Raw genomic sequence first — 57,671 nt, forward strand, 5'->3', positions numbered from 1 at the left:
GATATCTGCTGGGACCACGATCCCAGCGGCGCGATCCGAGTGCCATCGGCCATCCGACTCGGCTTCCGAGGAACAGCGGTCTGGATCGCCGCCGGATGCTCAGTAGACACAGGACCGGCAACAAGCTCCCGGTTGGGCACCGACGACGTCATAGTCGTCTTCACCCGGGAAATGAGCTCACAGACAGGAATCCCGGAAAGCCGATGAGCCTCCGGCCGCCCGACTGGACAAGCGGCCGCCCACCGATACGACATCCACGACACACCGGAAGCCACCTCGGCCTGCATGCAAGCAATGGACCAGCTCGAAACAACCGCCGATGAAGCACGGTTATGCAAACTCGCCTACGACGACGGTGACCGTTGCGCCTTCATCGGGTTGATCGAGATCATGGTGGACGCAGACCGTGTCGATGACCTGCGGCTCCTGGCACGCGGCGACGGCCGCGCGTTCGCGACACTCATGGAATATCTGGTCCGAACCGACAGCATCGACCTTCTGCGCGGAGGCGTCCGAGTTCGCCGGCGCCCGACTCTTGCTGGCGCAACTGCCTGTTTGTTATCGTCTGCCTGGCTTCTGGGCATCGCAGCTATCTCACCGTGGCTATTACCCAGATCCGCTATGCACACCACCAATTCAAAGGAGAGCAGTTTCTGGAAAGCGGACCGTGAGGTCTTCCCCGACACTCGCGAGCAGCGGTGCTGGTTCCACAAGCAGGCCAACGTCCTTTCCTCGCTGCCGAAGTCAGCGCATCCCGGTGCCACCGCGGCGATGAAGGAGATCTACAACGCCGAGGACATCGACCATGCGCGAGGCGCGATCAAGACGTTCGACCTCGACTACGGCAAGAAATACCCGAAAGCTGTCGCGAAGATCGTCGATAACGCCGATGCGTTGCTCGAATTCTACAAGTATACGGCAGAGCACTGGATCCATCTGCGCACCACCAACCCGATCGAATCCACCTTCGCCACTGAGCGATTGCGCACGAAAGCCACCAAGGGCCCCGGTTCCCGGGCGGCTGAACTGGCAATGGCCTACAAGCTGATCGAGGCCGCTCGAACCCGCTGGCGAGCGGTCAACGCACCACACCGGGCCGCCCTCGTGCGAGCCGGAGCACGTTTCGACCGCGGCGCCCTCGTCGAGCGCGAACAGTCCCCCGCAGCATGACCGACCATGCGCGACAACCACTGCTGTTCCTCGATGTCGACGGGCCGCTTCTCCCGTTCGGTGAAGACCCCGGACGCGAGCCGCGCAGTGTCGTGTCGGACTCACACTTTTCGCGGCTGCGCCCCGATGTCGGCCGCTGGCTGGCAGAACTGCCATGCCAGTTGGTCTGGGCCACGACCTGGGAAGATGAGGTCAATGCCGAACTCGCGCCCCGGCTCGGGCTGCCGCGACTGCCAGTCGTGCGCTGGCCGGAGCCCTGCGCTGAGCATGAACGCGAGGACCGGTGGTTCGGACTGTGCTGGAAGACCCGGACCCTGGTGGACTGGGCCAGCGGACGCCCGTTCGCCTGGGTCGACGACGAGATCACCGCCGCTGACCGCACCTGGGTCGCCACCCAACATCGCGGCCCTGCACTCCTGCGGCACGTTGAGCCGTTCCGGGGACTCAGTGACGAGGACTTCGTAGCCCTCGATCACTGGCTGCGAGCAACCTGAGAAACCCGGAGATCCACAAGAATTGGTCGCTTCCCATCCTCTCGAGTTGCACCAAGGCGTCCTCGCACTCGAAGGCTTGGATGGTGGCTTATGCCTGCCCGACCTGACGGGGTCACGCAACGGATGGACCACTCCCCCAGGTCGGGTAGTAGGAAGCTGTAGTGCCCCACTGGAATCAGGTAGCTCAGGTGGTGGTGCATTATCTATTGATCAGGCAGGTTGTTGCCGGTAGCGGTGCAGCACCACTCCTGATTTCGCGAACGGAACTGTCTGGATCAACTGCAAATGGCGGCGGTAACCGTCCTCGGCGAACAGCGACCGCCCTCCTCCCAGTAGCACTGGAAATACGAGGAGCCGATACTCGTCGATGAGGTCGAGTCGCATGAACTCGCGCGCAGTGGTGGCGCCTGCGAACAGGATCAACGGTCGTCCTGGTTGTTTCTTCAGCGCGTCGACCTCGCTGGCGAGATTGTTGCCGATACGGGTGGCCGGCAGCCACGCAAGTTCGGCTTCTTGCCGTGAGACAACGATTTTCGGCAATCCGTTGACCTTGGGGGCCAGCATCTCGTCGCCCGGGGTGGCGGGATTGCGCTCCGCGTCCGGCCAGTACTGCCCAAGTAGCTCATAGCTCGCCCTGCCGAATATCTGGGCGTCGACGCTGTCCAGCAGTTCGGCGAGGTAGCTGTCGAGGTCGGGGTCGACGACATCAACCCAGTCCAGGTTCTCGCCGGGTCCTTCCGTCATACCGTCCACCGACACCATCATCTGCAGGATGAGTTCACGCATCCGGTCGTCCTTCCGTCTTCGATCAGTCCGAGTCGATACTCGCTTCACCGAGTAGGACGACACCACCCGGCAGAAGTCATCGGTGGCAGCCGCATCAGCAGTGACGGTTCGATGGAGCCTGCCACAGCGAATCCCCAACCCCTCGCGCTGCTGATCACGTCGGGGCCGGTCGAGTGAGCAACGGATAGAACAGTCCTACAGTGTGGCTCCCCACAGCTCCGCGATCGTGATCAGGACGTACGTCGCCACCGTGCACAGCGGAATGGCCCACCACAGGGCGTGATCGCGGATCGACCCCGGCTCGGTCCGTAGCGGGACAGGGTTCCGATCGCGGATGACGATCGCGTTCGTCATCATGTCGGCGATGGTGCGTCGGTGCGTATCGAACAATGGCAACAGGAATCCGAGCCCACAGGGCAGCACGTCGATAATGCAGGCCAGTTGTCGCATGATCATCCGGCCGATACCGACCGGATGATGCGTCCGCGGATCCACCACCCGCAGCCCCACGACGAGCTTGCCGAGACTCCGCCCCGTCCGGCCCTGCATGAGAACCCTGTTTACCGCGACCAGCACTATCACTGTGATCAGCATGAGCTTGACAACCCACCGCTCCGCTTTCATCAAGTACATGCCCGCTATTCCGGTGGGATGATGGGTCCGTGGCTTGCTGTGCAAGATGTCCTCGCCGAAGAGCAGAACAGCAATATCTACCTTGAAGTGGTGGTTTATGCCCCAGGCGAGGCCCACGCCTATCCCGAAGAGCACAACGAAGAACAGCAGATCGATGAGTCTCGCCGACACCCGTAGATGCCACGGGGCGTACACACTCTGATCCGTTGGCACCACAAGTTCCGCCTTCCAGCCGGCAATCAGTTCGCAGCTATTCGCGTCTCCCATGATCGCAGAGCTCATGGCGGACTCCAGCGACACCATTACCGTCGGCAAGCACACAATCACCGTGTCGAACCAACCGACAGCTGAAGACAAAATCCGAATACCAGAGCCCGCGCCAGCCGTACTGGTGGACAGTCGGTGAACCTGCTGTCGAATGCCACCGCGTGGGACTGCCCCGGTTCGGTTGACTCCTGACCTGTCATGCAAACCGGCGTCGATGCCCACCTCGCCGCTGCATCCCAACGCCATCAACATCCCGGTCACCGACGCGCCGACCCTCTCGACGAGTGCACCCCAGCGTGTACTACGGTCCGAATCCGTGATTTGCTGAATACCCGTCGACGCAGCGTGCGGGACCCGACTGTGGGCGATCGTCAGTGTCGACTGGCTCTGGGATGCTGCCAAACCGGGCGTATCGGTTGGTGGTGGTAGTTGAAGTGGAGGCATAGTGAGTCGAGCTGGCGTGGCCGAGGCAGCTCAGGCTGTGGTCACCTCGCGGCGTGTTCCCGACGCTCTGGAACGGAGTTCGACGGCTGTCGTTCGGATGTTGGATGCGACTGTGGGTGTCGCATTCCTGCCTGATCCCGCAGAGATCGCACGGCGCCGGACGATCGGTTTGGGGGCATTGCCCCAGATGGATCTGCTGGACACGTTGATGGGCCTACCGGCAGGGTTACCGGTATCGGTTCACGATCTCACCGAGCGTGAGCGCCGTCTCTTCCGCCGGGTCCCGGCCGGTGTCATCGATGTAGCCGATGGCCTGTACACGCGCCGCGCAGTACCCCCGGTTACCGCACAGTTCGTGGTGGTGGCCACGCGCACCTGGAAGGACGGTCTGCGCTCGGCGGGGAAGTTCGCGCCGTTCTGCAGCCGTGCCGTGCTGCTGCGATCAATCCCCGAAGACCTCGACGATGCGCGCATGCAGGCATCGTTCTTCGGGGTCGGGATGTGTGTCTTCGCGAGCGGCGAGTTGAAGATGCTGACAGACCCACAGCCGTATGTACGTCAGCGCCAATCGTGCGGTCAATGGTGGTTTGCCGAGGAGCTGTACGAGAAAGTCAACGAGTTCGGGCTTGACGTGTAGTTTCGGAATCCACCCACCATGGTGGTAGTTCCGCCCATGCCTGCAGTGTCTTCGGTGCCTGGAATGCTTCGGGCTGGTTGATCCGGATGTTGACGGTGTCGGTGTGGGCGACCGCCGCTGCGCACCGGTTCTTCCACCAGGTGGCCCTATCGGCGAGCTGCGGTTGTTCCAGCAGGTCGCGTGCCCATGACTCCCAGGTGTGCATGCTGTGGCGGTGCGCGTCGAGGGTGTCTTCTCGGGCCAGGAACCTATCCAACGGCAGTCCTTCGCAGCACGGAAGGTTGCAGGTCGGCGGTAGAGTATCGGCGAATCTCTGAGCGAGGGTCGACCCCTTCTGGAAGGACATCAGCTCGGCGAACAGCACACTGGGTGATGGATCTCGCTGCCGAGCGAATGCCCGGTCGCCGAACGGGATCATATGACGCATGCTGCCGCCGGTGCCGATCGATGTTGCATACGCCCCGTGGCTCATGACATCGAAGCCGGTGAGGTCGGTGCGGAGCACGGCCACATTGCCGGCCTCGGCCACCAGCCGTCGGAGGTTCCGTACGGCCGCCTTGTACCGTTCCATCGGGTCGAATTGCCCGCCGAGGAATACCGCCTTGGGCCGGTCCAGTTTGTCCATCACGGCGATGACATGGTCGATATGATCGTTCTTCAGCCAGGCGATATCCAACGGCAGACTGACAACGACGTCATCGCGCGTGATTTCGGACGCTGCTCGAACCACGGCTCTGAGCGCGTCGCTATCTCCAGCGTTCAGGTATCCGGTGGGCGTCAAGGCCAGATCTGCTCCACAGTCCCGTTGCGCTTGGAGGTGCTCGCCGAGGGTCAACGAGAACAGGTGTTGCTGTTGCTCGTCGTCTTCGAGTACGAACGGTTCATCCTCGGTCGCCGCCGCCCGGCGGTAGCCTTCTGGGTCCCTCAAGAGCAGCAGATCAGTATGCTCGCTCCGTAGATCTTTGATTCCTGAAGCCGCCGTCTTTCCCGCCAGTACCAGGCCTCCGATGCCCGATGGCAGTGGGGTGATCCGGCGAGCGGTCCGAGCGTTGGTGTGCAGCAGGATGCGATCGTGGAGTACAGCAACTGGACCCGATAGTGGCTCCGGCCTCGATCGATGTGCGATATCTGGAAGCACATCGCCACTTTCGTTCGAGCGGCGATTCGATTCCTCCGGCCAGGTCATCAACCAACCTCCCCCGTCTGCGGATCTCTCAGTGCGGGCCAACGATCATTCGAGCCCCCGATAACACCGACCCGTTCGGCCGCGTACAGGCTCAAGAACTCGTCTGGGGTCAAGTACGTCAACCGGGCCAATTCGGCGACTTCGGTCCCCTTGCCGACGTGCCACGCAACGATCGACTCGACCGCAGTCGTCCGTTCCGGCTCCAGGGGCTCTGGTTCGCGGGTGCGATACCCCAGACTCGACATCTCCACCGCCAAAGTCCGGTACTGCCAATCACTGGCGACTCCGAGTGTGTGCGCACGCCGCAGCAGCGCCCACATCGACACCTGCCAGTACTGCTTCAACTCCAGCAGCCTTGGCACAGACAGCGACTCGGACCGGAGATCACCGCGGATGTCCCGGGCTGGCATCAACAGTTCAGCCGCGAAACTGTTGGCCTGCTTTTCCTGATCGGGATGAGGGATGCGGTGCATCACCATATGCCCCAACTCGTGGGCGAGGGTGAATCTCTGCCGCTCCGCAGGGGTCCCAGAGTTCAGCAAAACCAGTGGATCCTCCCCATCGGGCATACAGCTGACCGCGTCCACGGATACCGACTCCACGGACGAATCGAGCGACATAGGCGCCACGAGCTCACGACAGACCACCAAGGCCCCGGCACCCTCGAGTAGCTGTACGACCGGCCCCGCGGGTCCTCCAGCAACCCCGAGTTCTCTTCTCAGTGCACGCGCAGCGTCAGCCGGCGTAGTCAGATCATCGACCTCGATGTGAGGAAGCGCAGTCGTGGCACGAATTGGAGCCGCAGCCGACAAGCTCCGGAGCTGAATCCGGGTGAGATTGAGCAGAGCGTGAATACGTTTCAGGTCACCAGCCGCCGCTGCTTGCTTTTTACGGTGGTGCACCATCCCCGCACCCGCCCCTACCTCGCGCTCGCTGAGACACAGCAGCGGCGCCGGGTATCCCAGCGCATGTGCATACAGGTCGAGCCGTTCACCGGTCAATGCCAGTCGGCCGCCTTCAGCACGGCTGACATAGCCCTGACTGACCCGGCTCGCCGAGCCTTCCAGCTTCTGCATCGCCTCGGCCAGCTGCCCCTGCGTCAACGACCGTGACTCTCGCGCCAGCACCAGCATCCGCGGATGCGCCACTGCGCCCATTCGTCCTCCAAATATCTCTCATAAAAATATCACGAAATATTCCCGATTGCCGTACCACCCACACCACAGCGAGCGGAACCGCCAGAACACGGGTCGATCCCATTTCAAACTTGCAGCCCCGCGGCGATGGACAGCCAAACCTGGATCAGGCCGAGCCGAGAGCGCTGAGATCACACGCAGGACCCTGGAAAAACTAAGGCCGTCCACTGCACAGTCCTGCCGACTTCCGAGCCTCCAATGGACGGAACGAACTCCAACAGGCCATGGCGCCCATCGCGCGCCGCCAGGCCGCCGAACAGCCAAGCCGGAATAGATTCCGGCAGATCGAGCAGGGACAAGCCGTGCAACATACGTGCAACTAACAGCGGTATCCGGCGGTCAATACCGAAGCCATCGTCACGAAGAACAATGACCGGATACCGGCGGTGGCCGCACCAGCGCCTACCCCGTGCAACCGGTCGCCCGTGACCTCGCCAGCGAACTCGACCAGCTACTGGCGCTAGCCGACGTCTGGTCCCGAGCCCGGCATCTCGCAACCGACCATAATCCTCAGACAACACGTTCGTAGCCCGATGGAGCCGCTCCCGCATGGCAGTACGCACAACCACGAGCACGCCAGCCAATCCCGCTTTGCCACACCCGCGGTGGCGACTGCCGATACTCGGGGATCTGCTGACCATCAACCCCGCCAAGCCCACCCAGACATCGATGCGCGACGCCCGCACGCTGGGCTCAATCTTCGAACGGCGCATCGTCGACTGGCCCATGATCGTGCTCTCCGGCGCCGACCTCATCGCCGAGATCAATGACGAACGCGCATGCATCGGCGTGCTATTCAAAAGGTCCGCCCAGTTGCGCGTGACGGCCTGTTCACCGCCTACCACCACGAACCCAACTGGACCAAGGCACACAACATCCTCGCCCCCGCGTTCACCCGCGAGGCTACCACCACCATGACCCGCTCGATCGGCGAACTCCTCGACCGTTGGAGCACCCGCGGCGATCGGTGGGTCGATGTCGCCGAGGACATGAACGAGCTCTCCCTCGAAATCATCAGCCGCGCAGGTTTCGACTACACTTTCGACTCCTTCACCCGCGCCACCGTGGCCCCTTCGTCGCAGCCATGCTGCGCGGACTCCCCTACATCAACCGCAACGCCAACCTGCCCCCACTGCTACAGAAAACCCTGGCCGCCGCGCCGCCGCCCAGTACACCCGCGACATCGCCTACGTCCATCAGGTCGTCGACGACATCATCGCCGCCCGGCGGATCAGCGGAACCCTCGGAGAACATAACGACCTGCTCGACCGGATGCTGATCGTCGCCGACCCCGATATCCGCGAGCAACTCGATCCGGTCAACATCCGCTACCAGATCCTCACCTTCCTCGTCGCCGGCCACGAAACCAGCGCCGGTGTGCTCGCCTTCGCCCTCTACGAACTGGCGCGCCACCCCGACATCGCCGCACGAACCCGCGCCGAGATCGACCAACGATTCCCTGGTCACGACCGGCCCGACATTCTCTTCGGCGACGTAGCCCGACTCCGCTACCTGTGCCGGATCGTAGACGAGACCCTACGGCTGTGGCCGGTCGCGCTGGGATACTTCCGCGAAGCCCGCCACAACACCAGAATCGGCAACGGCCGCTACCACTTCGGACCCGGCGACTGGGTCTTCGTACTCACGTTCTGAGCCACCGCGATCCCGCCGCTTGGGGACCCGACGCCGAACAATTCGACCCCGACCGCTGGCTACCCGAGCGCCAACGCACCTCGGTCAGCACGTCTACAAACCCTTCGGCACCGGCACCCGCGCCTGCATCAGATGCCAATTCGCCTACCACGAAATCATCCTCACCCTGGCCCATGTCCTGCGCGCCTTCGACCTCGAACACGACCCCGACTACCGCCGCGACATCACCGAGCAGATCACCCTCAAACCCCGCGGATTCACTCTCCGCCTAACCCCGCGCACCTGACCTCACTCGCTCATCGTCGCGGAGACCGGGCCGTGAACAGCGTGACATCACCGACCTCAGCGACCGAGAACGTCCTGAACGCCGCGCCCAGCGCCTCCTTCAGGCCCTCCCGATCATCGCCACTGCTATTGAAGGCGCCGACCCGCGTATACGCAGCGGACAACGCCCGCCCGAAACCTGTGCACGAACGTCTCCCAGGATCGTCGAACCGAACAGCACCCCGTCATCAGACAATACTCGCGCCAGATGCTCGAACGCGACGCCCTTCTCGGCAAAGGTTCCCGGCACGCAGTGCATCACCAAGTTCAACCCGATCGAGTTGAATCCCGTACCTGCTGCCTCCGGGACCGGGTCGAGGACACTGCCAGCCACCGCGCTGACCACACAACCCGACTTCTCCAGGCGACGGCACGTGTAGGCCAGAGGAACCGGATTCAGACCCATCAACACCACCTCACCGTTGAACTGTCGGTGTGCATTGGCCAGATACCACCCAGACCCTGGACCCGCCTCAAGATGCCGACGACCGAGATGCTCTCGGCACAACCCCAACATGACCTGAGCGTCACAACGTCATGCGAACTGGTTGGACAGTCGGATCACCCAAGGCCATAAACCGCCAGGAAAGGCCATGTATACGGCGCCGCCGCCACAAGACTTGCACTGTCATCGTCCACCATCGCAATCCCGTCCAACCGTCGGCAGCGACCTCATCCGCGAAACAACCACCAAAGCAACGTCGTACTCACCCGACGCTCACGAACTTCATACCACCGCATTCCACTGATCCGACGGCTTATCATCACAAGCGACCCGGCGACCAGGCTCGCCCGTGGCAAATGGGTTTAGGAAATCAGCGAGAAACGTCGAAACAGCGACCTTCCATACAGCCGCGTCTCTGGTGGACACAATCCGGCAGCGCGGCGCTTGGCATCGTCACGGGCCCGTTCCGCAAACGTCCCGAGGACCTCGAGACCAAGCCCAGGTTGGCAACGAGACAGAACCGGAATACGTCCAATCCTTCGCATGTGGACCCCGGCCCCGACCCAGAGTCCCGGATCATTCCGGCCCGACTCTCCCCCGTGACGTGCACCGAAGCAAGTGAATCACCAACCCCATTGGTTACCAATGCATTCCGCCGCAGAAATACCGATACAATGGGTTAGCGACGCCGCCACCAGCTTGGACATTCCCCAGCCGGTGGGATGGGACCCGAGCGGCAGCGCTGCAGGGTGGAGGGATACACATATGGAGATCGACGAGGCTTTAAGCCGACTATACGAGTACTCCGATGTCGCCATACAGTCGACCGATCATCTGGCGGGCCAGGTTCGTCGCAAGGCCAAGAAACTAGACGAAGAACGCCGCGCCAAGAAGCAGGATGTCGACGAAACCAAGCCCCAGATTGTGCCGGTTCCCGCTGCTGAGCACGGCTCACGCATGAACGTCATGCCATGGGAGCTCTTGCATTTGTTGGGTCGGGCCACGGTCTTGTCCGGGCACGGCTCATCGCGGGCGTTAGCCCAGCATTGGAGCTGCCTAAAGTACATCACCACTCTGCAGTCCAATGCCGATGGTCGGATGGAGCTTTCACCGGACGGCAGAGACCCGCGTTTCCATCGCCGTTCCGTTCAGGCCGAAGACCTCGGGATTGCCTTCGCATTGGCTGCAGCGTTGCGGATAGCGGGCGAGCGCCATCCTGGATATCGATTCGAGATCGCAGACGCCGACGTTGCCCTAGAGGCAGGCTGGGCACTGCGGGGAACCCAGGTCAAGTCCAAGCCGCACACTCGTCTGCGCCCCGATTATTTCCTCATCGGCCTTGCCGATAACGCAGCACCGCGCGTTATTACCGTCGAATGCAAAGGATCACACGGCCCTCAAGAGGCTCAGCATCGACAGTTAGCGAAGGCCGCCGCTCAAGTGCATGCCGTAGTAATCGGAGATCCAGAGCATGGAGACACGTCCCCGCCGGGACTGATGATGTCCACAGCTCTGGCCGACCGCGGGGGTATACAGATGCGAATCCTAGACCCGCCGGGCGACGGAGTACTGGTCCTCCCCGATGACGGCCACAGGGGAATCTTGTTGAATGAGCCCATTGAGGAGTACCACGAGTTCCCTGGCATCCCAATCCGGAGCGACGATGCTGAGCACGATGCTCGGCCCGGCTTCTACATCGCTGCCGACCGTACAGACTGGTTCGCTCGTGTGCTCTCGCGCACGGCGACAGCCGGACTATTGGCCTTTGTCGGTGACCGGCGCGGCGCCGGTAACCTGTTAACTCCACGTCAGCGCACACGGCTCGGCTCTGACCAAGATCGAGGAGTCGGCTATGTCACCTTCGATACCGAGATCGAACTCGCCGGCATCCGGTTGGTCGGGACAGACCACGTGTTCCGACTTGCGTCCCAGCGCATGGAAGCATTCGCTGGCATTCCGTACGAACTTTACGAGCTATTGCACGAACAACCCGATTTACGGGCATATCACGACGCGCTGCCAAGCTTGCAGGTCCTGTGGCACCAGCGCCAGGACGCGATCGGCAACGATTGGGGCGGCGTGATCTTCATGGATACCAGCGGTGCAGCAATGGGCTTGCGAAAGTTGGACCTCACATCCTCCCGACGTTCCCAGCTCCGGTAGACATCCGAATGCGCCGTACCTAGCGATACGCCAGCTCGCGGCAAGCTCATCGCCCAACCGCATTCGGCGCTCTCTTTCACCTTGCCCGCTACTGACGAGCGAAGCACCGCAACGCCCGGGGCCCAGGTAGCCAGAATTCGGGAGTCTCAGAACACTGCGTGACCCTGCGTCGGACAGCATCTCGACCACATCTAGTTCGGGAGGAGGAAGCAGGTTCGTATCCATCGACGCGCAGATCTTCATAGGTCTGCTTAATTGGGACTCGATCCCAGATTCCGCCGAGCAGTATGACAAACCCTGGGGGCCCAGCGATAAAGAGGTGAAGCACGGGCGGGCGCACCTCGCGTTCAGAGGGTGTCTTACATGGGCATTTTCTTGTAGCAGATCAGAGCAGCGGCGAGTTGTAGAAATGCTGCGAACAGACGGCCGTGGCGTTCGTAGCGGATCGTCAAACGCCGGTACCCGGTCAACCATGCGATGGTGCGCTCGATCTTCCACCGATACCGGCCCAGCTTGGTGGGATCCTCGACCCCACGACGGGCGATCCGAGGCACGATCCTGCGAGCACGCAGCCGCCGGCGATGGACATCGAAGTCCTAGCCCTTATCTGCCCGCAGCTCGGCGAAGTGAACTCTCACTCCTACTGTGTCGCTGAATGTTTGGTATTCACCAGTTCCATGCCGCGGTCCCAGGACAAGGTGGGTCGCAGGGTCGAACGGGTCTGGATCAGGCGTCGGTCGAGGATATGAGCCAGGGCAGCGGTTCTGATCACGGTTACACGGTAGGAGGCCGCAGCAGTGTGGGTAGAATCCGGTCCGGATCGACCGAAATGCGGGTACGGGGAGTGAAGACATGAGGCGGAACCCGATCGCGGTAATCGTCGCTGTGCTCATGACGATTGTCGGGCTCAGCGGCTGCACCTTCACGCCGGACCGGCAGGCGGAAGCGGATCAGCTGGAGTCGGAAATCGCCGCGATGCCAGGGGTGGAAGACATCTCGGTGGTGTATTCTAATGAGCTCACGCTGGGGGTCTATCTCCATGTGGACGTAACGATGACGCGGGCGACCGAGGCCCAGATCGCGGATGTCGGATCCCGGATCGTCGCGATCGAACGCGATAAGTTCGATGACTACGACCGCAGCCACACATTCATCGTCGGGGACAAGCTCGATATCGAGGACGGCGAGGCGGAACTAGATTCCGGCCGGATCGTCGGCGACACCCAGCGGTTGCGGGCGATCGGTGCCAGCCTGCCCGGTGCCGAAATATCCTCGTTATTCGACCAGACATCTCCGCGGATCGAAATCCGTGACGCTCCACCGGCTGCCGAATCCCTGACCGCGGTCCGGAACGTTCTAGGTGACGGGCCGGCGACTCTCCAAATCCAGACGACGGCGCCCGAACCGGTATGGCACGTCGATTTTCCCTTCAGCAGCGAGCAGGAGCAGAGTATCCAGCGGAAACTGGCCGAGCTGCCGGTGGCCGACGTCGATTCGGTGCGCGTAGTCGACGGCCGGATCACCGGGCTCATCGTAGAGATCGGCGACCCCCGAACCGCCTACCGAGACCTCGTCACGATCATTGGCGCGATCGGCCCGACCCGTGAGAACCCGCTCGGCCTGGAGTGGGGATTGCCCGGAAGCACAAATGCCGAGCGTGAGTTCCGAGGTAGCGCCTACATCTACGGATGCCCGGAGGGCAGAACAGCGGGTGAGGAGAACCCGGAGCGGTTCTATACGCCGGACGCGGTGGACCTGCAGAAGCGGATGCAGAACGAGTTCGAAACCTGTCCGAAATAGCGTCGGCGCCGGCTCGAGCGTGCCGCTGCGCGATTCGATGGACCGGGCGCGTTGGTGGTGTTATGAGTGGGCGCCCCCAGACTGCGGGCAGCCGCCCGCCGGTGGACAGGTGGGCCTCGAGGGTGGCCATGGTGTCAGCGGCCTCGACACACAGAGCTTCGAGCCGGTCATGATGCACGGCACACGCACTCGGGCCCCCGATTCCGTCCGGGCGGTGGTGTAGGTGTTGTGCTCCTCATGGATGACGTATTGCACGTCGCGGAACCGAGCGAGCATCTGGTCCGGGTCCACCGCCGCGGTAACCGGCGGGAGCCGGGTGTCGATGGTAGGTATACGACCGGCGGCAGCAGTGTCGGCACGCAGGTCGGTGAGGGCAGAGTCCACTCCATGAGCAACGAACTCCATGGCCTCGCTGGTATCAGGGAGTTCGCTGTTGCGCAGAGCGGCGGCCATGACCCCCACCGGCGGGCGAGATCGGCGGCGCGGTCGGCAGTCTCTTGATCGACTACCGCGCCTCGGACTGGGTCGATCGTGTTCGTGACGCCGCCGGTGGTGCTGTTCAAGTAGTACTGGATACGGTTGGCGGGATCATGTCCGCTCACGTGTTGCCACTGCTCGCGCCGGTCACCGGCCGAATGGTGTTGTGCGGAGCCAGCGACGGTCCCGCATCGATCGCAGCCTCGGAAGTGATGGTGCGCAACGTGTCGCTGATCGGATACGCGGCCGCGACACTTCCTCCCGATCGTCGTGGCTTGCTCGATGCCGAGGTTCTCACGCTCGCAGCCACGGGCCAACTGCAATCGGTCATCGGATCGGTGTTGCCGCTCGAACAAGCCGCCGAAGCGCACCGCGCAATCGAGAACCGAGAAACCGTCGGAAAGACCATACCGACGCCGTAACAACAGGACGATAGCCTCCGCTGGGAGACTCACCCGCTTCAGAAGACCACTACCTGGCGATCGACCGCCGATACTCCACAACGCGCAACCCCGACTGGCAAACATACCAATATCCGCAAAGTAGAACCGAACTCTCACGCCGACGAACTGTTCGGACCAACCTTCCGAACCGCAGGCCAGCGTATTGCCGCCCGCCATGTTGAAGCGGAACGGACAGAGCGGCCTATAGTTCCGGCTGCCGCATCGCTACACACAGGAAGCGTATACACCAAACGACAGATCTCAGGGTGCCGGCGGGGCGGATTCCAGTGTGGCGAGGTGTGCCGCGGCGGGGTCTGCTTCGGCCGCGCCGAGGCGGCGGTAGATCTCGACGGCTTCCCGTAGTTCGGTCACGGCAGTGACCGTGTCGCCAAGGCAGACCCGGCACCGAGCCGCCCCTTCCAAGGCACGAGCCTGTTTTAGCGGGTTGTGGATCGCGCGGGCCAGTGCGAGTGCGTCAGTGAACACTTCCAGCGCGTTGCGTGGTTCACCGCTCTCCAACAACAGCTGCCCGATCTGGCTGAGTACCTCGGCTTCACCGAGCCGATTACCGATCTCGCGGTGCAGGGCAAGTGCCTGCCGGTGCAGGTCTTCGGCGCCAGCAAGATCCCCGGTCGAGCCATATACGACGCCGAGGTTGTCGAGCGCGTTGGCTATACCGAATCGGTTGCCGATCTCGCGATGCAGGGCAAGTGCTTGCCGGTGCAGATCAGCCGCGTCGGGATGGGCACCGACCAACCGGTGCACGACGCCTAGATTGTCGAGGGCGTTGGCTTGGCCGAGCCGGTCGCCGAGCTCGCGGTACAAGACCAGTGCCTGCCGGTAAAGGTCGGCAGCGTCAGGATAGGCACCCACCGACCGGCGCACGTTGCCGAGGTTGGCGAGGGCGTTGGCTTGGCCGAGCCGACTGCCGATCTCGCGGTGTAAAACCAGTGCTTGTCGATGCAGATCAGCGGCGGCGGCACACTCTCCGGTTTCCCCGCGTATGACACCCAGATTGCCCAGAGCGCGGGCTTCACCGACTCGGTCGCCGAGCTCGCGGTACAAGACCAGGGCCTGTCTGCACAGCTCGGCCGCATCAGCGTAGTTACCGATCAACCGGTATACAATGCCGAGGTTGGTGAGGGCATTGGCTTCACCGAACCGGTCGCCGAGCTCGTGAAAGACGACCAATGCCCGCCGGTATAGGTCGGCAGCATCGGCATAATCCCCGGTCAACCCGCGCACGACACCAAGATTGCTGAGAGAGCGAGCTTCGCCATGCCGGTTGTCGAGCTCACGGTAGATGATCAACGCCTGCCGATGCAGATCGGCGGCATCGGCGTGGTCCCCGATCCGCATATACACGATGCCGAGGTTGGTGAGGGCGTCGGCTTCACCGAGTTGGTTGCCGAGCTCACGGTAGATGATCAACGCCTGCCGATGCAGATCGGCAGCGTCAGCACGGTCCCCGATCAGCTCACGTACATTGCCGAGGTTGGTGAGGGTATCGGCTTCACCGAGCCGGTCTGCGAGGTGACGCGCTGTGACCAGAGCCCTTCGGTGAAGGTCCACGGCTTGTGGCCACGGTCCGTCACGTTCGAGCAGCCCGGCGAGTGTACCGGTCAATACGACCAGTCGCCGTGGTTGGTGCTTGGCGGTGTGCTCGAGGCAGGCGAGCAGGTTGCCGCGTTCGATACGCATCCACGTCCACGCCTCCACCTCGTCACCGAACTCCTGCACCGAATCGTCGGGCGATGCGGCGACGGACTGAGTGGAGCGGGTGCGGTAGGCGAAGTACCGGCCCGCCGCGGAGGCGGTGGCCTGGTAGTAGTTCAGCAGCCGCTCCACCGCTCGACGGGTGGTCTCGGGTTGGTCGGTGTTGGCCAGGTCACGAGCGTATTCACGGAGCAGGTCGTGTAACCGGTAGCGGCCGGGTTGGGTTTCCTCGATGAGGTGGTCGGTGTAGAGCGCCTCCAACTCGGTCCGCGCCACCGTGACGGAGAGATCAGCCAACGCTGCCGCGGCACGGGTGTCGGTGTCCGGGCCAGGATGCAGGCCCAGACACCGGAACAGTCGTTGCTGCTCAGGTGGCAGCTCCTGATAGGACATGGTGAACGCTGCCCGTACCGCTCGTGGCCCGGCTTGGAGTTCGTCGAGCCGGGCCTGTGTAGCGGCGAATTCGTCGGCCAGGCCGGTGATGGTCCAGGTCGGGTGGTGTGCCAGGCGGCCGGCGAGCAGCACGATCGCCAACGGCAGCAACCCGCACAGCCGGACGATCTCGACGACCGCGGCCTGGTCGGTGTCGGTGGTTCGGCGGGCGAGGGTGAGGAACAATTCGGCGGCGGTCTCGGGGTCGAGCACCCTCAGTGTCAGGGGGTAGGCGCCGTCGAGAGCGGTCAGGTGTCGGCGGCTGGTGATCAACGTCAGGCAGTTGGCTCCCGTGGGCAGCAGCGGTTCGATCTGCGCGTGATCTTTCGCGTCGTCGAGGACCAGCAGTACCCGCTTACCGGCTACCCGGTCCAGCCACAGGTCCCGGCGTCCTTCCAGGGTGTCGGGTAGGAAGCGAGGGTCGATGCCGAGATCTGTGAGCAGCCTCGCCAGCACCTCGGCAGGATCGGCGGGAGTTCGTCCCGGGGTGTGGGCATGCAGTTCGACGAAGTAGCGGCCGTCGGGAAACTTCTCGGCCAACCGGTGGGCGGCCCGGGTCACCAGGGCGGTCTTGCCGACACCAGGCATGCCGTCAATGGTGTGGATCCGCATCACCCGCGCCCCAGCAGCGGCCTCGAGCAGCACTTGCAGCTCGGTGTCACGTCCGACGAACGTGACCCCATCCTGCGGCAGGGTAGCGGTCACCCTCGGCCGCGACGCAAGTTGTTGCACGACCGTGTAGTGGATGACGATATCCCGGCCGACCTGCACGCCGGTGATGGAGATCGCGGGCGCGGCATCAGGTGGCGCAGCAGCATCCCGGTCGTCTGCTACTGCTGCGCTGTCGGAGGGTGAGGCGGCTGCCCGGTTCCCGCCCGTATCCCGGTGACCGTGAACGAGCCGTCCACCGAGGTGTTCTCGACGCTCACCCCGCCCCCGGTAGAGGCGACATCGGTAATCTCGATTTCACCGGCGCGGACCTCATGTAACCGCACACCGACCGTTTCGGCGGCCTGTGGCGTGTGATGATGCACCGCCACCAGCACCCGACTCGCTACGGCCAGCAACTCTTCGTCGTTGCCGGCGCCAGCCTGCCGGAGTTCCTCGGCAAGCACCTCCTGCTGGTCTGGTGACTGCGGTTGCTGTTCCACCACTTCTATGTCCACCGACCGATACCGACCGGTGATCAGCTGCTTCAGCGCCTGATATACGTCGATGACCGCCTGCTCGGCGGTGCTGGTCAGCCCTGCGGCTGCACCGGCAGCCACCGCGGCCGCCACCATCGTCACCGGCTCCACCCCACCGACCTCCCATACTCCGGAGCCACTCCCCACTTCGAGGTGGGGATGTGCACTACTCAACCAAGCGGCAACCAACCACGCAAGAGATCAGCCGAACTATAACCAGCGGTCTGATACAACAGGCGTACATGCGAACAAATCCGCTGAGGCTGCTGCCCTTCAAGTGACATCGATGACCTGCCCTGCCTGTTGGGTTCCAGTTCAGGTGGCGCCGAGCCCTGCTCCGCCGCCACCTGATCCCGCATCCACCGCCGCTGGTCGTTGACGTAGCGGCTGAGGTGGAGGGCGCGACCACCGCGAGGGACCCCCCGGCCCTACGCGTTCGCGCCGAACTACCACGCGAGGGAGGACCGAAACTGGTCGATCCGGATGCCACGGATCGATACGGCCGGAATCGACCATGCGCACTTCGGTGACACCCACCGGATACGGGCCGGTCGGTGCTGAAAGCGCGAGTACCACCGGTTCGGCGGGCGGCGCGGATCGGCATGCGACCCACCAGCACCACCCGCGGTAATCGCAAGAACAGCCGCCAACGCCAGCCCGGTCCGTCGTAAACCCCTGCGCATCACCACAACCCCCAAACCACGCCGCTGACGGCCGAACTCTACAAGATCGCCGGCATGAGGTCCTCGGTTCGTCGGCAGCAGTGTTCACAAAAAGGGGGACTATTGGACGAATTTGACCCAACGAACACCTTTGACCAGCGATGATTCCGAGTCCACTTGTCCGAGAATGCATCGACTCGTAAACAGTTTTGCCTGCCACGGCATTGCTCGCTTGTGAGCCTGCGATGCTGACAATCCGTGAGTACTGAACCTTCTGAAGACCTGCTGCACCGGCCGGATGGGACCTTCTGCTGGGTCGACCTGAAGACGCATGATCCAAGCGCGACGGCCGCATTCTTTGCCGCCGTGCTGGGCTGGTCATTCGAGATAGACCAGGGCTCGTGGCGGCAAGCGACTGTCATCAGAACCGGCGAGCACCGTATCGGCGGGCTCAGCGACTCGAGCGCAGCCGTTTATCCGCCTGGAACCCCCGCCCACCTCGCCCACTATCTCGCGGTCACCTCACTGGACGCGCGGGTCGCGGCCGCGGTCGAGGCCGGCGCCCAGGTGGTGCCGCCCTTCGACGCCGGAGATGACGGCCGGATCGCGACACTGTTCGATCCGTTCGGTGCGGCAGTGTCGCTGTGGCAACGGGCCCCGCGGCGAGGCTGGACGCATTCGCCGGAAACTGTTGCGGCGCCGCGGCGGTTACGGCATCTGAGCGCCGATCCGGTGGCTGCCGCCGAGTTCTACCCTCACGTTTTCGGGATGACCGATCGCGATACGGAATTCGCCGAGCTCGACAAGGAAAACATCATGGCAGGCTGGAACCTGATCGTCGCCGTCGACTCCGTCGCCGAGGTTCAACGGCGGGCTGCCGTGTTGCCCAGCGGAAGTTGCCGAGTGCATGCCGTGGACGGCCGGAGCGTAGTCGCTGAGCTCACCGGACCCGATGGTCTCACCTTCTCCATCGAAAGCTGAAGCTCTCGAGAGCGGCCCAACTGCGGGTTGGGCACGTCCCGGCTGTGCCTGTTCTATCGCTGTTTGTAGACATATCGTCGGTTCTGATCTATCGCTGACCAGCGATGATGACAGTGGGCCGCGTCCAAGAATGCATCAATTATTGGACAACCCGAGGCTGTTTGGTTGGTGGGTGGCCGACCGGTCAGCGTGGTTTGGTGAATGCCAGCAGTCGGGCGGTGGTGCGCTGGCGGATATCGCCGTGTTGGTTGAGGGTGTCGTAGGCCGTGGTGATGAACCCGCGGCTGGGATCGGATTGGGAGGTGCGTACGTCGGTGACTTCGAGTTCGACGTGGAGTTGGTCTCCAGGGCGGGTGGGGGTGGGCCAGGTGAGGTCGATCGAGGCGCCGATGATTCCGGTGGCCAGTGGCAGACCTGTGGTAACGAGCAGGCGCATGGTGATGGCGGCGGTCTGCCAGCCGCTGGCGGCGAGTCCTTCGAAGAAGGTGTCCTGAGCGGTACGGTCGTCGAGGTGGAACGGTTGGGGGTCCCATTCGGTGGCGAATCCGATGATCGCGTCGGCGGTCAGGTTGTAGACGTCGGTGCGGAATCGGTCTCCGACGTGAATGTCGTCGAGCCATAGGGTATCGACCACGGTGGTCCTTCCGTTGTTGCGGTGGCGGTTCGAAGCAGATGCCGGCCTGCTCATATCGACTACCGGTGTGTATCGGTTGCGCCGGCCGGGAGCGGCATGAGCCTGCGGCGAGTAGTGTAACTTGCAAAATGCAAGTTACATGCTGAGGGGTAGCAAGGCAAGATCGGCCACATCCCTGGAGGTCTGAATCCGAATGGCCGATAGTGCAGAAAAGGAGATAGTGGATGCGTGAGACGAATCTGGCCCACATGGATTGCTCGATCGCCCGGACCGTCGAGATCATCGGTGACCGGTGGACGTTGATGATCGTCCGTTCGATGTTCGCGTTCAAGGGGTTGCACCGGTTCGATGAACTGCGCACCGAACTCGGGATCTCGACGAACATCCTCGCCGATCGTCTCGAGTCGTTGATCGAGCACGGGGTCGTGGAACAGCGCCGATACAGCGAGAAGCCGCCGCGCCACGAGTACCACCTGACGACGGCGGGCAAAGATCTGCTACCGGTCATTTTGGCCCTGCTGCGATGGGGCGACACATACCTGATGAGCGAGCAGGGGCCCCCGGTTCTGCTCCGCCACACCGACTGTGACCACGACACGCTCCCCTACCTGGCCTGCAGCCACTGCCACAAGCCGATCGCACCACGGGCCATACTCGGGCGCGATGCCCCCTCGCGCTCGGCCGGCACCGGACGATAGGACACCCACCGCCCGGTTCGGGCAGCGCTCACCTATGGGCATTGACGGGCGCGAAATTGTGCGGACGCGAGGGCCGAGTCCACACCCTGATCGGCTGAATAGTCTGGTCGGATGCCGAGTACAGAACCCCCCAGCCGTGTCATCTTCCTCAACGGAACCTCGAGCTCAGGCAAGACCACCTTGGCCCGCGCCATCCAGGACGAGAGCGACACCCCGTTCCTCTACTGGGGAATCGACACCCTGTTCAGCCTGGTGCCGCCGAACTGGGGCGGCGGACGCAACGGCCCCCTCAGCAGAGACGGATTCTGGTATGACCGCACCGGCCGCGACGCGGACGGCCAACCAATAGTGGTCATCCGCTACGGCCGCATCGGACGGCGCATGCTGCATTCCGCCTGCGCCGCAGCCGCTCAGCTCGCCCACGGCGGGGACCACCTGGTCATCGACGAGATGCTGCTGACCCCGGATCTGCTGCCGATCTGGATGGATGCACTGACCGGCCTGGACGTTCAGCTGGTCCGCGTCACCTGCCCACTGGCCGTCGCCGAGCAGCGGGAACTGGCTCGCGGCCACCCGATCGGGTTGGCGCGAGGCCACTCCCGCACAGTTCACGAGCACGGATACACCTACGACACGAGTGTCGACACAACCACGGCAACGCCCGCCGAACTGGCCAGAGCGGTTCTGCGACGACAGCAGACCACGCACGAATGATGCCGTCCTGACCTGTGGTCAACGGTCAACTACCAAGCCCTGTCCCCAACCCTGGACGCTACCTGTTCTCGATGCCCTGGCGAGAAATAGTCAAGACCTGTGGATGAGTTGAGCTGACGGTCTGGTGTGGTTATGTCGGGTTGTCGGTCTGCCAGGGGTAGAGGAATTGTTCGGGGCGCAGCTGCCATATTTCGAGCGTGGCAGTCAGTTCCGACTCGCCGGCGGCTGCGGCGGACCGGATCAGGACAGCGTCGATGTCGTAGTCGAGGCCGTCGATGCGAGTGGCGTCGTAGTCCCAGTGCTGGAGATGGAACGTTCGGGCGCGGTCGGTTCGTTTCCAGCCCTGTCGGTGAGCTTCGACGTCGGCTGGAGTGGCGACCGGGGTGATGCCGATGAATGCTCGCCGACCTGGCTGGGATGCGGGTACTTCGGTGACCAATCGCCGGCCGAGCCGCAACGCATTCAGCTTGTCGGTGGGCCACGGCCGCCTGCTGCTGGTCGGATGGTCTGGTGTGCTCATGCAGCGGCCGTCTCTGCTGGTCGCTCGACGAGCCGACCACTGACGAAGGTCGCGCCGGCGCGGACAAGGGCGGCCAGGTGCGAGGCATTGACCGGGCGCCAGCGGGTCTGAGCCGACTCGATGAGCTTGAACGCCATGGCAAGCCCTGCCACCCGCGAACCTAGCCCCTTGGTGACCTTGGTCCGGTGCCTGACCGTGGCGAAGGTGCTCTCGATCGGGTTGCTCGTGCGCAGGTGGATCCAATGCTCGGCGGGAAAGTCGTAGAAGGCCAGCAGCTCGTCCAGATCGTCGAGGACCTTGGCGACGGCCTTGGGATGTTTGGCGCCGTAAGTGCTCTCGAACACCTTCACCGCCTTCAACGCATGCTCCTTGTCCTCAGCGTTATTGCACTGACTACGTCGAATAAGGGCAGCACCGCCGAAAGTGCAGTCCGGACGAAACCCGACCCCGAACAGATCCTTCTTACCAGCTGCGCGTAATGCGTCTACCAGGGCAGATATCCACTATTGACTGCTATGGAGCACGGCAAGTATCCTACTCCCCGATCGGCCATACGTGTGCCCGATCAAGCCCTGAGCCAACTGGCCAGGGCTTTTTTCATGCCCAGAAGCCCCCGCTCGTAGGGGGCTTCTCTGCGTTTGGAGGTGTTATCTGTGGCCATTTCGACCGGGTTGGCAGTGGCAGCAGCGGGAGGGTGGGGGACGATCATCCTGGTGGCCGGGATCGCCCTACTGCGTGCGCGGCCGGAGGATGTGCCGAAAGTGGTCGACGCTTTCGGGAGTCTGTTCGGCCGATGCCTCAGCCATCGGGAGCGTTGTGAGCGGAAGGCCAGGCAGACGAATTCGGTGGAAGAGGTAGACCTTTGAGCCGACGTCGTACCCGCCGCCATGATGCATTGGATAGCCGTGTCGCCAACGACCTTCTGAGTCAAGAGATCAGCCATGAAATGCTTCCAGGATGGATGCAGCGAGGAGATGCCTCGGCATTGCGTCTATTGCTCGACCGGGACATGCTCACGGCCATAGAGCAGCTCGCCGAGCATGTGGAGGTGCTCGAAGGGTACGAGGACCATAGATACGAGATGGCTTCGAGTTCCCTGGTGAGGCAGCTGGTTCAGTCCCTGGTCCGCAGTCGTCCCGAGTACGAAGAGTTCGGCAAGGAGCTGACATACGGCGTAGGAAGACTTTCTGTTCTGCTCAGGTATCACCCCGAGTTCCGTCGCAAGATCTTGGAGTACCTGCGCGGTGATGCACTTACTGGAGATCGCTTCTGCCCAGAATGCGGAGAGCGGCTGAAGCAGGGCAACGTCGGACGGCCCCGGAAGTACTGCAGCCCAAGGTGTCGGAAGCGGGAATCCGGCAGGAGGCTTCGCCGAAACGATGCCTGAAGGGATACTGGCCCAGTCCACTTCATCGGAAATCTGGACCGCGTAGACGCCGCCGAGCGGACCTCACGTCGATGGCCTTGCCTGACGAGCAGGGTATAGACCTGTGCAGTGTTCATAGCGGGCCACGCTGGGTGCGCGCACGATCAAGTCGTCCCTGGTCCATCGACCGGGGACGACTTCATCGGTTGTCGCGATCGACTTCGCCGTCGGCACCTGACGGCAACAGCAGGTGTCACCAGGGTCCACCGTCGTGTTCGGCCACCAGCGCACGCTGGCGCCGCACCAGTTCCAGCACCGTCGCGGGCGGTCCGGCCCGCACCGAACGGTCACCACAAGGCCGAACGCGATGCCAACCTACGTGGATGGGTGGCAAGAGCGCGCGGCCCCGGGAACTGGCCGATGCGTTAGCTGAAAAACGGCGGCTACGCGTGCAACTGGAACAGACCTGCAACGCGGCCGCGGCTCATGCGGATCTACCCGCGCAACAACCAGAAGACCGCGATCCAGTTACTCGACTATGCGCTGTCCCAGCCGCCGTTCGCGGTGCAGACGATCCAGACGGACAACGGAGCCGAGTTCCACTGGCATGTGCTGGACAAGGGCATCAACCATGTCTATATATTGACCAAAGATGCCGCCTGGCCCCCTTCCCAGCGTGGGTTTATCGGGTCAACGGTTACCGAAATATGTTGTCCGCCAGATCCTCTCGATACACTGCCTGTGTCGCTGTGCCCCTGGAGGTACGGGCTCACAGTGTCTAACCAGGTCTTCACACTCACTCGGCGATACATACCCACACAGTTATTTCAGCCGTTCCAGGCTCCCTGAACTGAAATCAGCCGAACCCACTTCTTTCTCGAACAGAGCGGCCCGGCGTATCCGAACGCAACCCGATTTCTCGACCCTGCAACGCGCATGCGCTGCCGAGACCCGCCACACGGGGACGTCGATCCCACCGTTACGACAACGTCGCACGCCCATGCCACGTCGGAATTCACCGGCTCGACCACGCTCGCCTGCCGCGGTACCGGCACTTCGGTCCGGCGGGCAGGAGCTGGATGCTGCGAAACGAAACAGGAACCCTGACATAAGGTGTCAAGTTTTGGGTCGAACATGGTCTCACCAGCCGGTGCCGATGGACGTGGTCGGGCCGTGAACAGACAAGGACCTTCATGCGTGGAACACCAGGGGATCTCGAAGAGACTCAGTCCCTCCTCGACACCTCTCCGTCTCCGGATCGCTGTATTGCGGGAAGTGAACAAAGGTCGTATACCTCGGCGCAGGGTCTCGCGGATACGGGGCGCCGGACCCGCGAGACCATTGACGTGGTGGGGGCCCGTACCAACAATCTGCGGGATGTATCGGTACGCATCCCCAAAGGACAGCTCGTCGCCTTCACCGGAGTGAGTGGCAGCGGTAAAACCTCGCTGGCCATCGACACTCTGCACACTGAGGCCCAATTGCGGTACCTGGAAGGGCTTTCGCCATTCGTACGGCAGTACATAACCCAGCGCAACCGACCGAAGGTCGACCGCATCCTGGGACTCGGCGTGACGCTCGCGGTCGACCAACGCCGCCTGAACCGCAACCCCCGCTCCACGGTCGCCACGCTCACCGGCATCGACGGGCACCTGGGACTGCTGTACTCGCGCCTCCCTGGCATCGGTACGGACCCGGCGGAGGAAGGCGAGAACGGATATCTGACAACTGCTCATTTCGACCGCAACACCCCGGAGGGCAGTTGTGTGGACTGCCACGGGGCGGGCGGCCGTTGGCAGGCACAGGAGGACCTGATCATCCTCCACCCCGAGCTCCCCCTGTTCGAAGGGGCCTCGCCGTGGTTCGCGAAGTGGCGGTCGGGGGAACACGCGTTCGTACCGGCACTTGCCGAGAAACGGGGGGTGGACCTCGGTCGGCCCTGGCAGTCGCTGCCCGAGGAGTTCCGTCGTTGCGTGCTGTACGGCACAGGTGAGGAGAAGGTCGAGGCAACCGTCGACATGCCGAACAAGAATGAGACGGCCCTGATGACCTATACCTCGAGTCAACCCTTGCGGGGCGCGCTCGCCGAGGTGGAACGGGTGTTCATGAACGCGCGGACATCCAGCGCCAAGCAGCGCTACCTGCCGTACATGCGCAAGCAGCCCTGCGTTACCTGTGGCGGCGGCGGATACAACGGGGTGGCCCGATCCGTACTGCTCGGTGGACTGACATACCCGGATCTGGTCGAAGTGGAAGTACGGGAAGTACGCGGCTGGGTGCGGCGCGTGGCGAGCAATCTGGAAGCCCGGCAGCGCGAGGTGGGTGAGCCGCTGCTGCAAGACCTGGACCGCAGGCTGGGAATCCTCGACCGGCTCGGCCTGGCCCATCTCCAGCTGTCCCGGAGCGCGGTGACACTGTCCGGGGGCGAGTTACAACGCACGCGGCTCGCCGCTCAGCTCAGCACCGAACTGAGTGCTGTCATCTTCGTCCTGGACGAGCCAGGGACCGGGCTGCATCCCGCGGACAAGGCACACCTGCTCGACATCGCCCTGGAACTGCGGGAGGCCGGTAACACGGTACTTCTGGTCGAACACGACCCCGAGCTGATCGCCCGAGCCGACTGGGTGATCGATATGGGACCGGGGGCGGGCCGCCTTGGGGGCGAGGTCTTGGTTTCGGGGGCTCCTGCCGATGTGGCTACTCACCCGAAGTCGCTGACCGGGCGCTATCTATCCGGTGGGGGCCGCGGCTGCGCCGGGTCCGCCGTCCGATCGGGGACGACATCGGCTGGGTGGAATTGCACGGCCTGTATGCGCATAACGTGACCGCGGACCTGGTGCGTTTTCCAGTCGGTCGGCTCACCTGCCTGACCGGGATGAGCGGCAGCGGCAAGAGCAGCCTGCTCGACGCGCTCAGTGCGGGTGTGGCGGCCGTCCTGAGTGGGACGGGGAGCGAGGCAGTACGGGAAGTGACCGGCTTGGGCGGGTTCGGCTGGGTCGCCGTCGTCGACCAAGAACCGCTCGGGCGGACGCCTCGGTCCAACCCGGCCACCTACAGCAAAGCGTTCGATATCGTCCGAAAGCTGTTCGCAGAGACCGACCTGGCACGGGAACGCGGGATCGATGCCTCTTGGTTCAGCTTCAATACCGCAGGCGGCGGTCGCTGCGAGACCTGTACCGGTTATGGCCGCAAGCTGATCGACATGCACTTCCTGCCGGACGTGTGGGTGGTCTGCGACGAATGCGAGGGGCGGCGCTACAAGGCGGAGGCTTTGGAAATCAGTTATCAGGGATTGGCCATCGATCAAGTGCTGGAGTTGACCGTCGCCGAGGCCGTGGAGCGGTTCTCCGAGACCCGACAGCTCGCAGAGATCCTCGAAGCCTTGAATCAGGTCGGGCTCGGCTATCTGCATCTGGGCCAAAGCGCCACGGAATTGTCCGGCGGTGAAGCGCAGCGGCTGAAGCTGGCATCCACGATCCGGAGAGGTGCCACCAGTCACAAGGCCGGGCTCGTCGTTCTCGACGAGCCCGTCTCGGGCTTGCACCCGTCCGACGTCCAACGTGTGGTGGATGCACTCGATGTACTACTCGACTCGGGCAACACCGTCGTCGTGGCCGAGCACGACATCCCCGTCGCCGCGTCCGCGGACTGGGTCATAGACCTGGGACCAGGGGCCGGTCCGGACGGAGGTCGGGTGGTCGCAGAAGGCTCTCCGGACGTCGTTGCCCGGGCAGACACCCCTACCGCCGGCTTCTTCCGGCGGTACGCGGCAGGCCTGCCGCTCTTGGGGTGACGTAGCGGCCCGAACCACTGAGAGCGCACGAGGTCACCTGCATGATCTCCCGTGACGGACAACACCGCACTCGGGCACGCGGTCGCGCATTTCGGGAGGATCTTCAATCCCCGGCGGCGCCGCCGGCCGGGCGTTTCCGCAAGACGGCTCACCGGGGTTGACAGGTAGTGCGCCGTTATCTGACACCGGAACGCACACCGATGAAGGTTCAATATTTATCGAGCCCAGGACAGCAGTGTCAATGCCTCGGCGCGCGCAGCCGCACGGCGCGGAAATGCCGATGGTCGAGGGCGGCGACGGGAATCCACGCGGCACCGCTCAGCCACCGCAAGCACCGAGGCATCTAGTTCGGTCCGGTATTCGAGCAGCCGGCATGCCTCGGGTCATGACCGCGGGATCGGCAACGACCGACGGCGGTAAACGGCCCCAAGAACGCCGTGCATTCCGCGTGACGACGATCTTTGGCAGACGCTACGAAGGATCGTGCTCGAAGGTCTCGGTGACGAGTTGCGTATCCATGTACTCGCGGATCTCCGTGATGAGGCCATCTTTGAAGGCAAAGATCCAGCAGTAGTTGTTATTGTATTGGCGGCCATCAGGTGTCGCGTTGCTTCCTGTGTGCTCGACCACCACGTGGTCGCCATCAGCAAGAATCTTGTGCACTTGCACGCTGTAGGAGTCGGAGAGGCTCTCGTCGACTCCGCCGAAAAGCTCGCCAAGAACCGCTTGTTTCCCCTCGAAGGACTTCGACCACTGGCTCGTGCCCATCCATCGCCACGTAACCTCGTCCGCCATGGCATCGAATAGAGGCTTGCGGTCCGCGCGGACCAAGGCGTCCATGATCGTCTGCACATGCTGCTTGTTATCCACTGTTCGGCTCCTCGGTTTGCTTCAAGACAGGATCTGCGCACTCATAAGGGGAGACCGATCTGATTGCCCAACTTCATCGGTCGGCTCTGACATCGTCTCGCAGGCACGGTGCAGCGGCCCGACAGGCGAACGTCACGAACGGGCGGCGTGATGACAAACCCGAGACCCGCAGCGCCTCTGGACGCCCAGCTCCAGATCTACCGCATCCACTCCTGCGACGACGCCGCAGCAGTCGTCGTGGCGCGGTGCGTCCACGGCCCCGTCCGTCTCCATGCCCGATTCCACCGCATCCGGGACACGCCGGCACCGATTGACCTGGAACTGACACAGATCCTGGTGTACGGGCGCCCTGTCGAGGCACTCTATCCCGTCCACACAGCACTCGTCACGCTTCAAGGAACGGGCATGCACCACCTCGAACCCGAAACGAACGACCCCGCTCTCCGCCGCCCAGTCATCCAAGGCACCAACCTGCCCTCATGAGCTACACCATCTACAAATTTTGACAATTTCTCCGATCACTGTCGTCCGCAATGCTCGCACTCGCATGACGAACCTCGGGATTCCGGACGTCAGAGCCTGATCCCCGCCGCTGCCAAGTCGTCCCGCAGCGTGCCGATCTCGAGTAGTTCGTGGATCCATGTCGGCGCGGTGATCGGGTGGCGTGCTACCTCCCGAACTGTGGTGGCGGCGACCGCGGCCGTAGCCAGGGATTGTCTGCGGCCGGTGGCCCACCGTGTCGGTCCATTGGCGGGTCGGGCAAGGACGATCCATCTGTCGCTGCCGGGCATTCGTTGTGGAGCCAGCGCACGTAGCGCGGGTGCCCAGGTGAGAGCGGCCAATCCGGTGGTGGCAAGACGGGAGTCCAATCTCAGATAGGTGCGGACGGGGACCGCGTATTCGCGGGTGAGCCGGTGTTGGTCGGCGAAGTCGGCGCGCAGCGCGGGAAACGGTTTGTATCCGGCTTGTTCGGGAATTGTGAAGTGCGCGGGTTCGGTGAAGTTGCGGATGGTGGTGCCGTCGGGGTCGGTGAAGTGCTGTCCCAGCAGCCGGTAGGTCCAGGCAGTGGCGGCGGGGCCGTGGTGTTCGCCGGAACCGAGCCCGATCATGATGTCGACCGGGCCGGGGTCGTTCGAGAGCGCGTCGACGGCGAGCAGCGTGGTCAGTCCGGGCGCCAATCCGACCCCGAGTACCACCGGCCCGTCGACGTGCTCCAAGGCCCGCACGTAGTCGGAGGTCGCCGAGATCTCTATGAATACGATCCCGCGGTGGGCGCACTCCTCGGCGAGCCGGACGTTTTCGGCGCCCGCGCAGTTCACCACTGTTGACACCCCGGCCAGCGCGAATCCAACGCTGTCCATTGTGGTGACGTCGACCACTCGGTCTACCCGGGCAGGGTCACGCCCAGCCGCGAGCGTCGGGATTCCTTGCGCGCGTAGCAATCTCACCACGTGAGCTCCGACGGCTCCGTATCCGCCCAAGATGAGCACGCTCATCGAGCTTCCTCCGGCTCGGGCGTTTCCCTGGGGTCTCCGTGCGATCGTCCTGATGGGAGTAATTGCAGGGTAAGTGCGTCGGTGGCCCAGGATGCCCATTCGGTATCGGTCCAGCCGCGGTCGTGGACGAGTAGCCGGTAGGTCTCGGGGGCCAGTGTGGCGAGCGCGATGTCGGCGGCGCGGGTGGCGGTGAGGCCCCCGCGCAGTGGCGTCTTGGCAGTGAGGGCCTCGGCAAGGCGGAGTTGGACCAGGTGACGCTGGGCGATGTTGGTTTCCCAGAGTTCGGCGAGTTCGGGGTCGGTCGCCGCGGCCGACCGGATCACCTCGAGCAGCGGGCTGGCGCGGCCGTAAATCGTTGCCGCGGCCTCGACTTGCAGCCGGATCTGCTCGGCGGGCGCGGCCGCCAGCGCCGCTGCGAACCAGGGACGGTCCATGGTGGCGACCGGTTCGGTGTCGCCGGCGATCTCGACGTCGAGGAGTTCGGACAGGATCGCCCGCTTGGTAGCGAAGGTGAAGTACAGCGTCTGCACAGCCATGCCCGCCTGTTCGGCGATGGCTTTCATCGTGGTCGAGGTGTAGCCGCGGGTGGTGAACAGTTCCCGTGCCGCTGCCAGCATCTTGGCTCGGTTGGCCATCGTCTTGGCCGCCCGCACACCGGTGTTTTTGCCTGTCATGCCTCGCATACTACTTGACTAGAGTGCAGCTCTAGTGGAATCTAACTGTAGTAATGCTCTAGCGAAAGGTTGTACTCATGCCGAGCCGAGGTGCACACGGGGCGAGGGACCGGCTGATCCTGCTGTTGATCACGATGGTCGAACTGGTGGTCTTCCTGGACACGACCGTGCTGAATGTGGCGCTGCCCAGCATCGGCGCCGACCTCGGGCTCGACGAAGCGGGACTGGGTTGGGTGACCAACGCCTACCTACTCGCCTTCGGTGGGTTCATGCTGCTCGGCGGGCGCGCCGCCGATCTACTCGGGCCACGCCGGGTGTTCGCGGGCGGACTCACTGTGTTCACGGTGGCCTCCGCGCTGGCCGGATTCGCGCCGACCCCTGCGGTCCTCATCGCAGCGCGGGCATTGCAGGGTCTCGGTGCGGCCGTGATCATCCCCGCTCAGCTGGCCCTGCTCACCACGACCTTCACCGACCCTGCTGTTCGAAATCGCGCCTTCGGAGTGTGGAGTGCGATGGGGGCGGCGGGCGCAGCCATCGGCACCGCGGTCGGCGGACCGCTCACCGATCTGTTCGGCTGGCCATCGATCTTCCTGATCAACCTGCCCGTGGGCGTGCTGGCGCTCACCTTCGTCCGCGTGCTCCCGCCGGATCCGGCACTGTCCGTCCGGGCCGTGCGCCGGCTCGACGTGCCAGGTGCGATCACCGGCACCGCGGCACTGTTGATCATCGGATACGCCATCGGCGCGCTCGGCGACGAGACGACTCGCACCCTCGCGTGGGGCCTGCTGGCGACCGGGCTCGCGCTGCTCACAGGCTTCCTGGCCCTCGAGGCCCACAGCGCAAATCCACTGATGCCGTTGCGGCTGTTCGTCATTCGCCAAGTGAGTGGATCCGCCGCGGTCAATGCGATGGTCGGCGCGGCGCACGTGCCCACCTTCGCCCTGCTGGCGTTGTACCTACAGAACACCCAGCACTACAGTCCGACCGAGTCCGGCCTCGCGGTGCTGCCGGTAGCCGTGGTGAACATCGTCGTCTCCCGCACGCTGATCCCGTATGCGCTGGATCGCCTCGGTGCCTGGCGGGTGCTGGCTGCGGGCCTCGGGCTACAGGCGGTGGCCATGGCCTGGTTCGCTCGTCTGCCCGAACACAGCAACTACCTGATCGACGTGCTGCCCGGTGCGGTACTGCTCGGCATCGGCCTGCCAGCCGCATTCGTCGGCGTCACAGTCCCCGCGGTCACCTCCGTCGACAAGGCCGACACCGGGATCGCGGCGGGCATCGTCAACACCGCACAGCGCGTTGGGTCCGGCATCGGAGTCACGGCCATCCTGCTGCTCGCCGAGGTGGTGGCCCGGCAATCCACAGCAGCCGACGCCTACCGGACCGGACTGAACCTCGCATTCGCGGTCGCCGCCGCACTGGCCGCGACAGGCGCCGTGCTGACCGTCGCCCTGCTGCGCACGAGCCCCGCACCTGCCTCGGAGCCGACGCCCGAAACACCAGCCGCAGTATATGATTGAGCGGAGCCGCGAGAGAGGCTGCGCGCGCTGAGCTGCGAGAGTTCATCCGGCGAAGTGGAATCCGGTCCATATTGGCCGAGGTCTCGATGCGATTGGCGGGTGCGCCTGTTGTGCAGAGGCAGTCGTGGTGACGGCATCGGCAGGTCCATCCTGCAACGACATGCAATCGACCTGCTCGCGTTTGTGATGTTCGGCAATCGGCTTCAAGGAGCGTTGCGCGGAAATGCAACGCGTGCAAGGAGTTTCCACTAATCTGCAACCAGCACCGGTCTGGAAGACCGAAGCTCGGCGAGTCTTGTCCGCGCACCGATGAGCTCGTGACATCAACCGAGCTGCAGCGATATGAGCGAGGGGGCAAGAATTTCTGTGGCGTAATCGTCTACAACGTCCGACCACCACATCACGCCCAGCTCTTCCCTCGACCAGGTAACTGTCGACTCGCCACGTAGTCGAACCGAACCGCTGTGTCCCTTTCACGGCGACTCACCGAAAGGCAGGTCTCACGATGACAACGACCTCGGAGCATTCCGTATTCTCGACCGGGAAGGAGGCTCGCGAGATCGACGCAGTCGTCGTCGGAGCCGGATTCGCCGGCCTCTACATGCTGCATAAGTTGCGCGAACTCGGACTCTCGGTGCAGGTGTACGAATCGGGCGGCGGACTCGGCGGCACATGGTACTGGAACCGTTATCCGGGCGCACGCGTCGATGTGAAGAGCGTGTACTATAACTACTCCTTCGCCCCGGAACTCGAGCAGGAGTGGGAGTGGACGGAGAAGTACCCGCCGCAGCCAGAGTTGCTTCGCTACATCAACCACGTCGCGGATCGTTTCGATCTGCGTAAGGACGTGCAGTTGCGGACCCGGGTCACCGCTGCAGTCTACGACGAGTCCGCCGCGCGGTGGCGGATCACGACCGATCAGGGCGATATCCTCTCGGCGCGATTCACGATCATGGCGACAGGCTGTCTGTCGGTGTCGAAGATGGTGGAAATTCCGGGCATCGAGACGTTCCGAGGTCGCAGCTTCCACACCGGCAACTGGCCCGAGCAGGACGTGGACTTCACCGGCCGACGGGTCGCGGTGATCGGCACCGGTTCCTCTGGGGTGCAGGTTATTCCGCTCGTCGCCGAAACGGCCGAGAAGCTCACCGTGTTCCAGCGGACCGCGAACTATGTTCTTCCGGCTCGCAATCACGCGATCGATCCCGAATTCCAACGCGGGATCAAGTCTCGTTACCGCGATGTGCGCAAGGCCAACCGGGAATCGTCGTTCGGCATCGCGCAACCCGAGGCCACCAGGGGGGCATTCGAGGTGAGCGAAGACGAGCGAAATGCCTTCTATCGCAGGGTATGGGAAGACAAGGACAGCGAACTGGTCAGCATGCTGACCGGATTCACGGACATACTCGCCGACGAAGCCGCCAACGAGACCGCCGCCCAGTTCGTCCGCGACCGGATCGCCGAGATCGTGACGGATCCGGCTGTAGCCCAGTTACTTCAGCCCACCGGCTACCCCTTCGGCACCAAACGCCCGTGCCTGGGGACGGATTATTACGAAACCTTCAATCGTCCCAATGTCAGGCTCGTTGACGTTCGCGCGACTCCGCTCACCGAGGTCACCGAGTCCGGACTTGCGACGACGCAGGAGAGTTTCGAGTTCGACGACATCATCTACGCCACCGGATACGACGCGATGACCGGTGCGCTGGACGCGGTCGACATTCGCGGTCGGGATGGTGTGACGCTGCGGGAGAAGTGGGCCGACGGGCCCGTAACCTACCTCGGTCTCGCCATGGCGGGCTTTCCGAACCTCTTCACGATCACGGGCCCGGGTAGCCCGTCGGTCCTGTCGAACATGCTGGTGTCCATCGAGCAGCACGTCGACTGGGTAGCGGATGCAATCGATGTGATGCGGTCCAAGGGCGTCACGACCATGGAGGCCGAGAGCGCCGCAGAGCAGGAATGGACTCGGCACGTCGACGAAGTCGGCGATATGACGCTCTATCCGAAGACGGACTCCTGGTACATGGGATCGAATGTGCCCGGCAAGCCGAGGGCGATGTACGCGTATATCGGCGGCGTCGGAGCATATCGCGAAAAATGCGACCAGGTCGCCGCCGACGGCTACGATGGTTTCACTCTGACGCGGTGACCAAGGCACTGCCGGTGGCGGGCGCCGCACGACGCGCGCCACTCCGAGGGTAGCCGAGCTCTTTGCGGAACAAGCGAGACCGGTGCGCGGTGTCCGGAATGCCCTGCCACGCATCGATGCTGACGCATGGTAGCTCACGCCACTCGCCGACGAAATCAAGGGAGCGGGGCGCATGCCGTCTTTGTTGGCAGCCGGTATCGTGATAGCTCCCTAGAGCGAACGCCATTGTCTTCGGAACTGTCGAGGGGCAAGTACCCGGCAGGATGGCCTCATCAGCAATAAGTTGCTTCGCATATTGTCCGAGGCGATGTGCTCGAGCTCGAGCACATCGGCATCGGTCGCCGACCAGGCCAGCACACCGCCAGAGAGCAGGATGCCCGTGATCGGGCCACGGCTGCGGATACGGGCAAGCTCGTCTTGGATATCAGTGGCGCTGGGATTCAGAACCAGTAGCGTGGTGTCGGTCAACGTAACCTTTATCAGACGAGACGCATCGGCGGGTACGCCGGAAACTGAACCGGTAGTGCTGCCAATGCGCGGTGGAACTGCCCCTGTCTCCAGGGTAGTTGCTGCGCAGGTACTAGCGGGCGGATATCCGGCAGGGCGTCGAGCAGCAGGTCGATGCCCTGCGAGGCGATCGTCTGGGCGAGGGGCTGGGCCGGGCAACTGTGCGGGCCGCCTCCCCATGCGAGGTGAGACCGGTTGCCCCTGCGGTCACCGCCTACGACGCTAGGATCGTTGTTGCACGCGGCCAAGCTGATGACCACTGGTTGATCAGCCGGCAGCCACGTATCGCCGACGAGTTGCGGCTGTTTGGGGTAACTCACGCACCAGTTCGCCAGCGGCGGATCCTCGAACAGCACCGCATCGATAGCGTCCCGGGTGGCCATGGCGCCGCTGAGAACCTCACCCTCGTATTGCTCGTCGGTCATCAACAGCAGCAACGCATTGAGGATGAGATTGCAGGTCGGCTCCGTACCCATAGAGAACAGGAGCGCGGCCTGATTCACCATTTCCATGGAATCGAGCCCATCCGGATGCTTCAACAATTCCGAGGTCAGATCGTCGCCCGGCTCGGCCTGCTTCTGCTGGACGACTCCGATCAGAGCCTGGATGAAACGCTGCTGCCCCTCTTCAGCGCCCACTCCCTCCAGCATCGCAGCCATCCCATGGTAAGCCGCGGCCGCAGCGTCTTCGGGAAAGCCCATCAGTTCACTCAGGACCTGGAAGGTCAACGGAAATGCGTAGTCCGTTCGCAGGTCGGCGGTACCGCGTTCACAGAAGCCGTTGATCAGTACATCGGCGGCCCGAGCAACCGCGCGGTGAACCTTGTGCAGGTCGACGGTGTCCAACGCTGCGATGATGGTGCGCCGGTAACGCTCGTGTTCCGCACCTGCGGTTCGCAGCGCATTCTGGCGATAGCCCAACATCGGCAGCATCGGGGAGTCCGAGGGGGCGTTCTTCTCCCATCCGCGTGGGTCGGCCGGGAAATGGAACTCGTCGTTGAGGATTTGCATGGCCACCTGGTAACCGAGCACGAGCGTCGCCGGCACTCCTGGAGAAAGCTCGATCGGCACCAACGGGCCGTGACGACGCATGTCTTCGTAGGCGCGGTGCGGATCGGCCGCGAACGAGGGGGTGTCCAGCCGAACGTATGAGTCGGCGGATACCGGGGACCCGTGCGCGATGAGGGATTCCCCCTGCGAACCCGGATCTGTATTGCTCAACGCGTGACTCCCCCGCGCGGTGCCGCGTTGTGTCCCTTTCGGCCTGCTGCAGGACGGCCTGGCATTCGTTGTGTGGGCATGCTGGGGCATACTACCGGGAATTGTTGCAGTCCAATATTTTTGGCGCAACCAGCACCGTAACTTGTTGCGCGTACATAGCTACCGGCGAATTCGTGCGCGTCGTCGCGGGAGCCGGTCCCGCATGCTGGCAATAGCCGGCACGGGTGAGCTCTTCTACCGCGTCCAGGGTGTTCACAGGAGCGTGGACACGATCCCGGCTGCACCGATGAATTCTGTGTGGACCCGCCGCCGATACCGCGCTGGACACACCGACAGCGGTAGTCCTGTGCTGGACCGTTCCAGCGCAGGAAGAAACACACGGAGTCAATGGTGAGTGCGACGACCCCGCGCAGGAGCAAACGATCCGGATATGTGAGCAGGGGCGGCGCAGTCGGTGGCCCCAGAGAGTTGGCGGGGGGTGAGCATCGCGGGGCCCGCACTGGCCCACTGCTGCACCGACGGGAACCGAGGCGACCGTGGTGGAGCGAGCCCCGAGCTGCGTCCCGGTGGAGAGGCGGTGGACGCGCGCGGGGTGACCAAGGAGGTCTGCTGGCCTACACGCGGTACCTGATCCGCACCGAGCGGAGGGAAGAAATCACCCCTCGTCTCGAAGTGATCGTCGATGACGGCAACGCCCTCACCGACGCCTGCCCTTCTACCGCGTAATGCTGGAGGTGAGCGAGGACAGGAAGTTGGCCGGTCTTCGGTCCACCTGCGCCGCCCGCCGCGTCGGGGACCCGGAGGCCTCATCGGGGCACAATTACCAGATCACCTCATCGCCGCCATCGATCAACGGCCGTGCGAGGAATGAAATTAATGGCGCTTCGCAACATATCCTAGACGATCGCAGCGGCGGGACGTATTCCGTATATTCGAAATTGCATGCCCCGGTAGGGCGTACCGGTTTCCGCCCATTCGCTCACGATCATGCAGAATGCACCGTCGAACCTACTGTCAGGATGAGCATAGCAACCATACAGACGCGGCACGATATCCAGACCGCCCGGCGCCCAGAAAGAGCCTTTCACCGGACGGTAGGTCAGGGCCGTACGCCAGTTGTCGGTGATCCGCGCTGCGACCTTGACGAAGGCCCCGTAAGCCGCGGCGTCGAAACCCGACATCACCCAGTTCCCCTGGATCCGCCGCAATCCGATTTCACCGAGTTTCGTTCCGTCGGCCAGGATACCCAAGCGCGGATCGCCGCCCGGATCCCGACCCCAGCCCCAGTCCCGGCCATTCCACCCCCATCCCTGCCAGGCCACCGGGTCGGTAAGCGCGGCGTGAGTCTCGCGTACCCGCCACAGCAGCATATTCTTGTTACGGGCGAGCCCACCGGTGGAGATGATGTAGACATAGCCGTCGCCGCCGCGCTCCCAGGAAATCATGGTGCGCTTTCCGCCGTACGCGCTGGTCGACCACCGGACCCCGGTGTCGGTCCAACTCTCTCCATTGTCGTCGGAATAATGGATCTCGCACCACCGCTCGTTCGCAAGACCCTGGGTGACCATCACCCACAAATAGATTCGGCCGCCGATCGTTATCGCGTCACAGGGCAGGATAGTGGAGTACTCCGGGTTGTCGTGCACGTAATCCCAGAGTTGCCGAGCCCCCCGCGCAGCCGATCGGAACTCGATCGGCCTGGACACATCGTGGGTATTGCTGCGCAACAGCATGGGCGAACGCCAATTCGGGCCGCCCATTCTCGGTTCGGTCCCGGAAAACGTGTCACCGAGGACGTATCCGGTCTCACCACTCGGCATTCGGAAGGGAATGAAGAGGTCCGTGCCACCGATATCGGCCATCGGAAGCGGATTCAAATTCTTGATCTTGGGCATCGCCGGATCCTGTCGATTCTCGGTGCATCGCTTACCAGATCAGCTCGTAGGGTCATCGCGAAGGCGGACGCTCCTACCCGATCAGTATCGAGGTTCGATGGCTGCGTTGTTGCTCATTCGGCTGGATGGCTTCTCGGAAGGATGAGGGAAATCGACGGGGGCAGATCCCGTTCCGACGGCTCGACGCGTATCGCGCCGACCGCAGCCCTGCGAAAAGCCCGGAGTCGGCCGGGCGCTGGTTCGATCGACGCTCGCCTTTCGACTCTCATCGGCCTCTCGGATGGGTGAAAGCGGCGGTGCCGTACAGCGCGATCGGTAATGGATACACTGACTCGACGTATGGTTCCAGAGGCGTTGTGGCACATCGCCGAGCCCTTGATCCCGACATTCGCTCCGCGCAGGCAGCGCGGTGGCGTTACCGGTGGATGAGCGTGCGGTGTTGGTCGCGCTCGACCGGCTGCACCGGGAAGCGCTGACCGGCTCGGCGGCTGTATTTCGCAGTCGTTGGACCGCCGGCTGCAGATGAGCACGGCGGCGAGGTATAGAAATGCAGTGAACAGATGCCTGTGGCGTTCTGGGCAGACGCCCAGGCGCCGGTAGCAGACGAGCCAGATGATCATGCGTCCGGTCTTCGGATGGACGCAGTCCCACCGTCGAGCCACGCGTCCGAGCAGACCGGTGATAGCTTCGGAGTCGACAACCGGAAAGCCCGCAAGTCCCACCACGGCCGCAACCGAGCCCGAGGGAGTCGACACAGATCGACACAAAGCCGCAGGTAGGGGCTTGTGGGGAGCTCGAAGTCATCGCCCTGAAGAAACCGCCCGACCTCACATCCGCCGGTGCTCGCACCTTGCTCCTCCTCCAAGAAGGCGCGGTGAGGCCACGATAACCCGAGATATCCGAGCATCAGGCGATTGCCTCGCAACTAGCGCGATCTCGAATCGGGCCGGAGGTGGTACGGAATTCCGTAGATCGCAACTGAACCGTGCTCATCTTACAACAGCACCAGCGTGTCGATTTGGGCTGCGTTGGTCACCAGGTGCAGCCCCACCCACAGCGGTGAACGCCGCGCCTGCTCCCAGCCGGGCCGGTGAATCGTGATTACCTGCGAGCATCACCAACGGGACACCAGCGGACCGGATTGCGGCGAATGCGTTCTGGCATACGGTGATCTCGGCCTCTGACGGGTCCAGACGGTCGCAGACATCGCCGGCCACGACCTCCGCCTCGCACTCCTCGACGAGTATCAGCTGTGGGCAGCCAGCAGGGTACGCCGCGCATCTGGAACCCAATATGCCAGTCCGACGTATGCGGGAACCGCATGTGCAACAATATATTCCGGCTCACCTACACGTTCTGGCCCTGGCTGGGCGCGCGGAGGTCGTGTGCTCGGCAAGTGGACCGCGGGTGTCCGCGTGGGTGCAATCATCGGTCGCCGTCCGACCACTGCTTCTCGCGCGGAATACTGAGCCGTCTCGAGGCGTGCGGCCGCCGACTCCATGAGTACTGCCGCCCTGTTCGTGAGATCGTTGTTGACCTCGGTTGCACGCCCGGTCGAGCTCTCTCCGGCATCTCAGTCCTTCGGCGCGGGGTTGATTGTGTCGCCGTCCCAGCTCAAATCCGATTTCTCGGCGATACGGTCTGGCCGACCTCCCAGCCGTCGTCGAACGACATCGCCGCTTCGTCCTCACCGTCGGTGAGGTTGCGCCACTGCACCAGCGGATGCATCACTCTGCCGTTGCGCACGGCGACCTCGCCCCACGGCCACATCGCCTCCTCCACGAGCTCGGGATTGCCCCACTCGTCGGTGACCGTGACGTCGCGGCGGGTCGCCTCGACCGGGTGCAGGATCCGCGCATAAGCCTCGAAGCCGGTACCAGCGACGCCGCCGACCCCGTGTTTGCCAACGCGCGCCAGTAGCCACCCACCACGCTCGAAATCCGTTGTGAACTCCACCCAGCCAGCCTAGTGAGCCACGTCTATCGGACAGCTCTGTCTCTGGCGTCAGCTCCGCCGGGCTGCTGTAGCCGTTCGAGGATCGACCGCGCCTGCCGCGCGGTGACGCTCACCTCGCCGGCCAGGACCCGTCTTGGGGTGGGATGCCGCGCCACGGGCAACCGACCCGGGTCCGCCACCGTATTCCGTCGATGAGCTGTCGTTTCGTCCACCTCGGCGGCCGTCCCGCCTTCTTGTTGCGAGACAGTAGCAGCTGCATCCGCACCCATTGGGCGTCGGTGCGGATGAGGATCCGCTCATCGCCTACCCCGTAGGCCGAGCCGCGCTGGTCGCCGACGCCTTTGGTGTGCTGTTCCGCTTCTCGGCGTGCTCGGCACTCAACACCTTAATGACAGCGGTTTTCATTACTGTTAAGGTTGGGTCTCATGCGGAGTTCGAAGGTGTCACGGCCGCACAACCATTCAACAATCGGCGCGAGGCCATCCGGGCTTGTTACGGCTGTCTGGATGCGCGCCGGGAATCGGTTGTCGATGTGCAGCAGCAGTGGGGTGTGTGCCCGATGAGCGGGGATTGGGTGCGGACTTGGGCTGCTCGTCCGGACGCGCGGGTGCGATTGGTGTGCTTTCCGCACGCCGGCGGGGCGGCAGGCTTCTTCACACCGTGGGCCGCCGCGATATCACCCCTGATCGAGGTATGCGCGGTGCAATATCCGGGTCGCGCCGATCGGCTCGCCGAGGAATGCGTGCAGGAAATGGGACAGCTGGTGACCGCGGTTGCCGCTGCTCTCGCCACGGAGCGAGAGACCCGTTCGATCGCGCTCTTCGGACACAGTATGGGCGCGGCTGTCGCATTCGAGGTCGCGCTCGCCCTGGAACACGATTACGGACGAAAGCCCGTACACCTGTTCGTCTCCGGTCGCCATGCGCCACATGAGGTCGTTCCAGGTGATATGCACCGCCGGTCCGACGATGAACTGATCGCCGAGCTGGCCCGGCTAGGGGGTACTCATGACGAACTGCTCGCCGATCCCGCGCTGCGCGCGATGTTCCTACCCGCGGTGCGCGGTGATTTCCGGCTGGACGAGACCTACCGGCGGTCGGGCTATACCGCGCTGAGCTGTCCGGTCACCGTGGTGACCGGCGAGCAGGATGGCGAGGTCACGCCCGAGCAGGCACGGCGGTGGTCCGAGGTGACGGTCGGCGGCACCAGGTTCGAGTCGCTACCCGGCGATCACTTCTACCTGGTGCCGCAGGCGGCCGCGGTGATCTCGCTGATCGAATCCGAACTGGCCACGAGCACCGGGGTGTACACACAATGACAGACAGCTTTGCCGAACGCCGGTTGGGGTTCACCGGGGATCCGTTGCGCATCGCCACGGCGTGGGCCGCGCAGTCGCCGGGGCCGTATGTGCTCTACGAAAACCATGGTCAGGTCTGCTGGGCCGAAGGGGCGCACCTCCTTGTTCGGATCATGGCGGATCGGGTGCTGGTGGACCAGGCCGGAACCCGCCGCAGTTTCGACGCTCATGGTGATCCGCTGGCCACGGCCGGTGCCTGCCTCGAGTCGATCGCCGGACAGGCCTGGCGCGCATACGGCTGGGTGTCGTTCGAACTCGAAGGGGCGCTTCACGGCCGAGCGCACTCCCGCGACGCTGTACTGGGCTGTCTGATGGTTCCGCGACGTGAGGTCCGGTTCGGCCGGACGGATGTCGTACTGCGGGCCATCGACTCCGCCGATCTGGGCCGCCTGCAAACGAAACTGTCCGACAGTGCCCCGGAGGCAACGGCAGCGCGGGCAACCGGTGCGATGACAGCGGCGGTGGACATCGACTACGGCGCCGATGCCTATCGCACCGCGGTGACCGCGTCGATCGATGCGATACGGTCCGGCCGACTCGACAAGGTCGTGCTATCGCGGGTTGTCCCGATCAGTGGAGAGATCGATGTACCGGCCAGCTACCTGCGTGGTCGCCGAGCCAACGATCCGGCGCGCTCTTTCCTCATCGATATCGGGGGTTGGCAGGCAGCCGGATTCAGCCCGGAGATCGTGGCACGGGTCGACGCGCGCGGCGAGGTGATGAGTCAGCCGCTGGCGGGCACGCGCGCATTGCTGGGGGACGCCGCCGACCAAGACCGGCGGGCCGAGCTTGTCCGCGATCCCAAAGAGGTGTTCGAGCATGCGATTTCGGTGCGTATCGCAGCAGACGAGCTCTCCACAGTCTGCGCCGACGGCACAGTCGGCGTGCGCGAATTCATGAGGGTGAAGGAACGCGGCAGCGTGCAGCACCTGGCATCGGAACTGGTCGGAGTGCTGGCGCCGGGCCGCAACAGGTGGGACGCCCTGGCCGCACTGTTTCCGGCCGTCACCGCGTCGGGGGTTCCGAAGGCAGCGGCCTGCCAGCTGATCGGTGAACTGGAGCCGGTCCCGCGCGAATTGTATGGCGGGGCGGTGCTGACCGTCGATTGCGATGGCGACCTCGACGCGGCACTGACATTGCGCGCCGTCTTCCGGCACGGAGGGCATACATGGCTGCGCGCCGGGGCGGGAATCGTGGCGCAGTCGAGCCCGGAACGCGAGCTCGAGGAGACCAAGGAGAAGTTGCGCAGCGTCTCCCGGTATCTGGTGTCGGCCGAGCCGTCCGTTCAAGGCACGGCAGCGGCAGGAGCGGTCGCGTGAGGGGGCAGTCCCTCGCGGCCGGCTCAGGCGGCTCGTCACCGCCCGGCCCGACGCTCGCCGAGAGCGCCGCGGCAGCGGAAGAAACCTACCTTTGCCAACGGGAGGCAGACATTCTCACCGAATGGGTAATCGCAGTGCTCGCACTGGATCCCGATGAGCTCACCACCGACACGGACCTGCGCGAACTGGGCCTGGACTCGATACAGCTGATGGCGCTGGCCGGCAGGCTGCGCAAGGCCGGAATGGCCGTGACCTTCAGTGAGCTCGCGGCCGAGCCCACGATCGACGCATGGCAGCGCTTGATCGGCACTGCCGGGCCGGCTCCCGCCGAAGTGAAGCCGACTCGCGCCGAAACAACCGAACCATTCGAGCTCGGTCTGATGCAGCACGCCTTCTGGATCGGTCGTCAGGACGGGCAGCCGCTCGGCGGCGTCGGTGCACACTTCTACGTGGAGCTGGAGGGTCGTGAGGTCGACCCGGAACGGCTGCGCGCCGCGACGGTCGCACTGCGCCTGCGCCACCCGATGCTGCGCACCGTGGTGCTGGGTGACGGTCGGCAGCGCATCGCCCCGGAGGTGCCTGCTGACGTGGTCACCGTGCACGATCTGCGCGCGGCCGATCCCGATCACGTCGCAGCCCGGCTTGCGCAGCTGCGTGACCATTACACGCACCGACGGATGGATGTCGAACGTGGCGAGGTGCTCGATATCGCGCTGAGTCTGCTGCCCGACGGGGTCACCCGGTTGCATATCGATCTCGATATGGTCGCTGCCGACGCGCTGAGCATGCGCATCCTGCTCGCTGATCTCCGCGCGTACTACATCGCGCCGGACGCGGAGCTGCCCGCACTCGGTATCGACTACGCCGGCTACCTCGCCGCTCGCCGGAAGAACCGCACCGCCGAGTGGGAGCGGGCTCGCGACTGGTGGCTGGCCCGGTTGCCCGAGCTGAGTGCACCGCCGCACCTGCCGGTCGTGGTCGACCCGCACACCGCCGAGTCCGCGCACCCGAAGTATCGGCGCAGCGCCCGGCGGCACCATTGGCTGTCTCCTCGGGACAAAGAACGGCTGTACGAGCGAGCTCACAGGCACCGGCTCAGCCCGGCGGCCGTGCTCGCCGCGGCCTTCGCCGAAACACTCGCCGCGTGGAGCGCCGCGCACCGGTTCCTCCTCAACCTGCCGCTGTTCGACCGCGACGGCGCGGAGCTGCTCGTCGGCGATTTCAGCGGCTCGGTTCTCGTCGATGCGGACCTCAGGTCCACCGACGCATTCGCTACCGCGGCCGCACGCCTACAGGCCGTCACCCGGGAGGCGATCGCGCACAGCGCGTTCTCCGGTGTCGAGGTGCTGCGTGAACTCACCAGATCCAGTGGCGGCTCGCTTGCGCTCGCGCCGGTCGTCTACACCAGTGCCATCGGGCTCGGTGAGATCTATGAACGCGAGCTCCAGCAGACTTTCGGTGCCCCGGTGTGGATGATCTCGCAGAACCCCCAGGTGCTGCTGGACGCTCAGGTCACCGAGTTGGACGACGGTCTACTGCTCAACTGGGACTTCCGCGAGCACGCCTTCGCTCCTGGTGTGGTGGACGCGGCGTTCCACAGCTTCCGAGAGCTGGTCGACCGGCTGGTCTCCGACGATGAGGCCTGGGTACGCCCGGTGCGGGCGCTGCTGCCCGGACCGCAGGCCGCGGTGCGGGCTCGCGTCAACGACACCGCCGGTCCACCACCGGCCGAATCGTTGCACGGCGCGTTCTTCCGCCACGCCGAGCAGCAGCCCGCGCACACCGCCCTGTGCTGGGACAGTGGGCGGTTGAGCTACGGGGAGTTGTCCTGCCGGGCCCGCAAGGTCGCGGCCCTGCTGCGCGACAACGGAATCCGGCCCGGCGACACGGTGGCGATCACCATGCCCAAGGGCGTCGATCAGGTGATCGCGGTACTGGGTGTGCTCGCCGCCGGTGCCGCCTACGTACCGGTCGGCGTGGACCACCCCGAACCACGGCGGGCCAGGATCCGACGCTCGGCGGGCGTCCGTGCGCTGATCACCGATCCCGCGTACGCTCCGGCCGACGCGGACTGTCCGGTGCTGCACTGCGAGCAGGCCGATGCGCTCGAGGCCGTCGAACCACTGGACTTCGGCCCCGATGCGCTCGCCTACATAATTTTCACCTCCGGATCGACCGGTGAGCCCAAAGGCGTCGAGGTATCGCACGGTGCCGTGGTCAACACTGTGACCGCGGTCGGCGAGCTGTTCGAGGTCGGCGCGTCCGACCGAACCATCGCACTATCGGCACTGGACTTCGACCTTTCCGCCTACGACCTGTTCGCGCTGTTGCGCGTCGGCGGCTCGGTGGTGGTCATAGCGGAGAACGAACGCCGGGACGCGCGCCGCTGGGCGGAACTGATCCACGCGCACCGGGTGACCGTGATCAGTTGCGTACCTGCGCTGCTCGATATGCTGCTCAGCGCGACCGAGACCCTCCCCGACAGCCTCCGCTTGGTGATGCTGGGCGGCGACCGGATCGGCTTGGACCTCGTCGGCCGGTGGCGCGCCCTGGCGCCGCAGGCGAAATTCGTCGGGCTGGGCGGTATGACCGAGGCCGCCATCCACAGCACGGTTTTCGAGGTGAACGAGGTCGACTCGACCTGGCGCTCCATACCGTACGGGGTGCCGCTGCGCAATATGCGGGCCCGCATTGTCGACGGTCGTGGCCGAGACTGCCCGGATTGGGTGACCGGCGAGTTGTGGGTGAGTGGTGCGGGCCTTGCCCGGGGGTATCGCGGTGACCCGGAGCGCACTGCGGCGAAGTTCGTCGAGTACGAGGGCCGCCGCTGGTACCGCACCGGCGATATGGCCCGCTACACCGGGGACGGGGTTCTGGAGTTCTTCGGCCGCGTCGACCACCAGGTGAAGATTCGCGGCCATCGGATCGAGCTCGGCGAGATCGAGGCGACGGCCGCCACGCATCCTGCGGTGACCGCGGCTGTCGCCACGGTGCTGACCGAGCCCACGCACAGGCTGGCGCTGCAGGTGTCCGGTGAGCTGACCGAGGCGGACCTGAGGGACTGGCTCACCGGCCAGTTGCCCCCGCATCTGGTGCCCGAACATCTGCGGGTCGCGCCCATTCCGCTGACCGCCAACGGAAAGCTCGACCGGGCCGCCGTCACGGAACTGATCGCCGCCGACCGGGCCGCGACCGTGGCCGTGCGGCAACCGCCGAGAGGTCCGATGGAGGAACTCGTGGCGCGGGTGTTCGCCGAGGTGCTCGGCGGGGCCGAGCCCAGTAGGGACGACAGCTTCTTCGCACTGGGCGGCGACTCGTTGCTCGCGACCCGCGCCGTAGCGCGGTTGGCCTCGGTCGGCGCGAGCATCGGGCAGTTGTTCGCCACCCCGGTGTTGTGTGATTTCGCCGCCACCCTCCGACCACACGCAACCGCCGGTGAGCAGGCTCGCGGAGTTGTCACGGCCGATCCGGCGGCGCGGTACGAGCCGTTCCCGGCGACCGATGTGCAGCGGGCCTACTGGATCGGCCGCGACGAACGTCTCCCGCTCGGTGGCGTCGGCACCTACCACTACACCGAGTTCGACGGTTCGGACGTCGACATCGACCGGATGGAGCGTGCGTGGCGGCGGCTGATCGACCGCCACGAGATGCTGCGCGTGGTCTTCGACGACGACGGTAACCAGCGCATTCTCCGCGAAGCGCCCGGTGATTTCCGGATCGAGGTCGAGGAGGTCGCCGACGAATCCGCGGTTCCCGCGGCGTTGGCGCGGTGGCGAGAAGGGCAGTCGCACCGGTTGTTCGACCTCACCCGCTGGCCGCTGTTCGCGGTGTGTGCCATCCGCTATCCGGACCAGGGTGTGGTCCGTACCCGCGTGGCCGTCGGTCTCGACTACACGGTGCTCGACGCGCGGTCCATTATGACTCTGCTCGACGAGGTGGCGCGCCTGTACCGGGAACCGGACGCGCAGCTGCCGCCGATCGAGCTGTCCTTTCGCGACTATGTGCTCCGAGCAGATCCAGGCCCCGGCGACGCGGTGCGGCGGCATTGGGCGGCGCGGCTCGATGCCTTGCCGGCCTCCCCTGAGTTGCCGCGCGTCGCCGATCCGGCGGCGCCCCGGTTCACCCGGCGCGAGCGGGTCGTCACCGCCGACCGCTGGCAGGTGATCCTGGAGCGGGCACGAGCCCACGGCCTGACCCCCTCCGCTGTTCTGCTCGCCTGCTACGGCGAGGTGCTCGCGGCGTGGAGCGGGCAGGCGGGTGTCGCGATAACTCTGACCCTGTTCAATCGTGAGCCGCTGCACCCGCATATCGATCGGGTTCTGGGCGACTTCACCTCGTTCTCGGTTATCGGCTACCTGGCCGAGCCCGGCCGGGACTGGCTCGCCCGCGTCCGGGAATTGCATCGCACCCTGGGCGAGGACCTGGGGAACCCGGTGCCTGCGGGCTGGCTGCTGAGTGAGCTCAGCCGCCGTGCGGGCGCGGTCGCCGCGGCTGTGCCCGTGGTGTTCACCAGCGCCCTCGGGCTCGGTGACACGGAGTTGCCCGGCGGTTTCCCGGCTCGGATATACGGCCTGTCACAGTCGCCGCAGGTGTTGCTGGACAACCAGGTCACCGAGCGAGGCGGGGGCATCGCGATCACCTGGGACGCCGTCGAGGCGCGGTTTCCGACCGGCGTGCTCGACGCCATGTTCGACGCCTACGGCCTGCTGATCGATGCGCTCGTCGACCGTGACTGGAGCGAGCCACGTCCGGACCTGCTGCCCATGTCGCAGCGGGCCGTGCGCGCACGGGTCGCCGATACGGCGCGCGTGCTGCCGCACTGCCTGCTGCACGAGCCGTTCTTCCAGCTGGCGCGGCAGCGACCGGACGCGACCGCGTTGGTGTGGGACGGCGGTGCACTGACCTACGCCGAGTTGGCGGACAAGGCGCTGCGCGTGGCGGGCGCTGTGCACGAACATGGAGTACCCCCTGGCGGCACGGTCGCGGTGTCGCTGCCCAAGGGCCCGGATCAGATCGCCGCCGTGCTCGGTGTGCTGGCCGCCGGTGCTGTGTACGTGCCGATCGGTGTCGATCAGCCGCGGTTGCGCCGCGAGCGGATGTTGCGGGTGGCGCAGGCGGAAATGATCATCGCCGAGGGCGGCCGCGAGTTCACCGCTGAACCACTGGCCGCCCCGGTGGCGCGCTCGGTCGACGACCTCGCCTACCTGATCTTCACATCGGGATCGACCGGAGACCCGAAGGCCGTTGCCGTGACGCACCGAGGCGCGAGCAATACCATCACCGACCTCACCGAGCGATTCGAGCTGGACGAGGCGGACCGGGTGCTCGCCGTGTCCGCGCTGGACTTCGATCTGTCGGTATTCGACATCTTCGGCCTGCTCGGGGTGGGCGGTGCGCTTGTCCTGCCGAGGGAACAGGACCGACGTGACCCCGAGACGTGGCTGCGGCTTGCCCATGAGCACAGGGTCACCGTGTGGAACAGCGCGCCGATGCTGCTCGACCTTCTGCTCACCGCGGCCGTGCTGAACCCGGGCCTGCCCGCGCCGCGCACGCTGCGGCTCGCGCTGCTGTCCGGCGACTGGATCGGCCTCGATCTGCCCGACCGGCTGCGCGAGCAGGCTCCGGACTGCCGGTTTCTCGCGCTCGGTGGAGCCACCGAGGCGTCCATCTGGTCCAACAGCATCGAGGTCGACACGGTGCCGCCCGAGTGGACGTCGATTCCGTACGGGCGGCCACTGGCCAACCAGCGATACCGCGTGGTGGATGAGCTGGGCCGGGATTGTCCCGATTGGACCGCCGGCGAGTTGTGGATCGGGGGTGCCGGTGTCGCGGCCGGGTATCGGGGTGGGCAGCCGGCGGATGCCGCGAGGTTCTTCGAGCACAACGGCGAACGCTGGTACCGCACGGGCGACCGAGGACGGTACTGGCCGGATGGGACGCTGGAGTTCCTCGGCCGGATCGACCACCAGGTCAAGATCGGTGGCCATCGCGTCGAGCTCGGCGAGATCGAGACCGCGCTGGAAGCGCATCCGGATATCACCCGGGCGGTGGCCATCGCCGAAGGCGAGCGCGGCAACCGCAGGCTGCGGGCCGTCGTCACCCCGGCGGTGCCTGCTGACCTCGCCGGCCACCTGGCCGAGCGTTTGCCCGCGCACGCGGTGCCTGTCCGAATCAGCGCCGTCGGTGAGCTGCCGCTCACCGCGAACGGAAAGGTCGATCGTGCCGCGCTGACCGCGACCGCCGACGAAGGCTCGGCAGCAGAGCCGCCGCGCGGCGAGCTGGAGCAACGGATCGCGGCGTTGTGGGCGCACCATCTCGACGAGCCGCCACGCGATCGCCGCACGAACTTCTTTGCCGCGGGCGGGAACAGCCTGGCCGCATTGCGCTTCGTGGCCGCGGTGAACGAGGAGCTGGGCATCGACATCGCGCTGCAGACCTTTCTGCGCATGCCGACCCCCGCCGATCTGGCCTACGAGGCCGAACAGCTGCGACGTGACCGACAGACCGAAGAAAGTGGTGTTGTGTGAACGCCAAGGAGATTGTCGCCGGACTCGAGCGCGCCGGTGTCCGGTTGTGGGCCGACGGCGATGAACTGAGGTTCCGCGCCCCCCGCGGCGCCCTGACCGAGGAGCGTCGGGACTTGTTGCGCGCCAACAAGTCCGCCGTGCTCGACCACCTGCGTGCCGAGGATGCGGCTGGCACCCTGGTGCCCGATCCGGGCGCGCGGTACGAACCTTTTCCGCTGACCGGGATTCAGACTGCGTATTTGCTGGGCCGCAGCCGAGCGCACGACTACGGCGGCGTGGCCTGTCACGCCTACGTCGAGCTCGCCTTCGCGTCCGGCACCGATCCCGACCGGATCCGTGACGCCTGGCGGTATCTGGTGCACAGGCACGACATGCTGCGGGCGGTGGTGCATCCGGACGGGTATCAGCAGGTTCTGGAAACCGTGCCGGATCACCAGATCGAGCTGCGTGACCTGCGCACCGCCACCGATGCGGACCTCGCGCGGACGCTCGAGGACACCCGCGCCGAGCTGAGCAGGCGAGTTCCCGATCCCGGCACGTGGCCGCTGTTCGCGCTCCGGCTGACGCACACGTCCGAGGCGTTGCTCCTGCACCTGTCGATCGACCTGCTGGTCGTCGATTACGCGAGCCTGCAGATGCTGCTCGCCGAGCTGGAGGACCTGTACGAAGGCGTCGAACTCACGCCGCTGGAGGTGACCTTCCGCGACTATGTGCTGGGCCAGCGCCGCAGGCGCGGCACGGCCAGCTACGACCGGGACCGCGATTACTGGCAGTCCCGACTGGACGAGCTGCCGCCCGCGCCGGACCTGCCCGTCCTCGCTCCCGCGAAGGACGCGGGCCCCTTCCGGCGTATCGAGACGACCCTGCCGGAGGACGCCTACGCGGCCTTCACCGACTATGCCCGCCGGCACGGACTCACTCCGTCGTCGGCGCTGCTCACGGCCTACGCCGAGGTTGTCCGACGATGGAGCGGCAGTCCACGGTTCACCCTCACACTGCCCACGTTCTCCCGCCTGCCGTTGCATCCCGGCGTGGGCGCGTTGGCAGGGGATTTCACGAGTGCCGAGCTACTCGCCGTCGACCTCACCGTATCGCGTGTGTTCGCCGATCAGGCCAAGGCACTGCACGCCACCCTGCTCGAGGACCTGGCACACCCGCTGTTCACCGGCTCCGACGTACTGGCCGAACTCGCCCGGCGCGGGCGGCGCGCCATGATGCCGGTGGTTTTCACCAGCACGCTGGACGTGCCCGGCCGGACGCCGAAGGCCGAGGTTCGGCACGCCGAGACGCAGACACCGCAGGTGTGGCTCGACTGTCAGGTCATGACGCGTGGTGACGCGCTGGTCCTGGCCTGGGACGTGCGCGACGGCGTACTCCCCCACGGAACACCCGAGGACATGTTCGAGGCGTTCGTCACGCTGATCCACGAACTCGCCGCAACACCCGCGACGTGGACCCGCCCAGCGCAGATCGCGTTGCCGCCGCGCACCGATCAGGTGCGGCAGCGGGTCAACGCCACCGATGTACCAACCGGGCACGAGCTGCTGCATGAGCCGGTGCTCACTGCCGCGGAATGTACCCCCGACGCGATCGCCGTGTGCTCCGGTGCCGAGGTCCTGACCTACCGTGAGCTGTTGGACCGCGCGTACGGGGTCGCGGACGCATTGCGCGCCAACGCGGTCGCGCCGGGCGACCTGGTCGCGATCGTGCTGGACAAAGGGTTGGACCAGGTTGTCGCCGTGCTGGGTGTGCTGCTCGCCGGAGCGGCCTACCTGCCGATCGACATCACGCAGCCCGCGCTGCGCCGCGACCGCATCCGCTCCGCCGCGAAGGTACGGATCACGTTGACCTCGTCCCACGCGGCCGACCGTCCGACCGGGGAATGCCTCGACATCGACACCGTGGCACCCTCCGCTCGCCGAGTGCGGACCCCGGTCGATCCCGGTGCGCTCGCCTACGTGATCTACACGTCGGGATCGACCGGCGAGCCCAAAGGCGTGATGATCAGCCATCGGGCCGCGGCCAACACGATCGAGGACGTGGACCGGCGCTTCGGCGTCACCGCTGCCGACCGCGTGCTCGCGGTGGCTCAGCTGGGGTTCGACCTGTCGGTCTACGACATCTTCGGCCCGTTGTGGGTCGGCGGGGCGATTGTGGTGCCTGAGCAGGCGCACCGCGGCGACCCCGCGGCCTGGGCCGATGCGATCGAGGGTCACGGGGTGACGATCTGGAACTCGGTACCGGCGCAGCTGCAGCTGCTGTGTGATCACCTGACCGCGACCGGTCGCACCCTGCCGAGCCTGCGTCTGGCGCTGCTGTCCGGCGACTGGATCCCACTGGCTTTGCCCGGCCAGGTTCGCGCGGTGTGTCCCGCGGTCGAGCCGCACAGTTTGGGCGGTGCGACCGAGGCGGCGATCTGGTCGATCTCGTACCCGATCCAAGAGGTCGATCCGGGCTGGCGCAGCATTCCCTATGGCACTCCGCTGGCGAACCAGACGTGGCATGTGCTCGACGAGTCGCTGCGTCCGTGCCCGGACTGGGTCACCGGCGAACTGTACATCGGTGGTATCGGCCTGGCCGACGGCTATCTCGGCGACGAGGCCCGCACCGCCGAACGCTTCGTTACCTGTCCGCGCACCGGTGAGCGCCGGTATCGCACCGGCGACCTGGGCCGCTACCACCCCGACGGTGTGCTCGAACTACTCGGACGCAAGGACAACCAGGTCAAGATCCACGGCCACCGCATCGAGCTCGGCGAGGTCGAGGCCGCGCTCGCGGCCGCCCCGGGGGTCGGGACCGCCGTCGCCATCGTCGACGGAACCAGCGGTCCCGGCGACGCCGGTGCCGGCCTGCGCCTGGCCGCGTTCGTCGAACCGGCACGGCGGACGGACCCACTGCCTGCGCCGCCGGCTGTGGCGCGGGCCGCCGAACAAGCGCTGACCGCCGCCACCACCGACCTGAACGCAGACGACGTGCGGGCCTTCATGACGGCGATGGACCACGCGGCCACACTGTCCATAGCCGGCACCCTGGCCCCCGCGTTCGCGGGAGAACGGCGACCGACCGGCGACGATATCGCGGCCGCACTCGGCGTACCGGACCGGCATCGCCGGCTGCTCGACCGCTGGCTGGCGGTGCTCGGCGCCGCTGGGCTCGTGACATCGGACAACCATGGGTATCGCGATCTGATCGTTCCCGAATCCGAAGCGACCGAACGGGCGTGGGTGCGGGCGGCCGAGCTGGAGCGCGAGATCGACTGGAGCGCGGACCTGTTCGCCGCGGTCCGCGCGTGTGCGGCCGACCTGCCACGCGTGCTGACCGGCGTGACGCCGGTGGAATCGGTGCTGTTCGCCGACCGACCCACCGAGGTGCTGACCGCCGCCTACCGGGACAACCTGCCGGTCCGGGTCCTGCATGCGACATTGGCCGCTACGGTGCGAACCCTCGCCGCCGAGCACACCGGGCCATCTGCCTTGCGGATCATGGAGATCGGCGCGCGCGGCGGCGGGGCAGCGGCCGGTGTGCTGCCCGAGCTCGCCGACAAGGCCGTCGATTACCTTGTCACCGACAGCTCGCCCGGCCAGCTGGCAGCGGCGCGTCGGCTGCTCGCCGCCCACTCGAATGCACGGTTCGCCCTGTTCGACCTCGACCGTGACCCGAGGGAGCAGGGCTGTACCCCCAACTCCGTCGATGTGGTGATATGCGCGGGCACCCTGAACAACGCGGCCGATGCCGCCGCCGCGTTGCGTTCGCTGCGAGAGCTGGTGGTTCCCGGCGGCTGGCTACTGATGCTGGAGAACACCACCGACGCGAGCGCGGCATTGCAGATCTCCACCGAGTTCCTCGACACTCATAACCGGGACTTCACCGACCTGCGGGCGGGGTCGGGTCAGACGTTCCTGCGGCCCGGCCAGTGGACCGAGATCCTCACCGGAGCCGGTGCGCGGATCGTGGCCGAGCTGCCCGGCGCGCACAGTGCGCTCGCAACCGGCGGGCAGCAGCTGTTCGTGACGCAGTGGAAAACCGACCGCGAACCGGTGCGCCTGCCCGAACTGACAGCATTCGTCGCCGACCGGCTGCCCGGCTATATGACACCGGCCTGGTGGCAGGTCGTCGATCAGCTGCCGGTCACCACGAACGGCAAGGTCGACCGCAACCGGCTCACCTCATGGGTGACCAACGAACAGTCCCACGAACCAGCCGAACCGGTCGACGAGCTGGAGGCGCGTCTGGCTCGGTTGTGGGCCGAGCTGCTCCGCATCGAACGGGTCGGCCGCAACGACGACATCTTCGCGCTCGGCGCGGACTCGCTGCTCGTCGCGCGGTTCGTCGGCAAGTTGCGCGACGGTCTCGCCGGGCTCGACGGCCCCGCCGAATGGGATCTGGAATGGGAGATCGTGCTGCGGCATCTGCTGCGCCATCCGACGGTCGCCGGGCTCGCCACCTACCTACGCGCTGAGCGGACGGCCGCGGCCACTCGCGCGGAGGCGACCTCCCCGGTGGTGGAGCTCGCCGGCGACGGCGGCGAACCGATCACTGTCCTGGTCCATGCGGGGCACGGCACGATGCGCCCCTACAGCGCGCTGCTTGCCCAGCCTGATCTGCGTGCCCCGGCCACCGGCAGTGTGGTCGGCCTCGAGATCGCCTCGGTGGCGGATTACCTGCGGGCCGATCCGGCGTCGTTGATCGACACCATCGCCACCGACTACGCCGACGCGCTACTGGCCGAAGGAGATACGTTCCATCTGATCGGCTACTCGGTGGGCGGCATCATCGCCACCGAGGTGGCGCGCGCGCTGACCGAATCCGGCGCCGAGGTTCGCTCACTCACTGTCATCAGCAGCCACACCCCGACCTTCCATCTGGACGACCAGCTGCTGTCGGAGTACTCGTTCGCGATGATGATGGGGATGGACCTGGAGCGGATCGGCTTCCCGCCGGACACCGCCCGGGTCGGCGCTGCCGCCGCCGCGGTGCTGCGCCGTACGCCCGAGGCCATCGCAGAGGGATCGATCGCCGACCTGACCGGCGAGTTCGCCGATATCGCGGAACGGTTCCTCGAACTGGAGTCGGTGCCACGGATGCGGCGGATCGCGCGCATGTGCGAGGCGTTGCCGCCGGAGCTGTCCGGGTCGCTCGACCCGGAGGCCATGCTGCGTGCGCTACGCGTCTACCAGCAGAGCACGGCGGCGCTGAGTCGCCATCACGTCGAGCCGTATGCCGGGGACATCACGTTCCTCCGGCATGCGGGCTCGTACGAATTCCCCGGTGACCGCGAGGCGCACACGACGCACTGGGAACGAGTGTGTCTCGGCAAGCTCACCGTCATCGATATCCCCGGCGATCACTTCAGCTGCCTGAGCGCGGCGCATATCGGTGAGGTTGCCGACCATATCCGCCGGCTGACGATCTCGAAGGAGGTCAACGCGTGATCGGGGTACTCGGCGCCTCCGGCTCTGTCGGCCGGCACGTGGTGGATCTGTTGCGTGACCGCGGAGAGCTCCGGGTCGGCGGTCGCACCACCGACAGCCTGCCCGCGGCCGGGCAGCGGGTCCGGGTGGACCACACCGACCCGGAAAGCCTCGCGGCGTTCTGCGCCGGGCTGCGCATCGTGGTCAACTGCGCCGGGCCGTCCTACGAGGTCAAGGACCGGGTCGCGACGACGGCCCTGGCCGCGGGGGCGGACTACGTCGACCTCGGCGGCGACGACCCCGCACACGAAGCGCTGACCGCGTCCGGTGCGGTCAGCGACGGTCGTACTGTGCTGCTGTCCGCAGGCACGGTGCCGGGCTTGGCGGTGCTGCTACCGCGGTGGCTGGCCGCCGAACTGGACGGCGGCCCCGGCGGCGCCCGGCTGACCGCCTACGTCGGCGGTCTCGAACACGTCTCGCCTGCCGCCGCCTCCGACATCCTGTTGTCGTTGACGGTCGGCGGAGCGGGCGGCGAACCGTTCGGCCACCCGCTGGCCGCCTGGCGGCACGGCCGCCGCGAGCTTCGAGCACTGCGAGCCGAGGAAGACGCCGAGGTGCCGTTCTTCCCGGACCGGGTCGCCCTGCAACCGATCCTCACCGCGGAACTGGAACGTCTCGCCGCGCGGCTGCGCCTGGCCGAACTGGACTGGTTCAACGCCTATCCCGGTCGGCTCGCTCGGACCGTGTTCAGCCGCCTGCCGATGCTCTCCCGGCAGGCGGGGGCCGAACAGGACGGGATTCGGGACCGGATGATCCAGGCGACCGAGATCGACCTGGCGGGTCGAGCCCCGTATTACCGGATGGTCATGACCCTGCGCGGCCGGTCAGATGCGGTGACCGCCGTGCTGCGCGCCGAGAACAGCTACCGGATCACCGCTTTCGTCGCTGCCGCCGCGGCGGCAGCGATCCTGGACCGGCGTGCTCCGACCGGCCTGCACTTCGCGGGCGACGTGCTCGACCCCGGCGCACTGGTCGATGGCCTGGTCGAGTCCGGAACCGCCGATATCGCGCTGCATCAGGGCGATATCGGCGCCCCGGACATGCTCGAGGACGGTGCGCTGTGACGCAGGCGAACTCGCTGCGCACTGTCGTCTGCGGGACCAACTTCGGCCGGTTCTACGTCGAGGCGCTGCGCAACCTGCCCGGTTTCACCCTGGCCGGTCTCCTGAGCCGAGGCAGCGCGCACGCCACGGGCTACGCCGAGAGCCTGGGCGTGCCGTGTTACACGTCGGTGGCGGAGCTGCCGGACGATATCGATGTGGCATGCGTCGTGGTGCCGTCCGGCGTGGCCGGTGGTGGCGGGGCGGTGCTGGCTCGGCAATTGCTGGAGCGCGAGGTGCATGTTCTGCAAGAGCACCCTCTGGCTCCGGAGGAGATGTCGGCCTGTCTGCGCGCGGCGGGCGCCACCCGCAGGCAGTACCGGGTGAACACGCACTATCCGCGGCTGCCCGAGGTGCGGCGGTTCGTCGCTGCCGCGGCGCGGCTGCGCGACCGGCAGGGCATTCTGTTCGCCGATGTCGCGAGTCCGGTGCACCTGCTGCACCCGCTGGTCGACATCCTCGCTCGAGCCTTGGGCGGACCCCGCCCCTGGGAGTTCGGTGAACCCACCCGGATCGGGCCCGTGCACACGCTCGGCGGACGGATCGCGGGTGTGCCTGTCGCCCTGCGCGTGCACAACCAGCTCGACCCCACCGACATCGACAACCACGCGCTGTTCTGGCCCAGGATCACGCTGGTCGCCGAAGGTGGCACGCTCACCATCGCCGACCTGCACGGCCCGGTGCTGTGGAGCCCGCGGCTGCACGCGCCGCGCGATGCCGACCACCGGCTCATGCTGCACGGCGGGTCGCTCGACCTGCCGACCACCTCGGTGCTCGGCCCGGCGGCCCAGCACCAGCCTGCGTATACGGAGCACTTCCGTACAACCTGGCCCGCCGCGATCGGCGCTGCGCTCGCCGAGTTGGCCGAGGCGATCCACGCGGCGGCCGATCCGATGCGCGGCGTTCAGCGCGATCTCGCGGTATGTCGGTGCTGGTATCAGCTGACCGAGCGGCTGGGGCCGCCGGAGCCGGTCCGGTCGGTCCCACCGAGCCCGCTGGGCGTGGCCGAGCTGGCCGATACGGTGGAGGTCGCGTGAGGTCCGATTACGCTGCCGCCGCCGAGTTCTACGAGCTGGTGGCCGACCGGCAGGTGCGCGTCAGCGGTCCGGTACTCGTCACCGCGCTGGCCGGGGTGGACACTTCGGCAGGCCCGGTCGTCGAGATCGGCGCGGGGACCGGCCGGGTCACCGAGATCATCGCCGAGGTACTGCCGGGCGCACGCGTGCTGGCCGCCGAACCCTGCGACCCGATGCGTGCTGTGCTCACCGCCCGGGTCCTGCGCGGTGACCTGCGTGATCGGGTGACCGTGGTCGCCGAGTCGGCGCAGACGTTGCCGCTGCCCGATCGGATCAGCGCCGCCGTGGTTTTCGGTGTGGTCAACCACCTCACTCCTGACGAACGGGTGGACCTGCTGCGACGACTCGCCCGGCGACTGCCGCAGGGCGCGCCGATCGTGGTGGAGCTGATGGGGGGAACCCGGGCCCAGCCCGTCCGTCGCACCCGGATCCTGCGCGAACCCATCGGCGGGCTGGTCTACGAGTGGTGGGGCAGCGCCGAGCCTGTCACGGACCGAAGGTTGCACTGGCGCACCACCTGGAAGGTGCTCCGCGGCGACGAGTTGGTTCGACTCGTGCGCGAAGACTACGACTGGGAGCTGGTCGGTCTGGACGAGCTGGCCGAGGAGACCGGCTTGCGCAGTCGGCTCCTCGGCCCCGAGATCGGAGTGCTCACCACGTGACCGGCAATCGTATCGGCCCGAAGGAGATACCGCCGTGCCGGAATTCCAGCTCGTCCGCCACGGCGGCGAGTCGCAGGTTCGGAATACGGTCGAACAAGGTGCCCAGGGCGACCTCCAGCTCGACCCGTGCGAGATTCTGGCCGACGCATTGATGCGCACCCGATCCGAATGCGACATGTGTCCGGGCGGACCGCTGGGCATCGATGCGGTCCGGTTCGTCGAAGACCGCCGGGTCGTGGTTCGCCGCGGCCAGGAGTGGGATCACTCCGTCGCCTGCGCGTATCGTCGTCCCAGCGATCTCCACGTCCGCTGTCGCCACCCGCAGCGCGATCGAGTCGCCGACCGAAAGCACCCGCAGCAGTTCGTCCACCGCTCCCGGCAGCACCGTGTGGTCTGCACGCAATTGCGCGAGCAGATCCGGGTTCTCCAGCAATGTGAGCACGCTCAGCGAGATCTGGCTCGTCGTGGTTTCCATCCCGGCTATCACCGTGATCGTGACCGTGGCGAGCAGGTCGTCCCGGCTGAGGGTTCCCTGCTGGTAGTGGTCGACGATCAACTTGCTCAGCAGGTCGTCGCCCGGGTTGCGTTCGCGCTCGGTCACCAGGCCACCGAAAACCTCGAACAGCGTTTCCAGTCCTGTTGCGGCGCTGGTCGCGTCGCTGTCTGCGCCGCCGATGTGCTGGGAGCCGAGTGCGGCGGTCATCTTGCGAAACCATGGGTCGGTTCGCCGCAGTCCGATCATCTCGCCCATGACCGTGGTGGACACCACGCCCGCGAACTGGCTGACCAGGTCGACCGGCCCACCGTCGCGCAGCAGATCGTCGATCCGCTCGTCGACGATCCGCTGCACCGCGCGCCGCATCACTCGTGCTCGTCGCATGGTCATCTCGGCCACCAGCATCCGCCGGTATCCGGTGTGCTCCGGCGGGTCCATCCGCAGGAAAGGACGTACTCGCGAGGCGACCTCCTGTTCGCCCGCGACCAGCGACGGAAAGTTCGGGTGCCGCACATCGGAACTTATTCGCCGGTCCGCGAGAACCGCCCGCAC

Annotated in this window: 42 protein-coding genes and 3 pseudogenes (1 of these 45 running past the window's edge); 24 read left to right on the plus strand and 21 right to left on the minus strand. The window is 65.4% G+C overall.

Features of this window, described 5'->3' with window-relative positions:
* Positions 1–651: 651 nt before the first annotated feature.
* Positions 652–1,170 (plus strand): annotated as a pseudogene (locus B0T44_RS18805) (transposase); the annotation flags it as partial.
* The gene (locus tag B0T44_RS18810) at positions 1,167–1,664 is read left to right on the plus strand and encodes an HAD domain-containing protein (protein ID WP_077121126.1); all 498 of its coding nucleotides are present in this window, start codon (positions 1,167–1,169) and stop codon (positions 1,662–1,664) included. The pseudogene B0T44_RS18805 and the gene B0T44_RS18810, both read left to right, overlap by 4 nt.
* 210 nt (positions 1,665–1,874) lie before the next feature.
* Here B0T44_RS18810 and B0T44_RS18815 read toward each other — a convergent pair whose 3' ends face one another.
* Together B0T44_RS18815 and B0T44_RS27225 are read right to left on the minus strand one after the other, a co-directional pair.
* A complete protein-coding gene (locus B0T44_RS18815; protein ID WP_077121128.1) occupies positions 1,875–2,450 on the minus strand; it encodes a dihydrofolate reductase family protein in 576 nt (191 codons plus the stop codon).
* 195 nt (positions 2,451–2,645) lie between these two features.
* The gene (locus B0T44_RS27225; RefSeq protein WP_175648135.1) at positions 2,646–3,365 is read right to left on the minus strand and encodes an RDD family protein; all 720 of its coding nucleotides are present in this window, start codon (positions 3,363–3,365) and stop codon (positions 2,646–2,648) included.
* 616 nt (positions 3,366–3,981) lie between these two features.
* On the opposite strand from B0T44_RS27225, the gene B0T44_RS18825 reads away from it, so the two are divergent.
* Positions 3,982–4,431 (plus strand): hypothetical protein, encoded by a 450-nt coding sequence (locus B0T44_RS18825; protein WP_139347996.1) that lies wholly within the window; start codon positions 3,982–3,984, stop codon positions 4,429–4,431.
* On the opposite strand, the gene B0T44_RS18830 is transcribed toward B0T44_RS18825, so the two are convergent.
* The 3 genes from B0T44_RS18830 to B0T44_RS28130 form a co-directional block, all read right to left on the minus strand.
* Entirely contained in the window at positions 4,406–5,359 is a 954-nt protein-coding gene (locus tag B0T44_RS18830; RefSeq protein WP_139347997.1) for a hypothetical protein, read from the minus strand. The two genes, B0T44_RS18825 and B0T44_RS18830, sit on opposite strands and share 26 nt — an antisense overlap.
* A gap of 257 nt (positions 5,360–5,616) precedes the next feature.
* A complete protein-coding gene (locus B0T44_RS27230; RefSeq protein ID WP_081512306.1) occupies positions 5,617–6,774 on the minus strand; it encodes an ImmA/IrrE family metallo-endopeptidase in 1,158 nt (385 codons plus the stop codon).
* Between the two features lie 1,140 nt (positions 6,775–7,914).
* Positions 7,915–8,067 (minus strand): hypothetical protein, encoded by a 153-nt coding sequence (locus tag B0T44_RS28130; protein WP_254854242.1) that lies wholly within the window; start codon positions 8,065–8,067, stop codon positions 7,915–7,917.
* Between B0T44_RS28130 and B0T44_RS28135 the strand changes: the two genes are divergently transcribed.
* Both B0T44_RS28135 and B0T44_RS28145 read left to right on the plus strand, forming a co-directional pair.
* On the plus strand, positions 8,044–8,466 hold the full coding sequence (locus B0T44_RS28135) for a cytochrome P450 (protein WP_254854245.1): 423 nt from the start codon (positions 8,044–8,046) through the stop codon (positions 8,464–8,466). The genes B0T44_RS28130 and B0T44_RS28135 overlap by 24 nt on opposite strands.
* A gap of 19 nt (positions 8,467–8,485) precedes the next feature.
* The gene (locus B0T44_RS28145; RefSeq protein WP_254854243.1) at positions 8,486–8,752 is read left to right on the plus strand and encodes a cytochrome P450; all 267 of its coding nucleotides are present in this window, start codon (positions 8,486–8,488) and stop codon (positions 8,750–8,752) included.
* A gap of 99 nt (positions 8,753–8,851) precedes the next feature.
* On the opposite strand, the gene B0T44_RS18845 is transcribed toward B0T44_RS28145, so the two are convergent.
* The gene (locus B0T44_RS18845; protein WP_342749231.1) at positions 8,852–9,307 is read right to left on the minus strand and encodes a class I SAM-dependent methyltransferase; all 456 of its coding nucleotides are present in this window, start codon (positions 9,305–9,307) and stop codon (positions 8,852–8,854) included.
* Positions 9,308–10,000: 693 nt separating this feature from the next.
* Between B0T44_RS18845 and B0T44_RS18850 the strand changes: the two genes are divergently transcribed.
* Positions 10,001–11,398: a hypothetical protein gene (locus B0T44_RS18850; protein ID WP_139347999.1), complete on the plus strand. Its 1,398-nt coding sequence runs from the start codon at positions 10,001–10,003 to the stop codon at positions 11,396–11,398.
* Positions 11,399–11,757: 359 nt separating this feature from the next.
* On the opposite strand, the pseudogene B0T44_RS28150 reads toward B0T44_RS18850, so the two are convergent.
* A pseudogene (locus B0T44_RS28150) lies at positions 11,758–11,982 on the minus strand (transposase); the annotation flags it as partial.
* A 268-nt stretch (positions 11,983–12,250) separates the two neighbouring features.
* On the opposite strand from B0T44_RS28150, the gene B0T44_RS18860 reads away from it, so the two are divergent.
* Both B0T44_RS18860 and B0T44_RS18870 read left to right on the plus strand, forming a co-directional pair.
* Positions 12,251–13,198, plus strand: coding sequence for a hypothetical protein (locus B0T44_RS18860; RefSeq protein WP_077121143.1), 948 nt, complete (start codon positions 12,251–12,253; stop codon positions 13,196–13,198).
* A gap of 497 nt (positions 13,199–13,695) precedes the next feature.
* Complete coding sequence (locus B0T44_RS18870) at positions 13,696–14,097, plus strand: zinc-binding dehydrogenase (RefSeq protein WP_077121149.1); 402 nt, start codon at positions 13,696–13,698, stop codon at positions 14,095–14,097.
* A 282-nt stretch (positions 14,098–14,379) separates the two neighbouring features.
* Here B0T44_RS18870 and B0T44_RS18875 read toward each other — a convergent pair whose 3' ends face one another.
* Positions 14,380–17,037, minus strand: a complete 2,658-nt coding sequence (locus B0T44_RS18875; RefSeq protein ID WP_077121151.1) for a tetratricopeptide repeat protein — start codon at positions 17,035–17,037, stop codon at positions 14,380–14,382.
* 59 nt (positions 17,038–17,096) lie between these two features.
* Entirely contained in the window at positions 17,097–17,627 is a 531-nt protein-coding gene (locus tag B0T44_RS18880) for a Het-E N-terminal domain-containing protein (protein WP_139348000.1), read from the minus strand.
* Positions 17,628–18,373: 746 nt separating this feature from the next.
* Here B0T44_RS18880 and B0T44_RS18885 point away from each other — a divergent pair.
* Entirely contained in the window at positions 18,374–19,096 is a 723-nt protein-coding gene (locus B0T44_RS18885) for a VOC family protein (RefSeq protein WP_139348001.1), read from the plus strand.
* 184 nt (positions 19,097–19,280) lie between these two features.
* On the opposite strand, the gene B0T44_RS18890 is transcribed toward B0T44_RS18885, so the two are convergent.
* Positions 19,281–19,730, minus strand: a complete 450-nt coding sequence (locus B0T44_RS18890; RefSeq protein WP_077121156.1) for a MaoC family dehydratase — start codon at positions 19,728–19,730, stop codon at positions 19,281–19,283.
* 224 nt (positions 19,731–19,954) lie between these two features.
* On the opposite strand from B0T44_RS18890, the gene B0T44_RS18895 reads away from it, so the two are divergent.
* Together B0T44_RS18895 and B0T44_RS18900 are read left to right on the plus strand one after the other, a co-directional pair.
* Positions 19,955–20,428, plus strand: a complete 474-nt coding sequence (locus B0T44_RS18895; RefSeq protein WP_077121159.1) for a winged helix-turn-helix transcriptional regulator — start codon at positions 19,955–19,957, stop codon at positions 20,426–20,428.
* 111 nt (positions 20,429–20,539) lie between these two features.
* Positions 20,540–21,142: a chloramphenicol phosphotransferase CPT family protein gene (locus tag B0T44_RS18900; RefSeq protein WP_077121162.1), complete on the plus strand. Its 603-nt coding sequence runs from the start codon at positions 20,540–20,542 to the stop codon at positions 21,140–21,142.
* A gap of 130 nt (positions 21,143–21,272) precedes the next feature.
* On the opposite strand, the gene B0T44_RS18905 is transcribed toward B0T44_RS18900, so the two are convergent.
* Both B0T44_RS18905 and B0T44_RS18910 read right to left on the minus strand, forming a co-directional pair.
* A complete protein-coding gene (locus B0T44_RS18905; RefSeq protein WP_217697565.1) occupies positions 21,273–21,662 on the minus strand; it encodes a hypothetical protein in 390 nt (129 codons plus the stop codon).
* A pseudogene (locus tag B0T44_RS18910) lies at positions 21,659–22,048 on the minus strand (transposase); the annotation flags it as partial. The gene B0T44_RS18905 and the pseudogene B0T44_RS18910, both read right to left, overlap by 4 nt.
* 267 nt (positions 22,049–22,315) lie before the next feature.
* Between B0T44_RS18910 and B0T44_RS18915 the strand changes: the two are divergent.
* The 4 genes from B0T44_RS18915 (at position 22,316) to B0T44_RS27610 (ending at position 26,821) form a co-directional block, all read left to right on the plus strand.
* Complete coding sequence (locus B0T44_RS18915; protein WP_139348002.1) at positions 22,316–22,528, plus strand: hypothetical protein; 213 nt, start codon at positions 22,316–22,318, stop codon at positions 22,526–22,528.
* A gap of 119 nt (positions 22,529–22,647) precedes the next feature.
* Complete coding sequence (locus B0T44_RS18920; RefSeq protein ID WP_139348003.1) at positions 22,648–23,049, plus strand: hypothetical protein; 402 nt, start codon at positions 22,648–22,650, stop codon at positions 23,047–23,049.
* A gap of 1,328 nt (positions 23,050–24,377) precedes the next feature.
* Positions 24,378–25,853, plus strand: a complete 1,476-nt coding sequence (locus tag B0T44_RS27605) for an excinuclease ABC subunit UvrA (protein WP_217697566.1) — start codon at positions 24,378–24,380, stop codon at positions 25,851–25,853.
* Positions 25,820–26,821, plus strand: a complete 1,002-nt coding sequence (locus tag B0T44_RS27610) for an ATP-binding cassette domain-containing protein (RefSeq protein ID WP_217697567.1) — start codon at positions 25,820–25,822, stop codon at positions 26,819–26,821. Before B0T44_RS27605 ends, B0T44_RS27610 begins: the two co-directional genes overlap by 34 nt.
* A 471-nt stretch (positions 26,822–27,292) precedes the next feature.
* Here B0T44_RS27610 and B0T44_RS18935 read toward each other — a convergent pair whose 3' ends face one another.
* The 3 genes from B0T44_RS18935 to B0T44_RS18950 all read right to left on the minus strand — a co-directional run bounded on the left by B0T44_RS18935 (position 27,293) and on the right by B0T44_RS18950 (position 29,861).
* A complete protein-coding gene (locus B0T44_RS18935; protein WP_081512316.1) occupies positions 27,293–27,691 on the minus strand; it encodes a nuclear transport factor 2 family protein in 399 nt (132 codons plus the stop codon).
* 572 nt (positions 27,692–28,263) lie between these two features.
* Positions 28,264–29,187 (minus strand): NAD-dependent epimerase/dehydratase family protein, encoded by a 924-nt coding sequence (locus tag B0T44_RS18945; RefSeq protein WP_077121176.1) that lies wholly within the window; start codon positions 29,185–29,187, stop codon positions 28,264–28,266.
* Positions 29,184–29,861, minus strand: a complete 678-nt coding sequence (locus tag B0T44_RS18950; protein ID WP_077121219.1) for a TetR/AcrR family transcriptional regulator — start codon at positions 29,859–29,861, stop codon at positions 29,184–29,186. The genes B0T44_RS18945 and B0T44_RS18950 overlap by 4 nt, the downstream gene beginning before the upstream one ends.
* Before the next feature lie 77 nt (positions 29,862–29,938).
* Between B0T44_RS18950 and B0T44_RS18955 the strand changes: the two genes are divergently transcribed.
* Together B0T44_RS18955 and B0T44_RS18960 are read left to right on the plus strand one after the other, a co-directional pair.
* Positions 29,939–31,381: an MFS transporter gene (locus B0T44_RS18955; RefSeq protein ID WP_077121179.1), complete on the plus strand. Its 1,443-nt coding sequence runs from the start codon at positions 29,939–29,941 to the stop codon at positions 31,379–31,381.
* Positions 31,382–31,886: 505 nt separating this feature from the next.
* Positions 31,887–33,533: a flavin-containing monooxygenase gene (locus B0T44_RS18960; RefSeq protein ID WP_077121183.1), complete on the plus strand. Its 1,647-nt coding sequence runs from the start codon at positions 31,887–31,889 to the stop codon at positions 33,531–33,533.
* A gap of 210 nt (positions 33,534–33,743) precedes the next feature.
* Here the strand turns inward: B0T44_RS18960 and B0T44_RS18965 are convergent, their stop codons facing one another.
* The 5 genes from B0T44_RS18965 to B0T44_RS18985 form a co-directional block, all read right to left on the minus strand.
* Positions 33,744–34,001: a hypothetical protein gene (locus B0T44_RS18965; RefSeq protein WP_077121185.1), complete on the minus strand. Its 258-nt coding sequence runs from the start codon at positions 33,999–34,001 to the stop codon at positions 33,744–33,746.
* Positions 34,002–34,012: 11 nt separating this feature from the next.
* On the minus strand, positions 34,013–35,260 hold the full coding sequence (locus tag B0T44_RS18970) for a cytochrome P450 family protein (RefSeq protein ID WP_077121188.1): 1,248 nt from the start codon (positions 35,258–35,260) through the stop codon (positions 34,013–34,015).
* 896 nt (positions 35,261–36,156) lie between these two features.
* Positions 36,157–37,155 (minus strand): DUF4185 domain-containing protein, encoded by a 999-nt coding sequence (locus B0T44_RS18975; protein WP_081512318.1) that lies wholly within the window; start codon positions 37,153–37,155, stop codon positions 36,157–36,159.
* Between the two features lie 1,614 nt (positions 37,156–38,769).
* Positions 38,770–39,111: a hypothetical protein gene (locus B0T44_RS18980; protein ID WP_077121190.1), complete on the minus strand. Its 342-nt coding sequence runs from the start codon at positions 39,109–39,111 to the stop codon at positions 38,770–38,772.
* Positions 39,112–39,220: 109 nt separating this feature from the next.
* Entirely contained in the window at positions 39,221–39,403 is a 183-nt protein-coding gene (locus B0T44_RS18985) for a transposase (protein WP_367947007.1), read from the minus strand.
* Between the two features lie 267 nt (positions 39,404–39,670).
* Between B0T44_RS18985 and B0T44_RS18990 the strand changes: the two genes are divergently transcribed.
* The 7 genes from B0T44_RS18990 to B0T44_RS19020 are packed head-to-tail and all read left to right on the plus strand — an operon-like array spanning position 39,671 to position 56,623.
* On the plus strand, positions 39,671–40,429 hold the full coding sequence (locus B0T44_RS18990) for a thioesterase II family protein (protein ID WP_077121222.1): 759 nt from the start codon (positions 39,671–39,673) through the stop codon (positions 40,427–40,429).
* Complete coding sequence (locus tag B0T44_RS18995; protein ID WP_077121193.1) at positions 40,426–41,787, plus strand: salicylate synthase; 1,362 nt, start codon at positions 40,426–40,428, stop codon at positions 41,785–41,787. The genes B0T44_RS18990 and B0T44_RS18995 overlap by 4 nt, the downstream gene beginning before the upstream one ends.
* A complete protein-coding gene (locus tag B0T44_RS19000; protein ID WP_081512320.1) occupies positions 41,784–48,314 on the plus strand; it encodes a non-ribosomal peptide synthetase in 6,531 nt (2,176 codons plus the stop codon). The genes B0T44_RS18995 and B0T44_RS19000 overlap by 4 nt, the downstream gene beginning before the upstream one ends.
* Positions 48,311–53,746, plus strand: coding sequence for a non-ribosomal peptide synthetase (locus tag B0T44_RS19005; protein ID WP_077121195.1), 5,436 nt, complete (start codon positions 48,311–48,313; stop codon positions 53,744–53,746). The genes B0T44_RS19000 and B0T44_RS19005 overlap by 4 nt, the downstream gene beginning before the upstream one ends.
* Positions 53,743–54,849: a saccharopine dehydrogenase NADP-binding domain-containing protein gene (locus tag B0T44_RS19010; RefSeq protein ID WP_077121197.1), complete on the plus strand. Its 1,107-nt coding sequence runs from the start codon at positions 53,743–53,745 to the stop codon at positions 54,847–54,849. The genes B0T44_RS19005 and B0T44_RS19010 overlap by 4 nt, the downstream gene beginning before the upstream one ends.
* Complete coding sequence (locus B0T44_RS19015) at positions 54,846–55,922, plus strand: Gfo/Idh/MocA family oxidoreductase (RefSeq protein WP_077121199.1); 1,077 nt, start codon at positions 54,846–54,848, stop codon at positions 55,920–55,922. The genes B0T44_RS19010 and B0T44_RS19015 overlap by 4 nt, the downstream gene beginning before the upstream one ends.
* Complete coding sequence (locus B0T44_RS19020; protein WP_139348004.1) at positions 55,919–56,623, plus strand: class I SAM-dependent methyltransferase; 705 nt, start codon at positions 55,919–55,921, stop codon at positions 56,621–56,623. The genes B0T44_RS19015 and B0T44_RS19020 overlap by 4 nt, the downstream gene beginning before the upstream one ends.
* On the opposite strand, the gene B0T44_RS19025 is transcribed toward B0T44_RS19020, so the two are convergent.
* A protein-coding gene (locus B0T44_RS19025; RefSeq protein WP_077121202.1) for a cytochrome P450 crosses the window boundary here: on the minus strand, positions 56,613–57,671 show its 3' portion. 147 nt of this gene lie beyond the right edge of the window; only the last 1,059 of its 1,206 coding nucleotides appear in the window; its start codon lies off the right edge, out of view; the stop codon is at positions 56,613–56,615. The two genes, B0T44_RS19020 and B0T44_RS19025, sit on opposite strands and share 11 nt — an antisense overlap.

Origin of the sequence: Nocardia donostiensis (assembly GCF_002081715.1) — a bacterium.
GTDB lineage: Bacteria > Actinomycetota > Actinomycetes > Mycobacteriales > Mycobacteriaceae > Nocardia > Nocardia donostiensis.

What these genes read in the sequence shown, in the direction of transcription:
- B0T44_RS18825 (WP_139347996.1), top strand. Translation starts at nt 3,982, where the DNA reads ATGGATCTGCTGGACACGTTGATGGGCCTACCGGCAGGGTTACCGGTA.
- B0T44_RS18815 (WP_077121128.1), bottom strand. Translation starts at nt 2,450, where the DNA reads ATGCGTGAACTCATCCTGCAGATGATGGTGTCGGTGGACGGTATGACG.
- B0T44_RS18845 (WP_342749231.1), bottom strand. Translation starts at nt 9,307, where the DNA reads ATGTTGGGGTTGTGCCGAGAGCATCTCGGTCGTCGGCATCTTGAGGCG.
- B0T44_RS18990 (WP_077121222.1), top strand. Translation starts at nt 39,671, where the DNA reads ATGAGCGGGGATTGGGTGCGGACTTGGGCTGCTCGTCCGGACGCGCGG.
- B0T44_RS18895 (WP_077121159.1), top strand. Translation starts at nt 19,955, where the DNA reads ATGCGTGAGACGAATCTGGCCCACATGGATTGCTCGATCGCCCGGACC.
- B0T44_RS18955 (WP_077121179.1), top strand. Translation starts at nt 29,939, where the DNA reads ATGCCGAGCCGAGGTGCACACGGGGCGAGGGACCGGCTGATCCTGCTG.
- B0T44_RS18810 (WP_077121126.1), top strand. Translation starts at nt 1,167, where the DNA reads ATGACCGACCATGCGCGACAACCACTGCTGTTCCTCGATGTCGACGGG.
- B0T44_RS27225 (WP_175648135.1), bottom strand. Translation starts at nt 3,365, where the DNA reads ATGAGCTCTGCGATCATGGGAGACGCGAATAGCTGCGAACTGATTGCC.
- B0T44_RS18960 (WP_077121183.1), top strand. Translation starts at nt 31,887, where the DNA reads ATGACAACGACCTCGGAGCATTCCGTATTCTCGACCGGGAAGGAGGCT.
- B0T44_RS28130 (WP_254854242.1), bottom strand. Translation starts at nt 8,067, where the DNA reads ATGTTCTCCGAGGGTTCCGCTGATCCGCCGGGCGGCGATGATGTCGTC.
- B0T44_RS18900 (WP_077121162.1), top strand. Translation starts at nt 20,540, where the DNA reads ATGCCGAGTACAGAACCCCCCAGCCGTGTCATCTTCCTCAACGGAACC.
- B0T44_RS18950 (WP_077121219.1), bottom strand. Translation starts at nt 29,861, where the DNA reads ATGACAGGCAAAAACACCGGTGTGCGGGCGGCCAAGACGATGGCCAAC.
- B0T44_RS18945 (WP_077121176.1), bottom strand. Translation starts at nt 29,187, where the DNA reads ATGAGCGTGCTCATCTTGGGCGGATACGGAGCCGTCGGAGCTCACGTG.
- B0T44_RS27230 (WP_081512306.1), bottom strand. Translation starts at nt 6,774, where the DNA reads ATGGGCGCAGTGGCGCATCCGCGGATGCTGGTGCTGGCGCGAGAGTCA.
- B0T44_RS18905 (WP_217697565.1), bottom strand. Translation starts at nt 21,662, where the DNA reads ATGAGCACACCAGACCATCCGACCAGCAGCAGGCGGCCGTGGCCCACC.
- B0T44_RS18995 (WP_077121193.1), top strand. Translation starts at nt 40,426, where the DNA reads ATGACAGACAGCTTTGCCGAACGCCGGTTGGGGTTCACCGGGGATCCG.
- B0T44_RS18850 (WP_139347999.1), top strand. Translation starts at nt 10,001, where the DNA reads ATGGAGATCGACGAGGCTTTAAGCCGACTATACGAGTACTCCGATGTC.
- B0T44_RS18860 (WP_077121143.1), top strand. Translation starts at nt 12,251, where the DNA reads ATGAGGCGGAACCCGATCGCGGTAATCGTCGCTGTGCTCATGACGATT.
- B0T44_RS18975 (WP_081512318.1), bottom strand. Translation starts at nt 37,155, where the DNA reads ATGCCCAAGATCAAGAATTTGAATCCGCTTCCGATGGCCGATATCGGT.